The organism is Pseudomonas sp. Pmew2 (assembly GCF_058129885.1).
Genome location: NZ_CM176702.1, coordinates 4106323 through 4162957, shown reverse-complemented (window position 1 = coordinate 4162957; position 56635 = coordinate 4106323). Strand labels below are relative to the sequence as shown.

Here is a 56635-nt window from a genome sequence, read left to right as displayed (position 1 = left end):
AGCTCTCGTACGGCAGGACCCGCCCCAGGCGTAGGCCTTGGGCGGGTTGTGGGCGCAGGCTCTGTGTTGGCAGTGGTAATAGTACCTGCTGCTCTTCGGCCAGACGTACCGCTGGTTGAACACCCGTCGTGCCGTGAATCCGCTGATGAGCGACTTCGTCGAGCCATTGGCCGATATGTGCGTTGGCCGTCACCACATCCAGCGTCAGACCCGCACTCTTGAGCGTAGCGGCCAACGGGGTAATGAAACTGCCCTTCAGATACCCGTTGAAGCGCTCAACCTTGCCCTTGGTCTGGGCACGGTAAGGGCGGCAGACCTTGGGAATAAAACCAAACTCATCGGCCAGCGCAGCCAATCGGGGATGCCAACGGTGCAGGCCCTCCCCAAAAGCGTCTCGCTCGGTGATGATGGTTCCGGCGTTATCAAACAATGCCTGCTCGGGCACGCCGCCAAAGTAAGCGAACGCCTCCCGAAGCCCTGTCAGCCAGGCTTCGCTGTCCTCTCGCTCGGAGAAACGGACAAAGCTTGCTCGACTAAAACCAAGTGTCGCCACGAACGCCTTAAGCGGCTGACGGCCTCGTCGAATGGTGGTGAAGTCCACCTGCATCTGCTTGCCGGGCAGAGTTTCGAAACGTACCACCGGCTCTTCTGCCTTACGTTTGAAGGGGCGAATATAAGCCTTCAGACGACTGACGCCGCCGCTGTACCCCAATGCCGTGATCTCACGCAGCAGGACGGTCGCCGGAATCCAGTGCGGGCGCGCTGCCTCAATACGCTCATGCAGGTAGTCCTTGAAGGGGTCGATTTTGCACGGACGTGCGGGTCTCACCTTGTCACTGGGTAGCGACCGGGCTTTTCGCAGGTACTTGCGCACGGTGTTACGCGAAATACCCAGCTCACGGGCGATGAATTTGATGCCATGGCCCTGACGGGCCAATACTTTAATTTCCACAGACTGCTCCTGGGTCAACATATTGGCAGCTCAAAGCCGCCAGTTTTACCCAGGGGGTCAATTCTAGGTTGGCGTTAGGGGGTCATTTTTACAGTGGCGGTGACAATTTCGATTGCAGGTCGTTACACGTAATTGCTGCTGAACGCCACGATGCCGTTCTGGCGCAGCGTGTCCTTGATCTGGAAATACGGGGCGCCCATTTTCACGAAGGGCTTGGCGTCGTAGCTGCGGGCAATCACGCAGCCATCGTTGTTACTCAAGACGACGATAGGCGTCTTGGCCAAATCCGGGCGAAACACACGCTCACAAGAGGCATAGAACGAGTTGCAGTCGATCAGCGCAAAGACTGGCTCATGGGTAGGCATGATCGCGCACGCTGTAGCGAACTACTCCCCATATCCCCAGCTCGTCCCCTTCAAGAATGTGACGCGGCGGGAAGCCTATGTTTTCGGACGTCAGCAAGATTGCGTTGCGCGTCTTGTTCAAGCGCTTGCACACCGGCTCGCTGTTGAGCGCCGCAATGACGATATCGCCATGTTGGGCCTCCCGGCTGCGGTCGACAATCACCAGGTCGCCCGAATGGATGCCGGCGCCGATCATGCTTTCGCCTTCAATCTTCAACAAATACACATGCGGGGCCCGGATGTTGAACAGCTCATCCAGGGAAATGTGTTTTTCCAGGTGGTCAGCTGCTGGGGAAGGGAAACCAGCAGCCACCCGGTGAGAGTAAAACGGCAGTGGCACCCCTTGCGCGAGCAAGGGGCCGATGATTGTGAACGACATGTCTGTCTCCTTCTGTGTGTGTTAAGCCCGGCAAGCGAGCGAATGAGTGTGCTTAATCGTCTTTAGGCACTGTCCAGAACACCTGGACGTGGCCATCGTCGCGGTAGGCAAGCGTGACGTTATCCGTATCGCCGAGTTCTTCCATGATCCGGTCCCAGTCGTCCGCTCGATCATCAGGCAACCGCTCCAAGAGCGCTGATTTTGCGCGCTGTGCAGCCGGATTGTTGATCGTGCGCTGAAGGCGCATACCTAAGAGCTCATAAGAATCCGGAAGCCGAGGCGCTGCGGCCTTTTTTGCCATTTTCGCTCCTGAATACTGGTTATATGAACAGTACTCTAGCGGATAATAAAAAGGCTCGCACCACTTTCAAAGGGGATGCCGCTGGAAGGTCAAAACGCATGCCTAATTAAAGAAATGGCGGTTTGTAAGACGAAACGCAGAGCTGTCGAGGACAGATCTACTGCTTTCATCGCGCCAAGGAAGGCGCAGCCAGAAAGGTTGAGGGGTGATCTGGGGTGATTCTGCGTGAGCCACGGTGATCAGAAATGATCAATAACACTTGTATTGCATTGTCTTTCCTTGCACAATTTATCCACTACTCAGCCCCGTACGCAGTGATTCAGTTCGCTGGCCGTTGGGGTGAAGAAACCGGCCCCGAGCCGGTTTTTTCGTTTCTAAGGACTGAAAATTTTGCGTACAGCTTGCTTTGTCGACGGCTACAACCTGTTTTACGGCCTGTTGGCAGGTACGCCCTACAAGTGGCTCGATCTCCCTTCGCTTCTGGCTCACATCATTCGTGTCGAGAACCCCAACAGCACGCTTGATGCCGTCAGTTTTTTCACGACCGGTGTAATGCCGACGCTAGCCACCCGTGGAACGGTGTCAAAAGAAGCCCAAGACACGTATGTGCGCGCCTTGAAATTACGTGGGGTTGAGGTGTTGTATGGGCGTCACCAGCTCGAACCGCGCAATGCACCACGCTTTGTTGACAAAAACACACCTGCCTCCCGATCTGACCAAGTTGGGATCTGGAAGCTGGAGGAAAAGGAGACGGACGTTCACATCGCGATCAGCATGTACCGCCTTGCCGCTCGTCAAATGGCGTTATCGCCTGAAGATCGTATCAAGCAGATCGTCTTGGTGTCGGCAGATACCGACATGACTCCGTCGCTGAGAGCAATCAGGGAAGACTTTACAGGCCTGCGTATCGGCGTGATCTTGCCACACCGTGAGGGTGCTAAACGAACGGTTCCGGGCTCTTTAAAGCTGCATGCGCACTGGATGCGGCACGTGGTGACAAACGTAGAGCTGGCCGAGCACCAATTTCCGCTCCGAATACCCACCCGCAAAAAACCAATCGATAAACCAGACTATTGGTGAGGTTTTTACCCCATGCGCTAGGGTCTGTTCCCGTTTCACATTGGCAGCCACAGAAAAGCGCAGGCCATTGCTATGACGCTTTCATAGTTTCTCTTGAGTTTGTCGAACCGAGAAGCCGCCGCCCGGAAATGCTTCAACCGGGCAAAGGCGTTTTCTACGAGATGTCGATTGCGATATAACCCTTTGTCCAGATCTGCGTTCCCTTTCAGAGAATTGCGCTTTCGTGGAATCACCACTTTGCTGCCTTGCTGCTCGACCTGAGCGCGTATCGCTTCAGTGTCGTAGCCCTTGTCCGCAATGATCACTTCTGCATTGGGCATCTTGGCAATCAACGAGGCCGCCTGCGAACAATCATTGGTCTGGCCTCCGGTCACGTCAAATGCAATGGGCAGCCCACAAGCGTCTACAGCCAGGTGAATCTTGCTGGTGTTACCGGCTCGGCTTTTTCCGATGGCCTGGTCCTGCGTGCTGGCAGCACCTGCACTGTGCTGATGAGCCTTTACATAACTGCCATCAATGAAAACCCACTCCATGTCAGGATCGGTCATCAGCACCTCAAGCACCTTGACCCACTTGCCTGAAGCAGACCAGGCATTGAACCGCTTGTAGACCTTGCTCCAGTTTCCAAACGCTTTCGGCAGGTCTCGCCAAGGGCAACCCACACGCATGCGGTACAGCATGCCTTCAACCGTGGTGCGCAAATCTCGCTTGTTGTAGATCGATTCGTGCAGCAAAATTTCTCGAAGCTTCGGCCAGTGCTCATCACTGAGCATTAATCGGGGCATTGCAGGCTCGTATTGGTGTTGTGTGAGAACTCCAACAATACGGGCCTGTTCTCATAGAGATCAATGGGTTACGTCGAAACGGGAACAGACCCTAGCTGAAACAGATTTAGCGGGTGCTTTGAGCGTTGCAGAAAAAGTCAGGTTACGCATTGAAAACGCACTTATAGAGCACTCCGGCAGTCCAGTGGGGAACGTAACAATCAGTTCCGGCGTGGTGGCGATCAATGCAACCGAGAAGGAGGGCTATACAGCTGTGCTGAAGGAAGCAGATCGACTTCTTTATTGTGCTAAGACCAGAGGTCGCAACTGCGTCGAGAGTCGCTCAATGGCCGATACCACAAGAAAACAGTTCATATCCCAGATCGTTCAAGATACAGGCTACTGCTGATCGAGGCCGATCCGCTGCCATCTCTGTGTGCAACCTATTGCCATCCAGGTCAGATGCAAGAGCATCGGCCTTGGCGCTGCCAACCATGCTTCATGGTGGCGCAGGGTGCCTATCAGCTTGTGACAGCCTTCTACTACAAGCCATAGGGCGTTTCGACGAAGTGCTTAAAGTTTCCGACTTTGGGTCGATATCCTGTTGAAGATGTCAACCATCATTGGAAAACAGGAATCTCGTATGCGCCTCAGAAATCTCAATTTAGCTCCAAGAGCCGCCCTGTTTTTCGCTTTAATAATCGTTCTGGTTTTTGTGCTGGGCATATTCGCAGTAATGCAAATGGGCAAGCTGAGGGATGCCGAAAAGGACGTTGAACTGAATTGGATGGCGAGCATCCGCCAAACGGCGTTGATGAATACCACCACCCTTCGCCTGAGGCTAGAAACCCAGCGATTCCTCGCTGACCCTCAATCTATTCAAAAGAACATTGAAAGCTTCGCGGGCTATCGCAAGGCATTCACCGATGCGGTGGCGAATTATGAGCCCCTCATAGCAAGTGATAAAGAGCGCTCGCTCTACACATCGGTAAAAAACAGCGCCGACGCATACGCCAAGCAGCTGAATCTTCTCGAGCCGTTTATGAGGCAAGGCGACATAGCCACAGCGGTCAACCTAGTGAGCACTGGCATCCGTCCGTTGACTAACACGATGGAAGAGCAGGTCAAAGACCTGACCAACTTCAACAATGAGGGCGCTGCGAATGCCGGGCAAACCGCGACCGACCTCTATGATAATGGCCTTTGGCTAGTGATCGGCCTTATAACTGGCGTGGTCATCTTGACGATTGTTTTGGCACTATTACTGACGAAAAGTATTACCTCTCCGATTAATGATGCCCTATCTGTTGCGGAGCGTATCGCAGCCAGTGACCTCTCCAAAGAGGTATTGGTAGGGAAATCAGCAGATATGCGGGTTCTGTTGGCTTACGCACAACCTGGATGTTGAGAGCCAGATAGTGCCGATGACTACGATCCTCTCCAGAGGGGAGATGACGGTAGAAGCCAAACATTGCCGGCCTGTCCTGACTTTCTGTGAGCAGCCCGTGATAGGCCGCCTTGACTGTATAAGCTAGACGCTGGGCCAGCTCACTAAAGCTCTTAGGATTATCGACGTGTACAGCCTGATCCCATGCAGCCGGGGTCAGAATTACAGGTAACGCCAGTAATGCTTTTTGCTCAGCGGTGTATTTGTTCCGAGACATTGATTGCTCCTGCCTTGGAAGAAAAACTTCTCCCTGGATGGGGGAAATTTTTCCCCCATATGGGTTGCTGGGTTTAGTAGGCATTCATCACTTTCGTGAACGTGCGCGCTTCCGAATGCTTGGCACACTTTTACGATCATCGCCGAAGCGACGTAGCCTCGAGGACCTTGGCTACATTCCGGTGGCCGTCATCAACAGTTTTCCGGATAAAACAACGCCATAGGTGCGGCGCACAAAAACAACCTGCCTGGACTAGTCCTGACAGGCTGATATTGAGAAGTGCTAGACCTCGTGGATGAGGTAAGTTAGTAGCCCAAAGCTTGCAGATCCTGCTCGATAGAGCGTTCTTCGGGACCGACTTCAGTATCGTCGGCAGCAAGCTGTTCCGCTTCATCCGGAATGTTTACGGTTTCGGCGGTGGATTGAGTTTCGCGCGGCTGCGCTTTGTACACCTCTACTCCATCAATCTTGATGAAACTGATGAACAAGAGCCGACCTTTGAGGCTTACACCTGGTTGGCCGTTTTTGTCGCCCGAGGTGTACGTGAAGAGTTCGGTGTAGATATCACCAATACGTGCTACGGCTTGCGTTTATAAATCATCGGGCTCGTGTTTATCCGTCTTTTTGGACCCAGATTAAATGACGCTATCCGGCCGAGGCTGCCCACATTATTTGATTCTATCCGGGCAGTTGCCCACATTAACTGACTTTATCCGCGTTCCCAACCCACATTATTTGCATCTATCCAAGCCCTGCCTACTACCTACGCCCGATACCGTTCATCTTTGTACGGTGGCTATTGAAAACGCACGTTTTTACCATGTGAAAACACCAAGCAATATTGCTTGGTCGTTTCGACGCCACGCGAGGGAGCGCACTCATGCTGCCCATATCGTCCCCCAAATGTGTCGCCTATCTGCGGATATCCACTGGCGACCAAGACGTGGAGAAAAACAAGTCCTCAATCCGCCAGTTGGCTGATGAGAAGGCCTTCGCCCAGGTAGAGTTTGTTGAGGAGAGGATCTCGAGCAAGGAGTCCTGGCGTCAGCGCAAGATCGCTGACGTGCTTGAGGCGCTCGGTACCGGTGACAGCCTTATTGTCAGCGAACTCTCCCGCCTGGGTGGCAGCCTGTTAGAATGTATGGAGATACTGTCGATAGCCGCACAAAAAGGTGTCTGCGTTTTTGCAGTCAAAAGCCTGTGGCAACTAGATCCAGGTATCCAGGGCAAGATCATCACCATGGCTTTTTCCATGGCGGAGGAGATTGAGCGCGACCTCATTTCTCGCCGGACGAAGGAGGCTTTACGGGCTAGAAAGGCTGCGGGCCAGGTCCTGGGGCGACCGCGTGGAGTGGGAAAGAGCAAGCTCGACCCCTTCCGGGCCGATATCGAAACCCTGCTCAATAACGGCACGACCAAGACCTTTATCGCCGAGCGTTACCAAACCACCCCAGCGAACCTGCACAACTGGTTGAAGACGCGCGGCTTAGCACGGTCGCAAGAGCCTGGGCGTCGATAATGGCCAAGCAGATACCGGTGGAGGCATTAATCATGCTGCGCAACAACCTGGATGCCTTACCGGTTCGCAGTGCCGAGCGCCGGCTTCTGGTGCAGGAAGTGGCCCATTTGCATGGTGTCTCGCTGTCTACGGTCCGACGAGCGCTCAGCCAGCAACACGCACTCCAGACGGTGCACCGTACCGACTTCAACCTGCCACGCATTCTGCCGACCAGCGAAATGGAGCTTTACTGCGAACTCGTCGCCGCACTGCAGCAACGGACAGAGAACAAAAAACGACGCCATCTCTCTACCAAGGAATGTATTCGTCTATTGGAAGGCGGTGTGAACACCCCGCAGGGCACGGTGATAGCTCCTGCGGACATTCTGAAACGCAGCACGGTGAATCGCTACCTCAAACGTTGGGGCTATGATCGGAGGATGCTCACGCTGGAACCGCCTTGGGTCCCATTTCAGGCGGTTCACAGCAATGACTGTTGGCAGTTTGACTTTTCACCCTCTGACCTCAAGAAGCTGAACAGCCAAAGCGGACGCCGGGGTGATGATCGCACCCTGATGTTGGCCAGCGTGGTGGATGACCGTAGCGGTGTGTGCTACCAGGAATACCACTACGTCCTGGGGGAAGATGCCATGACAGCGCTACGCTTTCTCTACAACGCCATGGCACCGAAGCCACAGAGTGACATTCCGTTTGGCTGCATCCCCAAGATATTACTGTTGGACAACGGCCCGGTAGCGAAGAGCAAGCTGTTCCGGCGAGTCATGACTCACCTGGGGATTGAAGTCCGTACGCACATGCCAGCAGGCAGCGATGGCCGACGTACGACCGCCCGTAGCAAAGGCAAGGTAGAACGGTCTTTCAGGACGGTCAAAGAGTCACTGGAAACGCTGTACCATTTTCATGAGCCAGAATCTCTAGAGGAGGCTAATGAGTGGCTTCGCCAGTACCTACGGCGTTACAACGCAATGACACATCGCCATGAACGGCACTCGCGACTGGAGGATTGGTTACGCCAGGCGCCGACACAGGGTTTACGAGCCATGTGTGACTGGGATCGTTTTTGCTCCTTCGTCCGTGAACCTGAAACCCGTAAGGTCGGCGGTGACGCCTGCGTTACTAGCGAGGGGGTGCGGTATCAATTATCCCCTGAAATGGCCTGCCTGGAGGTGACACTGCTCTGGGGACTGCTCGACCAGGAATTACACGTCGAATTTCAAGGGGTGAAAAGCGGGCCTTATTATCCCGCTGCAGGGCCGGTACCGTTGGACACCTACCGGAAACTGAAAAAGAGCGCTGTGCAGAAACGGGCCGATCGGATCAGCGACCTGGCCAAGCACATCAGCGTTCCTCGTTCAGCGCTGTCCGGTATTACTTCGTTGTCAACGCGTCAGCTTTTGGACAACGCTGAAGCTATTGCCAGTGAGTTGCCATCATCCATTCCGTTCGAGTTGCCAGCCTCGTCGTTGGATGCGCTACGATTTTCCAACCCGTTGGAGGCTAAGTTGGCCATCGCCACTCAGCTCGGTTATCCATTGAGCCGGTTGACGTCGGCACAAATGGTGGAAATTGATCGACTGCTCGCTGAAACCCTAGACAAGAAAACCGTCTTAACGCGGATGCGCATGGCGTTCGCCACCCCAAACTCTCAAAAGGCCAGTGGTGCAGGAGATGACTCATGTACGGAGAAATGATGGATTTCTACGGCCTGTCTAAGGACTTTGACAAGGCCGACTTCTTTGAAACCGATGCATTCCGCCAGACGCTGCTGAATCTGAAGGCTGCTGTACGTTCTGGCGGGATCGTGGCGCTGACGGGAATTGTGGGCAGCGGTAAAACCACGGCGCTGCGCCAGATTCACCAGTCGCTGAAGGAGGATGGCTTGGTACTGCTGGCCAAGTCCCTGGCGACAGACAAGCAAGCGGTCAACATTGCAACCCTCTATACCGCACTGTTTGCAGACCTGCCGACCGGCAAGGACTTTAAACCTAACTTGGGGACCGAGAAGCGCGAGCGGGCGCTGCAAGGGCTGATTCGTAAGCTCAAAAAGCCAATCGTACTGACGATCGATGATGCGCATGACTTGGACGGCCGAACCCTGATCGGCTTGAAGCAATTAGTCGAAACCGTGCAAGGCGCCGGTGGCACCATCACCATCTTGGCGGCGGGTCATCCAAAACTGAGCATTGACCTCAATCGAGCCAGCCTGGAGGAAGTGGGTGCGCGTACCAAAGTCTTTCAGCTCGAAGGCCTAGGGCCACAACGGCGTGAGTTCATTGAATGGGTGCTGGCCAATTGCTGCAAAGCTGGAGCGCAACCACCCGCGATCTTCACAGAGGCTGCTGTCGAGTTCCTGGCCGAACGCTTGATAGATTTCCTACTACCTGAGCCGAGCCCTCGCCAAAGGCGTGCTGGTGGGGGCCAATCCCGTTGACGTTGACCTGGTGAAAACGGTGCTATCGCCAGACCTGGAAGGTCTTGAAGCTAGGCTGGCCCGTAATGGCTATGGCATTAATGCCCTTTGTGGCCATCTTGGCGCACGACGAGCGGAGGTCCGCGCCTATCTGGCGGGTCAACTACCACCGGGTCGAGCCGAGGACTTCAATAAGGAGATTCATAAACTTGGTGTCTTGTGAACTGTAATGATAGCCATCGATAATTACGTAACGAAAACTCAGCTACCAAGGATTTCTCGGTGGATGAGCTTAATCTCCGTTGGTCGAATTCCCCGTCGCTTGTGACGCATAAACAAAATCAGATCGATGCGACGCGGCCTCAAGGCGTCGCGGCGAGTTGATCTTTGCTGGTACGTTGGCCGATCAACATCAGCCCCCCACCCAATAACAACAAACCTGCGGCGAAGAAGATGTAAATCCCATACACGTCCAGAGGCACGTCAAAGTACGCCATCAAGCCTTGCGCCATGTTGAGCGTCTGGGAACACACCAGCGTCCCTGTCAGCGACGCAATGGCCAGCACTGGCGTAATGGTTGCGGACACACGCCCCATATAGCCTGCAGGCACCGCCTCCTGAAGCATCGGCCCTTGAACAATGGCAAACACCGAGAAGAACAATCCACAGCAGAACATCATCGCCCACGCCAGAGAGAACGGTGGATGAAGCGAGTAGCCCAGGTAGCTCAACCCCATGCAGAGCAGCGAAACCGTAAAGGCCTGGCGAATGCTCAACGATTTCAATAACGGTCGCACCAGCAAGGCTGCAATCAACCCGCCGACAGGGAATGCGGCGAGGATCAGACCGTACTCATAGGGACTTAACCCCAGGGTTTTGAAGGCGTACAAAGACAGCGCGACATTGTTGACCCCCAGTGAAAAACCATACAGCGCAACGCCGATCAGCAGGGTTCGAATCGAAGAGTGTCCCCAGGAAAACCGCAGGCCGGCGAGGAACCCACCCCAGAATGGTGGCCGTTCCTGCTCCGCCAGCAGAGTCGTGCGAAGGCTTCGGGTGGAAGCAATACACAGCGCCGAACAGGTAAAGGCCAGCACATTGATCAACAGTGCCCAGACAGGCCCGACCCACACAAATAAAGCTGGTCCCAGGGATGCCGAGAGCACTGAAATGCCTGTCAGGGAAAACATCGCCTTGGCGGACGCCTCCACCCGACGTTCTGACGGGATGACGACTTGCATGATCGCCTGGCGAGACGGGTTGAAAAATTGTGCCGCCACACTGTTTATCAACAACAAGAGCAGTACCCCCGTGAGCACCTGCATCTGATCGAGTCCGGACAACGAATAAATCACAATAAAGACCAGGAAGTTGAGCACCCTGATGGCGTCAGCGCCGATCATCACGTAGAGCGGGGTCATGCGATCGACCCAAGCTCCAGCCAGTGGCGCTACTAACACGCGAGGAATGGCCGAAGCCGCCACCCCCAGGCCCACGGCCGTCGGCAAGAAGGCACTCTCGCGAAACAAGTCAGTCACCAGCCAGACGATGACTGTGGCCTCGAAAACGAACTCGCCAAAAGACGAGAGCGCTTGCCCCAACCATAAAAGTGAAAAATTTCTGCTGATAAAAAAATCTGCAAACCGCTTCTTCACACTCAAGGCACCTTACTGGTTGTAAACACGTTCGAAAGACTCAAGCAGCCGCTGAGCACAGGACCTGATGGGTTCGGACATCCCGAACTGTGCAGCAATTTCGAGTGCCATCACCGCGTTCTTGTTACCTTTAACCGCTTCACCGATGGCCGTCAGGTCTCTCCACCGCTCCCAGGAAGGATCAAATTCGACGAGCGGGGGATGCCGGTCCTTCCAGTAAAATCCCCAGGTGTCCCAGCCCTCGTAGAACGTTTGCCAATCCTGGGTCAACAGCGGCTTGGCAAAGTTGCTGATTGCCAGCGGATCAGCCAGTGGCTGAAAACGCGCCTCTATGCTGCAACGCCAACCCTCGCCGGTATTTGTCGCGCCGCCGTGAGGGGTAAACGTGTTGAACAGCAGCACATCGCCTGGGTTTAGTTCGAAGACGTTCTTGTGGCCCAATACTTCGGGGCACACTTGCCACCCGGATGGATTGAGCGCCAGCTCAAGCGGCAACAGTGTTTCACCCGGTTTTTTGTTGTAAACAGGCAGCGAGCCCGAACCTTCATCCACGTGAAAAAAGGGTGCCCACAAAGTAATCTGCCTACCACTGCCTTGAAGCTCAGGAAAGTCCTGGTGAACGCCGGGTGAACAGTGCAAAGATGAGTCCACTGGGGCAAGGCCCCGTATCCATTTGACTGGATGGACAAATACGTCTTCGGTATCGAGTAGCCCCCTCATCACTTCCATCACCCGAGGGTTCTGAAAGAGCTCTTCGGTCAACTCACAACGCATGGCATCGGCGAACTTCAAAAGATCGGCATCAGGCTGCAAGGGTTCTTTGAAGCGTGGCTGGCCGCCACAGGTAAAACCATTAGTTACTCGGTTGCTGCTCAGTTGCTGCAACACTTTCGCAGCCAGCAACTTTAACGTCGTATTGTCCAGCAACTCCCGAACAATGACGTAACCCTCTCGCTCGTACGCATCCTTCAGTAGCGAAAGTCTGCTCATGTTGCAACTCCTTGCGACGTAAATCAGCCCGGGAAAACTAGCCGAATCGCGTACAAAACATCCCTTTCTTCACTCAGACGCAGCATTTTTGAAGCCGTTTCTTCATGTACTGCCGGGGTCATTCTGGCTGCCAACCCTTGATGTTGGCCCTCCAACAATAAGGCATGCCCCACACGCCCAACATCCAACAATGCTCTGGCATAAGCGATATCAGGGTCGCTGAAGGCTTCGACAGCAAACTGCCAATTGATTCCCAAAAGCACTGTGATGCCTTTACCGCCAGCCCAACCCTGACCCTGAATGATCTTCGCGACCACTTCAGAGTCACTCGCGCGGTCCGAGCGCTTGAGCGCTCTGGGCGTGTGATCCAGCAGCCACGCTGCATCGGCCCAACCTTGTACGCCGCGGGTGACAACTCCAGCGAACAAATGCGTTTCCTGAGTCAAGGCCTGGTATAGACATCTGAGCGTCGCCTCAAGCACCGAGGATGGCAACTCTCGTTCGGCAACAGAAGTAAAGCTACGCCGTGAAATAGCGCGCTTGACGTCGTAGCCGGACACCAGTTTATCCAACAGGTAGCGATGGCTTTGAAAATCGTGGCGACCCTGTGAGTGATCAGTCTCCAGCGTTTTCAGAAAAACATAGGGTCGCTCCCAATTATGTTTCTCCCAGGTTTCAGGAATCGCAAGATCATTGCCACATCGACTCGCATACATCATTAACTCCACCCCTCCAGCAATCCAATTGAAAACGCAGGAAGGCCGTCATCCGATGACTCATCCGTAAAGTTTTTCGCGTATTCGAAGTCCACGATAAACCGCGATGTGTAGTGCCAGTTGCAATAACTAGCTAATGCTGACATCTGAGCTTCTGCATGCCCTACATCAACTAAAAGGGCGCGAAAGCTGCGGGGATCCCTATAACGAAACATTGATCGTCTCACAGCAGCACAAAGCACCAGCCTTGCCACCCAATCGGCATCCGAGGTGGCTATGCGCCCGGCAGCAGGTGACGTCGGCAATGTTCTACTGACCAGTTGCAATTCACTGTTAGTCGGGGCGAAATAGTAGACACCTGTCTCCAGCATCGGCGAACGATGAATCTCGACAAAACACTCCGTAGGGTGTCTGGCGCCGCCTGAAGGGATAGACTTTTTGAGCAGCTCAACCTGGTGATAGTCACGCTCGCCATCGTAATAAGCAGGTTGGTGCAAGCGTACACCGAAGGTCCCCGAGAGAATCATGCTGAACTGATAGAAAACAGAGTTTCGCAACTCATCGATGTCCAGATTGATGGCATCAACGATAGCCACATTCTTGAGCGACTCAATGCTCAACTCAACGGCTGGATAGTCATGCTCCTTGACGTAAGCCGCCATGATCCGAGCATCTGCCTCCAATGCCGAGAGACCTTGGGACATATCGAGAAACGGATGATTCTGTGTTGCTATGTGGTAACCCGACTTGGGCTCGCTGAGCGTTTGCGTACATACAATGCTCAGCAAGATATTGGTATCGGCCTCACTGAGCGTTTTATCTAGCGCAATAACGTCTTTCAACTGATCCGCGCTGACCGCCTGGCCGCAGTTGTCTGCGATGAACTTACCCAGACTTTTGGAGATCCTGACTCCGCTACAGCAGGAGGAATACTCAATCCAACACTCTTCCTTACCGTTGCCGAACACTAGTGCTGCTGGATTTATGTAGTACATAGCATCCTCCTTTAGATACCTGGAGGGTATTCCCTCCAGGTATCCTGCCTTCTATTTAGCCACTTTTACTGGCTTTGGCTTGGATGGAAGTTTTACATTCAGCAAGTTGCAGGTCGCGCTTTGCAGCAGGGCTACTTTTACTTCTTTCATGTTAAAGTTCCTCTTTTCAGTTGGGCTGGAAAAATATCAAACTCGCTTCGACTTGAGTTGCTAACTTCGTTTTTTTACCGGCCACATCAATCTAAACAGCCAGGCCGCGATTGTCAAAGCAATAAATAGCTAAATTTATAACTGCATGATCCACATACAAAAAGCAGATATTTATTCCTGCACGCTATAAATATTTCATTTCTTATAAGAAAAATTACTACATCTTTAAGTTCAGCCTAAAATAACTGCTACAACCTACCGAAATGTTTAAATTTTCAATAAGTATTACCGACGCAAGTAGCGGGGTATTCGCATGAGTAGCCGATTCACATCAGTCTGCTTTAATTTATGCGTCGCAAGCGACGGGGAATTCGACCCGCAGAGATTAAATGATTTTATCCGCACACCTGTACGATAGAGGATCCTCTTTCGGACAGCGTATTGAGCAGATTACCGTGAGCTCAGGAGAGTCCTGCGGCTCCTGAAGTCGGTTGGCTGTTCCATTGCTCCCCGGACCCCAACAGAAACTATTGGGCTTGTGCTCAATGGGGAAGCCCTTGTAGTACGATTTTTTCCGAATTCTGCGGGCTCCCCAACCAGAGAGGCGACAACCATCCTGAGACCGGAGGGACTATCGGCATTCTTTCTGTCGACCGTCCCCACACTTTAGCCGTTGTAAAACTGCTTAGAGGCGTTTTTGCATATCTGTTTGTAGAAATCGTCACCGTCCTGGACAGTAAAACCAGCACCCACAAAGCACCCTCGCGCAATTTCGCGGAGAGAATGCCTGATTCCGCTCGAATTGTCGTATACGGCATTGAGGCAACCTATCAGAATCACAACATCATCTTTTGACAAGGGGGCCTCACCACTCATTATTCTTGCGTGATTAACACAGGACGTCGCGTTGAGAGCTGTAAACGAGTCTCCTAATCCAGAGGCGTCTTCAAATCCTACACCTGAATCAATAAGTTTTACATGAGTTAAAGGTAGGTTTTTCAAGTCTGACATTGATTTATGTTCCAAATCCTCTATTTTATCGAGGGGTAGCTTGAAGATTTTTTCTTGTATATAAATATATGCATGGTAGAGCACCGGTCCTGCAATGCTGGTATTCCTCTTAAACACACTCTTTGCTAAATCTTGCTCTGAGAACGGCCTACTTAGTTCTATTTTATCAGCTTCGTCTTGGAGTACAGTGCCTCGATTATAATGACTTTTCAATATGATCCGTTCCGCATCACCCCAAGTGTCTTCACCCGCATAGACCTGTCTGAAAACCAAAAGTGCTTGGCCTGCTGCGAATTGGGAATCACTGTTGAGCGTGATATTCTTTCGAAGTAAGTTATCAAGAGTTTCCATACACTGCTTGGGCGTGAGAGCTTTTTCGCTATGAGTCTTTTCTATGAAGTGTTTCAGGCCTTTTTCCACAAATGGCTTTGTGATAGAGCGAGATGTATAACCAGTAGATCCCGTTTCCTCATTTCTAACTCCAGTCAAAGAATATTTGTTCTTGCTTATATAGGCCTCGCTATTTGTAAGGTCGAAGTCTTTTGGTATTTTTTTCGGATTGAGTTTTTTTATTGCTTCTTCATTGGTAAGCTCACCTTTCAGGCACATAATATTCTTCAGAATTGATGAGTGCGCTTGTTCGGTGTCAACTAGGTCGGAGAGGTACTCTTTAGTTGCCGCACGATAATCAATCATCGTTAAAAATTGATTCTCTCCGCAAAGCCTAAGCGGGCTTAAAAGCGAGTTATTATTTTCAAGAGTGCTGCTATGGTTGTTTTGGTAGCGCTTTCGCGCTTTGTCTTGTGCATCGTTAAGCCTGGCATCGCTGGTAAAACCACATTTGCCATCATGCAGAGAAGTGGTAGAAAGAAAAAAATTATTGGCAGTTTTATCGTAGAGGTAGGCGCTGCCTGCAAGGTATGCAGCGTACCTCATGGCGCGGAACGGCAATTTAGAGTTATTGCTGGATTGGCCTTTTGAATCGCCTTCGTGTGTCTTTGCGGTTTGCGTAGCGCTCAGCGCAGCGGGTTCATTATTTTTCGCTATTGTATTAGTTGCTTCTATCTTAGGCGATGCATTAAAAGTAGTCTGCACCATTCTTGACGCTGAAGAGAGATGACTGTTCTTTATTTGCATAATCTAGGTATCCTATGTGCTTCTGGTCATTAGCTCGTTTTACAAAGCTATACGTGGTCGTCGCCAAGCGTAGAGTTCCACAATGAATTTTCCTTCCCCCTCCAGCTCCAGTCCAGAGTGCATCCAGATTGATTATGTTGCCATCGCTCTGGATGGTTAATGTCCGCTAGCCAGGATCAACCAACTATTAATATAGGTCAAAGAAAGTTGCAGTTATCTGCTCCTAAACTTGCACTGATTGCAAGCGCGGCCGTTTTCGATTGCAAGCCGCTACACCTAACTTTAACGACTTGCACGAACAGGGCAGCCTGCGGCTGCAAATCGCCCGTTCTTGCGATCGCGTAGCAGCAGAAACATGGATTTGAGCTTTGTCATGAGGCCCATTATTGATCATCATGAAGCCTGCTTACCCACCGCTGCTGCTTCAGATGAGTCCAGCCTACACACCTCGACCGCTCAAAAACCTCTTCACCGCCAATCAATGCTGGGCACACCTCCTCGAGGAGGGCGGCTTGCGCAACATCGAAGTCGAGTCCGTCACCAAAATGCTGGCCTGCGGCACCTCGATCCTGGGCGTCAAACACTACACCTGCGGCAACCACAGCTGCCCGCACGCCAAATACCTGTGCAACACCTGCAGCTGCCGCGCCTGTCCATCCTGCGGCAAAAAAGCTACCGATCAGTGGATCGCCAATCAACAGCACCGCTTACCTGCGAATTCCACGTCATCCGGACACTCAGCCCACCAACATCCGGACACTCGTTCCACGCTTATCCGGACAGGCAGTCGGAGCGCAGCGACGCAGGTTTGCATTGTTAGTCTGAAGCCCCTGCCGCCGTCAATTTCGTTGCGCGCCTGCGCATCGATTCACCCTTCAGTTCAATTCGATAAGCGTTATGCACCAGCCGGTCGAGGATCGCATCGCCCAAGGTCGGATCGCCGATCAACGCATGCCATTTGTCCACTGGCATTTGGCTGGTCACCAGCGTCGAGCGGTTGCCGTAGCGGTCGTCCAGCAGCTCAAGCATGTCGCGCCGTTGCGCGGCGGTAAACGGTGCCAGGCCCCAGTCGTCCAGGATCAGCAGGTCAGTCTTGGCGTAGCCGGCCATCAATTTGGCGAAGCGGCCATCGCCGTGGGCCAGGCCTAGTTCTTCCATCAAGCGCGGCAGACGCAGATAGCGCACGCTGTAACCGTCGCGGCAGGCTTTGTGAGCCAGCGCGCAGGCAAGCCAGGTTTTACCTACGCCCGTCGGCCCGCCGATGATCAGGTTCAGGCCATCGCGCAGCCATTGGCCGCTGCCCAGTTGCAGGATCAAGGCCTTATCCAGGCCACGCGGGCTGCGGTAGTCGATGTCTTCCAGGCAGGCGTTGTGGCGCAACCGCGCGGCTTTGAGGCGGGTGGTCAGGCGGGCGTCTTCGCGCTCGGTCAGCTCGCGATCGACCATCAGACCGAAGCGTTCGTCGAAGCTCAGATCATTGATATCAGGCGTTGCGTGTTGTTCGCCCAGCGACTTGATCATGCCGTGCAGGCGCAAGGTTTGTAGCTTGTCGAGCGTTGGATTCGGTAGCATTTCGAAGCTCCTTTCTCAGGTCAGTGGTAGTAGCCCGGGCCACGCAGGTTGATGTGCTCGTCAGGCAGCAGCGGCAGGTTTTGCTGGGCCAGCGGCAGGCGCTCCAGCCCTTGGCGCAGGATCGACTCGAGGCTTTTGTAGCTGCATGCGCCCAGTGCCAGCGCCCGCTGGCACGCGGCTTCCAGCCGCGCTTCGCCGTGCTGTTTGCTCAGGCGCAGGATGCCCAGGCAGGCGCGGAAGCCGTGTTGCGGATGGATTCGGCGTTCGAGGATGTAGGTGATGACGCCGGCGGTGTTAGGCCCGGTCTGCTCTGCCCAGCGGATCAGCCGTTGCGGTGTCCATTCGGCGTGCTCGCGGTGGCTCTTGGGCATGTGCTCGGTTTGGGTGGTGTGGCGGCCTTTGTGCTGCGAGCGAAGGTGGCTGGCCACGCGCTGGTTGGCGTGGAAGCACTCGACGGTCTGGGCCGTGAGCCGCACTTCGACTTGGTGCTTCACCAGCTGGTACGGCACCGAGTAAAAGTGGCCATCGACCTCAACGTGATAGTCGATATGGACGCGTACCTTTTTCCATTCGGCATAGACGTACGGGTGTTCCGGCAGGCCTTCCAGGGCCGGTTGGTCGATGGCCTCGAAGGCTGACCGGCGTGAGCCGGGCAGCTTTTTGAAGGGCTTGTGGTTGAGGCGATCCAGCAGTAGCGCGATGGCTGTGTTGAGTTCGCCAAGCGAGAAGAACTGGCGGTTGCGCAGCACCGCCAGGATCCAGCGTTCGACCACTTGCACGCCGACTTCGACCTTGGCTTTGTCCTTGGGCTTGCGCGAGCGAGCAGGCAAGACGGCGACGCCGTAATGCTCGGCCAGATCGCGGTAGCTGGGGTTGATATCCGGCTCGTAACGGTGCGCTTTAGTCACGCCACTGCGCAGATTATCGGGCACCAGGATCTGCGTTGTGCCGCCGAAAAAAGCAAAGCATCGGACGTGCGAGCCCAGCCAGTCGGGCAGTTTCTGCGACCAGGTGGCCTCGGCAAAGGTGTAGCTGGACGCGCCGAGAACGGCGACGAAGATCTGAGCCTGACGGATCTCGCCGGTTTGTCGGTCGATGACCGGCGCTGTTTGCCCGGCGTAATCGACGAACAGCTTTTCGCCAGCACGATGCTCCTGGCGCATGACCACGTCGACCTTGGCGGTCCAAAGGCGGTAGTGCTCGCAGAACCAGCTGTATTGGAAGCCTTGCGGGTGAGCGAGTCGATATTCCTGCCAGAGCAAGGCCAAAGTGACGCCGGGGCGGCGCAACTCCGCGTGTACCCATGCCCAGTCAGGCATTGGGCGCTGGTCGGTCGGCACTGGCACTGCCGGTGGAAACAGCCGTCGATTCAACTCCGCGTCAGAAATATCGATGGGCCACTGAAGCCCACTGGCGGCGAACCGGCAAAGGTAATCCCCTGCACTCGAATGGCCGATGGATAAGCTGGCGGCGATCTTGCGCACGGACAGGCCAGCGTCGAACTTTAGGCGTAGTACCTCTCGGATTTTACGCATGGATAAACGCTCCACGACGACCTCTTCGCTTCGAAAAAAGAGGTCGATAGTAGTGAATAGTCCTGCGTTGCTGCCTGCCTGAAAGTGTCCGGATGGCCGTGGAATCGGTGTCCAGATGCTTGTGGAATGAGTGTCCGGATCAGCATGGAATCAGTGTCCGGATGTTGGTGGAATGGGTGTCCGGATAGTCGTGGAATCCGCAGCTTACCCGAGTGTACCTGGCAACACCTGGTGTTCACATTGCCTGACACCCTGTGGCCGCTGTTCTTTCATAACCGTCACTGGCTCGATGCCTTGTGTCGCCTGGCCGTCGACAACCTGCTCTATGCGGGCCGACGCCGGGGCGTGGAGGTGGGTGTTTTCTGCGCCATCCACACCTACGGCCGGCGACTTAACTGGCACCCACACATCCATGTCTCGGTCACCTTGGGTGGGATCGATGACGCAGGTGTCTGGAAAGATCTGTCGTTTCATCCATCAGCCTTGCGTCGGCGCTGGATGTGGAATGTACGCCAGTACCTGCTCAGTCAGTGGGAGCACACCACCGTCCCACCTGAAAACGCTCATCTGCAGAGCGAAAATGACTGGCGTCACCTTGTGCTCAACGCCGGTGGTCAGCACTGGCACATCCACTTGTCGAAGAAGACGAAAAACGGCCGAAAGACAATCAATTACCTGGGCCACTACCTGAAAAAACCGCCCATCTCGGGCAGTCGTCTGGCGCACTACACCTCCGGTGCCACGTTGAGCTTCACCTGCCTGGATCACCGCACCAAGACCTATCAGCAGGAAACACTGAGCCAGACCGACATGCTGCGCCGGGTGGTGCAGCACATCCCCGAAAAGCACTTTCGGATGATCCGGTATTTTGGATTTCTGGCCAACCGCGTCTGTGGCCGACAGCTACCCCGGGTGTATGAGGCGCTACGCATGGAAAGGCGTGGCAAAGCGCCAAAACTGTATTTTGCGCAGATGAGCAAAGCGTTCTTGCATCGGGATCCGTTCAGCTGCGTGCTGTGCGGAGCGCGGATGGTGTACACCGCAGCCATCGCCGGCCTGACGGTGCAGGGCTTGATCAACAACGCTCAAAGCATCACGCAATTGAGGTACGTGCCGGCCTGATACGGGAGAGGTGCGTCCAAAATCTGGAAAAGGTACAGAAAAGTCGCTTTCAATCCATTTTTCGGCGTGGGTGATGGGTGAAAAAAGCTTTTTGCCGACATCGACGCCACGTTGGCATCACGCAGAGGGTGCCTTTTTAGGAGGATTACCCTGTATAGGAATTATTGAAATTCCTATACATCGAGGCACGCTGCGTGTTCAACTACGACCGTCATGAAGCTCCGCGACGAGCTCGCGCAACGTTACGAAGCACCCAGCCCGCTTTTGAAAAAGCCCACCGGTTCAGGACGAGGCTATCAAGCGGGTCATACGGGCGGTTGTCCCAGTCGTGGCTTGAGATATTCACCCTTCTAGCATTTGTGATCAGTGTTCCTGTGTGCCCTCCCCGAGAAATCAATTGGACTGAATCATCTGACTGTCGCTCGAATTCGATCCGAACCAGAATGGGATAGTCATACCCATTGCCTTTGGCCTGAAGCGGCTCAGTACACGTTATGAACCCCATGACAGGGATAGCAATCGCGTTCATAGAATGTCCCTTAGCCCTTTGGCTGTGCAGCGGCTCATTGGATATAAGCGCTTTCGATCAACCACGTAGCATCAGCGGCTGTGGGTACAGGATTGAGCGCTATGTTAGCCAGCTTTTTTTCTATCCACGTCAGCAGTGCGGTACGCCCTGCTGGACAAGGCATTAGATCACGCTCCAAATGGTTGGCAAGCTCTGAGATAGCCACATCGCGCTCGGCACTTTTTGCAGTCATCGCAATTTTCCTATGCATGGACCGGGGCATTGCCCTCTGAAGCGGTGGGTGTAGCATTACGGAGACAGCGCGGCTGGCCGGGGTCTACGCCCCCGCAGCGCAGCATGTCGGCTTGTCACCCTGTCAACTTTATCTGAAAGGAGCATACTCATGCGTAAACGTACTGCGCTACTGCGTTTTGATCCAGCGCTTGCCTCATTGCGCGATGGCATTTCGGCAGTTCAACGGATTGGTACCACGCTCTGGATCGCCAACGATGAAACCACGAGCCTTGAACGGCTGACCGTTAGAAATGCTGCGCGAGGCGAGGTGATATGTGATGAGCACCGATCATTTTCACTAATCAAGTATTTAAAGTTACCTCTACCAAAGTCGGATGCGGAGATCGATATCGAGGGGCTGGCCTATGATCACGGCACGGGTTACCTCTGGCTGGCCGGCTCACATAGCCTGAAACGCAAGAAGGCCAAAGCCGACGATTCCTCGCAGAAGAACATCAAGCAGCTATCGACGGTAGAGGCGGATGGCAATCGTTATTTGTTGGCCCGCATCCCGGTGGTTCAGGAGGGCGACAGCCATGTACTTACCAAAAAGGTGGATACCGATGCTAGAACAGCAGCACAGCTAAACGGTAACGAATTCGGCAATGACTTGATCAAGGAAATTGCAAAAGACGATCAACTGAAAGACTTTCTGCTGATCCCGAGTAAGGACAATGGTTTTGACATCGAAGGGCTGGTAGTCATCGGCTCGCGCCTGTTGTTAGGGTTGCGTGGTCCGGTACTCCGCGGTTGGGCCATCGTGTTTGAGATCGAGCCCGAACTGAGCAAGGACTCGACTGATACGCTGGTGCTCAAGAAGATTGGTCCAGATGGGCGCAGATACCGTAAACACTTCTTCGAGCTGAATGGCCTGGGTGTGCGTGACCTGTGCATCTCTGGTGACGACCTGCTGATTCTGGCGGGGCCGACAATGGAGCTGGACGGTCCGGTAAAAGTCTTTCGCTGGCACGGTGACTTTGCCGAAGAAGAAAGCGTGATTTTCTCGGACCAATTGGAGATCGTGATGGAGGTGCCTTTCGGGCAAGGCGTCGATCATGCCGAGGGCATGTGCATCTTTGGCACCGGAGAACAGGCCGGTGATGAGCTGTTGATTGTTTACGACGTTGCCGCGCAGCGTCGCAAGCTTGGTGACACAGATGTAGAAGCGGACTTGTTTACGCCAAATCAGCTTTAAAGACTTGGCGAAATCGGGGTTTGGGGAGCAACGGAACCGTAAACGCACTTAAGAAGTGGTTAGATGTAGCGGCTTGCAATCGAAAACCCGCGGGCTCGCATTAATTGCGACTATCAGTAGCCGCTGGCTCGGATTGCCAACGACATGCGCAATGTCGTCGCACGTTTCAAGCTGGTTGGCTGATCAGACCGGCACAAAATGCCGAAATTTCCGTCACGGGGTCTCACTGCCAGTTGGAACCGTTGGAGCCTATGCGCCCACGAAAGAGGTGCATTTGTTCATAGGATCCAATTCATGCAGAATCATGTCATTACTTCCCGAGGCGTCATACCTTTGTCGAGAGGGGGTTCAGCCAGCGATCTCGAGCCTGCCTATGCGCAGTTGACTCCCGAAGCCTATCGACACGCGGTTACGAAATTCAAACAAGCGCTGACTACACCGGAGCGGCCGACCGGTGAACCCGTGTTCCTCTATGACCGCACACCAGGCGAACTGGAAAATTTCCGTTCTTCGGACAGTTTTATTCTTCCTCATCACCTCAATCAAAAAGGCTGGGACACGCTGCACATTTCCGGCAGTGCCAGTATCGCCAGTTTGGAGCAAGTGCAACGCTTACATCCCACCCCCGAAAGCCCCGTCGTGGTATTGGATGTACGAGAAGAATCTCACGCGATCGTTGGGGGCTATCCATGTACTTGGCGACTGGGCAACAATTGGGCGAACGTGGGTAAAAGTCGCAATGCCGTCATCGCCGATGAGCAATCTCGCATCGCTGCGCTCAAGCAGCAGCCAGCAGTCGAGATCATTCATCGCAAGGATGCCAAACACGGGCTGGAGAATCCTCGTAAGGTAGTGTTGAAGAACCCGGATATCTCCAGTGAAGAAGACTTGGTGAAGTCCACTGGTGCAGGGTACCTGCGTTTGATGGTGACCGACCACATGGGCCCACGTTCGGAAGACATTGACCTATTCCTAGCCATGGAGCGCGCGTTACCCGAGCACGGTCGGGTACATATCCATTGCGGTGTCGGGCAAGGCCGCACAGGCATCTTCATCGCCATGCACGACATGCTCAAGAACGCTCACCGCGTATCGTTTCATGACCTGATAGAACGCCAACTCGCGTTCAATCCAGGTCGCGCGCTGGATTTCAACAAGGATGTCACCCACGAAGGCCGCGCCAACCTGCGCAATGACCGCTTGGAATTCATTTCGCTGTTTTACGAATACGCCAAGCAAACCCCAAAGGAGCGCCCCGCTCATGGTCAGAATGGCTCGCTGACCCGAACACCCCCTCTCAACAACGCTGACTGACTAACAGGGGTACTTCAGAAAACGGAATTTAAAGTAGGGGAGCACGCAGAATCCGGAAAAAATCGTACGGTAAGCTCTGCCGACAGGAGATAGGGCCATGTCACGCCTGGGCGGTGTCTAATTGAAGTACACCTCAATCCGGCGTCAGGATACTCACTGGCACCGCGTCAGACTAGGGCCGTTTTCTGCATTTTCTGACGCCGAGGCGTCTATCTTTATGGTTTCAACTGACAGGTAGAATGCTTAGCGAATGAAAGGGACTTCCCCGTCCCAAGGGCGCGGCGAAAGTCGCGAATCGGCATCGAAGTGCCATGATGAAGTGTCAAACCTGCATCAAAACCACAGGAGGGGAAGTCCATGCCAATTATTACCGTGGGAATCGATCTAGCCAAGGCCGTATTCGCCGTTCACGGCGTTGATGAGGCTGGTAATGCAACCTTGGTGAAGCCCAAGGTTGCGCGGGATCAACTGGTGCCATTGATCGCCCTGCTGCCCCCTTGCTTGATTGGTATGGAGGCTTGCTCAGGCGCTCATCATTGGGCGAGGGTGTTCGCCGAGCACGGCCATACGGTCAAGTTGATGGCTCCTAAACTCGTTTCGCCTTATAGAAGGTCGGGTAAGCGCGGCAAGAACGATGCCGCAGATGCGGCCGCGATCTGTGAGGCAGTGACCCGACCCAGCATGCGGTTTGTCCCTGTTAAAGACGAGCATCAGCAGGCCACTCTTTGCCTTCATCGAACCCGCCAGGGATTCATCGAAGAACGCACCTCTACGTACAACCGACTGCGCGGATTACTTTCTGAATTCGGCGTGGTCCTGCCACAAAGCCCAGAGCGATTGAGAAAAGAGATTGGTCCCTGTCTGGACACCTTGCCTGGCTGGGCAAGACGGTGCATGAGTGAACTGTTGGAGCACACCAGCCATATCGAGGATCGGCTGGTGGAACTTGATCGAGCCATCAATCAGATCGCTCGCGAAGACGACCGCAGCCGTAGGCTGCTGCAATTGCGTGGGGTTGGCTCGACCACAGCAAGTGCTTTAGTGGCCAGTATTGGAGATGGGCACGACTTCAGAAACGGTCGCCAAGTGGCTGCCTGGCACGGTCTGACGCCAAGCCAGTACAGTAGCGGCGGCAAGCAGCGCCTGGGAAGTATCACCAAAGCCGGGGATGCCTATTTACGCAGTCTACTGGTGCTTGGAGCTCGATCTGTCATGGCCAACCTGGGCAATAAGCAAGACCCTCTCAGTCGCTGGATCCGCAACCTCATGGAGCGACGGGGTTACTGGCGTGCGGCCGTGGCGATTGCCGCCAAGAATGCGAGGATGGCCTGGGCCGTCCTGCATTACGGCGACACGTTCAAGCCTGAACAGGCAGAACCAACGGGCGCGTAAACACCAGAGGTCATGACTGATCACCTTGTAAGGCGTTAGGGCGAGGATCATGAGCGGATAAAAGGATCAATGTGCACTGCCGTCGTTGATGTGAAGCGGGTTGGACCTGCGTGAGGGATACCTGAAAAATCGTATGGGAAATTCAGTCCCGATTAGCGAACGAGGCCCTCACGTGCGTCTTTCATCAGGGTCCGAGCGATCAGCTCAAGATGACCGTTTGTAGTACCGCAGTCCTTCACCTTCTTTCCGTCGATCCGGCACATGCAGCGGAGTCAAACAGAAACTATTGGGCTTGTGCTCAATGGGGAAGCCCTTGTAGTACGATTTTTTCCGAATTCTCTAGGCTCCCCAAGAAGGCAATCGATAACCGAGGCATACGGATCGTCTCTGTGGATCCGCCCACCAGCCATCAAGGCATGACGGCTTAGTCGGGTGATGAGTTCACCGACCGCATGTCCCATTCGTTGCGTAAGATGTTTTCACCCTTCTAGCATTTGTGATCAGGGTTCCTGTGTGCCCTCCCCGGGAAATCAATTGGACTGAATCATCTCACTGTCGCTCGAATTCGATCCAAACCAGAATGGGATAGTCATACATTGTCTTTGGCCTGAAGCGGCTCAGTACACGACACGTTATGAACCCCGTGACAGGGGTAGGAATCTCGTTCATAAAATGTCCCTCAGCGCTTTGGCTGTGCAGCGGCCCAGCAATCCTGCCAAGTCTATTATCAGACTCTGTTTCGAAGCTGTCTTTGGAACCCTCCTGTGATTTCGAACACTCATTGGCGGGGTGTCGGCTCTTGCCGGCTGGTCAAATAAACAACAATGTCGAGGCAGCGATGAAGCCCGTTCAATCAGTTAGTGCAACACAACACTACAATCCTCTAACCAATCTTGGGCAAGAAGCGTCATGCTCTCATGAAATAAGTGGCATCACGCAAACAGAGGGAATGCAGGCCACCGCTGCAACGACGCAGACCGCAGAGCAACTTACCACGGCGCGCGTTAGAGACATCACGGCGGCGGCCAAGGTCATACCGGACGGGACGACTGTGATGTCGCGCAAGCCGGAAGACCTCAGCCAATTGCAGACTGCCTATCTGGCCGCCAAAAATGCGCCCACGCACCCTGACCTCTACCTTAAGCTCTGCGAAACTTTTCGGGTACACGACGAGCGCCACGCCAGCGAAGGCCATGAGAACATCTGCGCGAAGACCATGACTGCTCGGATAGACGACGATGCGATCCGTGTAATGGCATATGCCTCTAGGGGCATGCATGGCGGTGATGTGAACAATTTCCTAAAGTTCAGCTTCAACTCTGGCCTGCCAAACCCTATCAGCAGCGCGTTACCCAGTATGCTTACGTTCGGTGCGTCAAGCTTCATCGGCGCCGTCCACGGACCGTGGTCTGGTTTCGGCAGCGCGCTTGCGTTCGCGGCCGCCAAGCCGTTCATGGCCGGCGGCATTCAGCCTGCCATTGTTTCGTTGTGCGACAACATCCGCGGACGTAATGCGCCAACCGTGCTGGCCAAAGGCGAAGTCAATGACGAGATCTGGTTGGATGCCGCAGCCCAGACTCTGGAGGGCCTGAACGAGGACACGCGTCGTGCTCTGACTTCTTTCGATGATGCTGTGCAGGCCGCGATTACGTCGGTGGGGATAAGGGATCCGAAGTTTCTCGAAACGGACGAAGGACTTGAATTGTTTTTCGATCATTTGAGCGATACCCACTTCAATTGTCTGCGCGAGGCCCTAGAGGGCGTCAATAATGCGCTGCAGAACACCGCTCCGCAGACTCGGGAATCACTTAGAGCCTTGGAAGAGGCAAGCCGCCCGAACATGCTTGAGCAACGCGAGACTACGCTGAAAGCCGAGTTTTCAAACCTTCGCCAGAAGGAAGGAAATGATTGGCAGCGCATCCCGCGCAGTCTCCGCGCGTCGGGCGGTACGTTGACCTCCGGACTGTCAGGTCTGAAGAGAGACGAGATACCGACACGCATGAATCCTGCTCTTGACCGGAAAAGCCATTTTGAGGGGCTCAACGCGCTCGCAAGTCCGGCTGTCGGTACCTCCTATGCGGCAGCGATCTCGCTATTACAGTCGCCTATGGCTGGCCTGGACGAGCGGAACAAGCAGAAATTCAATGTCAAGGCAGCTATCGTGTTCTACGACGCCTTCACGCCCGAAGGTAAGCAGCGCTATTTGGCCGGTGAGGAAATGGACCCGGACCGCGACGTCGACCAAGCGAAGCTGCGCGGGGTCTTCACTTCGGTGTCGGAGTACATGGTCAAGTCGACCCAAGAGAACCTGAAACAGCGACAAAAAGTGCTTGGCGTCGAAATCAGCGAGGCGGGGCATGCGCTCAATGCCTTGCCTGAAAACACTTCGAGCATCACTCCTCCCGAGATCCGCGCAAAAGTCGAACGCTATAAGGCGCTGTCGGCCGACATGTCTGCGGTGACTCAAGCCATCCGCGAAGGGAATCCGAACTTCTTGACCGATTTGCCGGACGGAGAAGTAAAGAAGGCTTTCGACGACTGCGTAAATAGCGGCGGCATGCACGTATTGGAAAACATGACCAAGGTGAAGTACGCAAAGCAGGGCGAACTCAAGGCCCAGTGGACGCAGAAGGTCTCCACGGACGTATCCATGTTCGGCCTGGCCGGCCAGTTCACACCCTCGATCGTCAATAAACTCGCTGCAGCGATCTGCGGCGGCGCAGGTCATATCCCCAATGCGGTTGTCGGATTTCTCGGTGCCTACAGCCTTGCGGCCTCATTCATCGGTGCTCAGACGCAGTTTGCGGCAATCAACGCAAAGAATAACTTCCGCGAAGGTAACCCTAAGCCAACGAGCCTGGAGACATTCATGCGCGGCAACCTTGCGCCGGTTATGCAGGCGAGTGCCAATCGCCATAGTCAGCATGCGTTGCAGGGTGCGGAGCAAGCGATCAGCACTGCTCGACAGGCTTTAAACAGCAGTCTCGGCCAGAATTTGCGCCGTCGCCCTAGTGCCCGCACGCAGCAGGAATAAGTGTCATCTTGCTGACGCTGCTCTTGGGGCTTGCTGTAGACCTTGATCCAGGCGTAGAGGCTGTGCACGGACATGCCCAGGCGCTGGGCGACATCGGCCACAGGTTTGCCTTTTTCGGTCACTTGCTTGACCGCTTCGATCTTGAATTCTTCGGGGTAACGCTGACGACTCATGGCACCTCCTATTTGGGCCTCATTATGAGGCTTGGAGGTGTCTACGAAACCAGGGGCGATTCAGTTGTCGCAAGAGCCAAATGGATGACCGAGCTTGCGCGTGAGACAGGTCTGTCTCGAGAGCAGCTTTACCGGTCGTTCAGTAGCAAGGGCAATCCAACCTTAAAAACCATGTTGACGGTAATGAGAGCCTTGGACATGACAGCTCGAATGCACTGATCCCCAAACCCCATTTTTGGGGGCAGGGGGTAAGCGTCCGCTCAACACACCTTGCGCAACTCAATGGGCGCCCAGCATTTTGATTTGCTTAGGAGCAGCAACCAGAGCGAGCCCCAGCAGCAGGTTCGAACAGTGACTCAACAATCGTACAGTCTGGAGTTTTCGAACCTAGGCATGTTGACTCACACGTGCTTGCCATTGATAGCAGCTCTAATACGGATCTGCTGGAGCTTGGCGACCTTCGACTCTACTTCTGCCAAGTGCTTCTTGACCACCGACAGCGCATCAGCACACGGACGATCAGCATTTGCTGCGAGTGCAATGAGTTCTCGGATATCGTCGAGTGGAAAGCCCAATTCACGATTCTGCCGGATGAAGACGAGTCTTGAACGATGCTTTTCGGTATAGATTCGATGCCGCCCTGTCGACCAGCAGAGCTGGAGGTAGAAGGCCTATTTTCTCGTAGTAGCGAATCGTTTCAATGTGGCAACCCGTTGATTTCGACAGCGCCCCGATTCCTGACATGCAAACTCCCCAAGCATTTTCTTGAACCTGTAGTAGCTACAGATATTAACCTGTCTTCAGAAAATAATTTCACGCGTTTGAAGGGCATTTCGTGGACAGAGAACAGCTAGAGAAGAACCAGATTCCCGTTTATTTCGTCGCGGTCATTGTCGCGGCCATCGGAGGCCTGCTCGCACCCAATGCGTCTCAAGCTCTAGGGGCGATGGTGACACCCGCCATCGCAGTGCTGATGTACGCCATGTTTCTACAGATTCCGTTCCTGGATCTCCGTAATGGGCTTGCGAATAAGCGTTTCATGGCGGCGTTGCTGACTGCCAACTTCGTGGCCATCCCCTTGCTGGTCTGGGCATTGACGATGGGGCTAACCGATCACCCTGCGATTTTGGTGGGTGCCCTGTTGGTTTTGCTGACGCCTTGTATCGACTATGTGGTGGTGTTTACCCATATCGGTAAGGGTGACTCCAAACTCACTCTGGCGGCGACGCCATTGCTACTTTTGCTACAGCTTGTGTTGTTGCCGCTTTACTTGGCCTTCATGCTGGGTAACAACTCAGCGGTAGCCATATCTATCGGCCCATTTATTGAGGCTTTTGTAGTGCTGATCGCTTTGCCTCTGGTCTTGGCGGTAGCAACGGCTGCCGGGGCAAAGAGATCCAGCATTGTTGAGGGCTGGAATGATGCATGGACTTGGATGCCTGTACCGGCTATGGCGGCTGTGTTGGTCGTTGTGATCGGTTCTCAGATTTCAGCGGTGGTCAGAGACATGGACAAGCTGCTGCCCGTTATTCCCGTCTACATTGGTTTCATGCTCTTGGCACCGTTGGTGGGCGCGCTGGTGGCCGGCGGCTTTAAATTGCCGGCCAGCACGGCAAGATCAGTCGCTTTCAGCAGCTCGACACGAAATTCACTGGTAGTTCTGCCTCTGGCACTGGCCTTGCCTGATGAAATCAGAGGGCTCGCGGCGGCAGCAGTTATTACTCAAACGCTGATTGAATTGGTCAGCGAGCTAATCTACATCCGGGCAATTCCTGCTTTGTTGTGGCGCAAAATGTAGATGCCAAGGAAGGCATCAGCCCAAAACACCTTGCGCGATTAAACGGGGGCCCACCTGTGCGGCAGCAGCTCGCTAATCTCACTTGCGCGCTGCGTCGGCAGGCGCGTGAGTACATCTTTCAGATAGGCATACGGATCATGACCATTCAGTCTCGCCGACTGGATCAGACTCATGATCGCAGCTGCCCGTTTTCCGCTGCGTAGCGACCCTGCGAAGAGCCAGTTTTTACGTCCAAGAGCCCACGGGCGGATCTGGTTCTCACACCAGTTGTTATCTATGGGTACGGCCCCGTCATCAAGGTAGTGCGTCAGCGCTACCCAGCGTTTCAAGCTGTAATCCAGTGCCTTGGCCGTGGCCGAGCCTTCGGGCACAAGCGCGCGTTGAGCCAGCATCCACTCATGCAACTTTTCCGCGATGGGCACCGCCATTTCCTGGCGTAATCGCCAGCGATCTTCATCGCTCATGTCCTTGGCCTGCCGTTCGACTTCGTACAAGCCGCCAATGGAGTGCAGCGCTTGCTCTGCCAACTGGCTTTTGTTCGCCACATGAAGGTCGAAGAACTTGCGCCGTGCATGGGCCATGCACCCAATCTCGGTCACACCGAGTTCAAAGCTGGCCTTGTAGCCGCCAAAATCGTCGCAGACCAGCTTGCCCCTCCAGTCTTGCAGGAAGTTGCGAGCATGCTCACCGGCACGGCTGGGACTGAAGTCATAAACCACCGCTGCCAAGTCCGAGAACTGGCTGGTGGCGTAGGCCCACACATAGGAACGGTGAGTTTTCTTTGTTCCCGGCATGAGCATATGCACCGGTGTTTCATCTGCGTGGATGACTTGTTGCCCAAGCACTACTTCGCGCAGCGCGTCGACCAGAGGCTGCAACTGCACGCCCGTCACGCCAATCCACTGAGCCAATGTCGAACGTGGAATCGCCAAGCCTGCTCGACCGAAGATCGATTCCTGACGGTAAAGCGGCAGATGGTCAGCAAACTTGGCAATCATGACGTGTGCAAGTAGGCCCGTAGTCGGGATGCCTTTATCAATAACCTGCGCCGGAACCGGTGCCTGGATCAGCGTTTCGCAGTCATAGCAGACCCACTTGCCACGGACATGGCGTTCGACGGTGAACACGCCGGGCGTGTAGTCCAGCTTCTCGCTAACGTCCTCACCGATGCGCTTGAGGGCGCAGCCGCATGGGCAGTGAGTGTTGTCCGGTTCGTGATGGATCAGTGTGCGTGGAAACTCAGCCGGTAATGCAGTGCGCTTGGGTTTCTGCTTTTTCTCGGTCGCCGCTGGCACTGTATGCAAGGCCTGAAGCTCTACTTCAATCGCTGCGATATCGGTATCGATCAGGTCATCGAGCAAACTGGCCTGCTCAGGATTCATCTGCTCGCTGCGCTTGGCAAACTTCAAACGCTTGAGCTGCGCTATCTCGTGGGTGAGTTTCTCGATTAGCGTTTGGTCGCGGCTGATTTTCTTGCCCATCTTGTCGACTTGCGACAGCAACTGCGCTGCCAAAGTACGTAGTTGGTCGGGGGACATTTGGTCGAGATTGGAAGAAGAAGTCATGCGCCAGATTTTGCCAGAGCAGGCGCTTCGCGGCGATAGAGCGATAGAGCGATAGACTAATGGCAGCCGTTAAAGCAGTGTGATCGAGCCTCCAGAGCCTGCGCGTTGCCATGGCAGACCCAGCACCAATGCCTGAAGTTGCTCGGTATCCAGTTCCATCTCAGAACCATGGCGAATGCCAGGCCAATGGAACTTGCCTTGGTTCAACCGGCGCGCCGCCAGCCATATTCCAAAGCCGTCATGCACCAGCACTTTCATGCGATTGGCGCGGCGGTTGGCGAACAGATAAGCACAGTGCGGCTGCGCCGCACCGAACACGGGGATCACCTTGTTTCGGTGCCTGCGCGCATGTCCATCGGTTCGGTGGCGAGCCAGATGGAGTCAATGCGGATCATCGCAAAAGGTCTCGAAGAAAAGTCGCACAGGCGGCAGCACTTTCAGCCGGCCAGTTCACTTTGATGGTGCCGCGCAGGTGCTGTATTTCAACGCAGATATTCGATGATGCTGGATGGGAGTTTGCCCCGGCCAGCGGCATGGGTAACGGAATAAATGTAGGTGGGAGCGCAGGGCTTTTCTGCTCTTTCAGCCGAATCCATTTGTGGACGAGGTTTGCGTTGAGGCTATGGCCAAGCGCGACGCTGGCAATCGAAGCGCCGGGCTGTGCACACTCTTGAATGACTTGGGCCTTGAAGGACTTGGAATAGGAACGGCGTGTTGGCTGCATGAAATACCCGCTTAAAAGGCTAGAACTGGTGCCCACTTAAATTTAAGTGCACACCATGTCTTAGCTTTGCGGGGCTGGGTAGATGACTTGGCTGGACGCATACGTCAGGGGTGCAATGGAACAGAAAGTGCAATTAAATACCGTGAGCGCAGGAGAGTCCTGCGGCTCCTTAAGTCGGTTGGCTGTTCCATTGCTCCCCGGCCCCCTAGAACGGAGCCTCAGGCACCACGGATTTCATCGGTACAAACGCTGCCGTGCAATCGACCGGTGTTCCGTTACCAGGACTTCCGGACACCGTGACGTCATCCTTTATCGAAGGCACCAGTTTGTTGGCGAAACTGACCGGCCCTGGCCCCAATATGAAGTGGGTCGAGGTGAGTCCGGTGAAGCTGGGTTGGGTTCCGTCAAAGACAACGTTATCCAGCGTGATGGAAATCGGTCGTTTTTGGCCGTTGTCATTGTATCCGACAAAAGTCGCCTTACCGCCACCGAAGCGTTGGCTGCCCAGGTAGTGGAAGCCTTTCACGGTGATACCACTGAAATCAGGGTACGAGGTTCCGCCGGCGCTGCCGTAGTTGGTGTCGAACACTAGCGGGAATTTGACGTTGCGCATGCATATGTTCGCGTAGCTGACGCTGTCGACGGTCCCTCCGCTCTTGGCTCCTGACTTTATTCTCAATCCAATGCCGTCCTGGCTGTCTGCGCCATCTGATGCCAGATCCACAACGCTGACATTGTGTACGCCGCCGCTGGTTTCACTGCCGATGGACAAGCCGTGCCCATAGTAAAAGTGATTGTGCGCGAACATCAGGTCCCGGCTGCCGGAGGTGCGGCTGGACTTTATCGCTACGTTGTCATCACCCGTACTGATATAGGAGTAGGCCAGCAGCACCTTGCTTGATTGGCCGGGGTCGAAGCCATCGGTGTTCTTCACGGTTTCCGGGGTAAAGCAGGTGCCCGGGGTCTTCTGGTCAGGCGTCGAGCCGATCGGGCAGCGGTAGCCCTCAACCGTATAGACCCGGCTGGGAGTCAAAATCTTGATCCCCCAGACAGTCACTCCTGTCACACCGTCAGTGACAATGTTGAAGTCCGGCGCGTTTTGCAGCGTTAGCCCGTGGATGACGAAGTCTGTCCCCCCACTGACCTGAATAAGGCGCGGTTTTTGCTGGTAAGCATTGGACAAGGTCTTCTGGTAAACAAGGTCCCACCAGCTACGCAGATTGGCGTTTGCACCGGAGGTGAGTAGACTGCCGCCGCGACCGTCGATCACGCCTTTTCCGATCACGCCGCTGGCGCGCGTGTTTTTTGCAGAAATCAGTGCGCTGCAGGCGTCCTGATTGGCGACCGTGGTCACTCCGCAGGTGCCCTTGCCGTTGTCGTAGTCTTTGGGGTTGCGTGACGCGAAAAGCGTAACGCCCTCGTCGACCCACAGCGTAACGCCAGACTTCAGTTGCAGAGGACCGCTGAGGAACGCTGAGTTGTCACCTGTGCCTTTGACAAGCTGGACGGCCTGTCCGGCGGCACAACCGTCGATTGCACTCTGGATTCTGTCCTGGTCAGGTCGGGAGTCGAGCGCCGCACTGTCGACACTGTCCAGTGAGCCATTCCTGGGTGTTAGCGTGGCCTGGATCTGCTTGCAAACTGGCGGACTGGATGGCTCGCTTACCCTGCCCCAGGAAGTGACTACTGCAGCGTCGCTGGCCGCCCGCGTGGGTAAAGTGACAGTAAGCGAAATACCCACGGAAGTGGCTATCCAGATTACGTGCCGAAACGTGCAGGCACCGTATTTTTGCCCCGCCGCGATGAAAGATTGCATGTTCATGAAAGCTTTCCTACCTATTTTTTGACCAATGAGCGCCACCGACACTTATGAATGATGACAGGCCTGGGCTTGTGTTCAGTTACCTTTCTGTCAATGTCTCTGCATTGAACAATGGCGACTTTCGGTGCTTCAATCCCGATACGCACAATCTGATCGAACTCTGAAATAGCGAGGACTTGGATCTGAATCCCATCCTCAATCAGAATATTTTCACCTTCACGGCGAGTCAGAACAAGCATATAGCTTTCCTTTCTTATTGATTGCCTAGAGGCGGACATGGACGAGCCTCTACTGATTCGGCCCAGCGGTGTAGCGGCTGGACATGCTTGGTCACGAAGAACCTTCATGGTCGCCAAGCCCAATTCTGCCAGGAAGAGTGAAATTGACGCGCTAAGCGCCAAAAGCCCCGCTTTAATAAGCGCAAGGTCAGTAGTGGGAAGGCCAATTTCAAGTAGAAACTCTCCAAAAATGAGCACTCCAATGCATGCAATTGAAAGCTTCATAAGAAATTCCATGCCTTTTTGCAGAGAGAAAGTTAAGTTCTGCTAATTTTGAATTGTCTTTTCTCGTGAGTTAGGTAACGCAGCCTTTAGTTGGCGTTCATAGCAATTAGGTTCCACAAGCACAAAGCCAAGAGCGCCTGTCATTGACTTGCATCAACAAAAGCATCAAGTAGGGGCTGTACCCCGGAATCCCCGAAAACTCTGTCGGAAAACATCACCAGAGTGGTTACCGGCTGCTTTTGCTATCCGATACGGTTTTCCGTACATATTTGGCCGCTCAATCAAGCCATTTTCGGCTTGGCGGCGTCTCTGCCGGAAAACAACTGTTTGGCGTCAATCCACACCAGTACTGGCTTCCCGCCCATGACGGAAATTTCTGGGATTCCGGCTTACAACCCCTATTATGGAAATACACCGCTGATGAAGCTCGACAAAGACCTAGTGCGAGAAATCCTGCTGGCTATCGAAGCCTACGCTGAGCCAGAAGGGCTCATCGTGCTGGAAATCGACGATCGACCTTCCGAAGAGGTCTCCTATCATGTTCGGCTCTTGGATGAAGCAGGTCTGCTGGCGGCTCTAAATACTGGCGGAATGGACCGATTCCGGTGGCAACCTCAGCGGCTGACTTACAAGGGGCATGAGTTCCTCGACACTATTCGCGATGGCGAGGTGTGGCGGCGCACCAAGGCCGGTGCAGAAAAGGCAGGTGTTGCAGGCCTAGGGGTATTGCTGGAGCTCGGGAAGGCTTATGGCAAGGAAGTGCTCAAGGAGAAGCGTAAGCGTCCGGCGAATACACATTGCATAGCAAGATGGCGATGCCACATATGCGGTAGCTGCTCTTTGAATACGCGCGTTCCGGACGATAGGGTTGAGCTGCGGCTACTCATTTGGAGTCTGAAGGAAAATTTGTGCACCCACGAGCTATCCTGTTCGATTTAGATAACACCCTGACAAACCGTGACTTGAGTATTCTGCGGTACGCCAAAGTGTTTCTGACCGATTTCAGCCATGAAATGAAGCTGGTGACGTTGGATGACATCGGAAAGCTTATTCTTCGAGAAGACAACGGCGGCTACCTTTCTCCTGAATCTAAATTTACCTCTATCCGTGAAGCGGTAGGCCAGACGCTTGCCCACGACCTGCCATGGTTAGCACCAAAGGTGCCACAGGTCTTAATCGATCACTGGATGAATAATTTTCCAACCGCCACAGTACAGATGCCTGGCGCTCTAGGGATGCTCCGATCAACTTGCCGCGCAGCGGTGGCAAGCCGTAATTTGCCAGGCACATAGCGCTATTTTTCTGAAAACGGTCTGATGCAGTGTGAGTCGAGCGCGTTTTTCGCTCGGTTTTCCGTGTTAAGCGCGCAACTCACCCAAACCCATTAGTCGCTTTCGAGCCATCCACAGGTTCGACAGGGCGAACAGCGTGGTCAGTTGGGCCGTGTTTTTCATCAGCCCACGAAAGCGTACTTTCACGTAACCAAACTGGCGCTTGATGACCCGAAACGGATGCTCGACCTTGGCGCGTGTCTGCGCTTTGCAGTACTCGATCTTGCGCTTGGCTTTGTACAACAGGCTGCGTTTGTTCAGCTTGGAATACGTGCTGCGCCGCGCCGCGATTTGCCAGATCACGTTACGATTTTCGTGCTCTTCACGCTTCTCGACACCGGTGTAGCCAGCGTCCGCATAGACCGCGTTTTCTTCCCCGTGGAGCAGTTCGGCGACTTGAGTGACATCGGCCACATTGGCCGCAGTGCCATGGACGTGATGAACCAGTCCAGACTCAACGTCAGCGCCGATGTGGGCCTTCATACCGAAGAAATACTGGTTACCCTTCTTTGTCTGATGCATCTCGGGATCACGCTCGCCGTCTTTGTTCTTGGTCGAGCTTGGGGCATGAATAATGGTGGCATCGACGATGGTGCCCTGGCGCAGCGACAGGCCTTTTTCCTGCAAATAACCGTTGATGACCGCGAGGATTGCAGGAGCCAGTTGATGTTTCTCCAGCAGGTGCCGGAAGTTCATGATCGTGGTGTCTTCCGGTATCGGCGCACTCAACGTCAGGCGTGCAAACTGGCGCATGGGGGTGATTTCGTAGAGCGCTTCTTCCATGGCCGGATCACTCAGGGAGAACCAGTTCTGCAGCAGGTGAATGCGCAGCATGGTTTCCAGCGGATAAGGTTTTCTGCCACCGCCGGCCTTGGGGTAGAACGGTTCGATCAGGCCCAGCAGACCTGTCCAGGGGACGACCTGATCCATCTCGGCGAGGAAGCGTTCGCGGCGTGTCTGCTTGCGCTTGCTGGCATATTCGAAATCGGAAAAGCTCATCTGGCTCATGGGAGGCTCGGATCAGGTGGTCAGGCGATTTTCGCATAACCGGGACTTGTTCGGAGATTCCCTAGGTTTGATTCTAGAGCTAGAAAGCAAGGATATTAAGGTTGGTGTTATTTCTAACGGTGCTGAAAGGTCGCGCAGGCAAACCATAGCCGCATTGCCCTTCGCCGAATCGGTTAGCACGGTAATTAGCTCGGAAGCGTTTGGGATGGCTAAGCCAGCGTCCGATATTTTCCGAGCAGGGGCCGCACAGCTGGGTTTTCCTCCCGAACAGTGTTGGTTTGTAGGCGACCATCCCATAAATGACTACCAAGGTGCAAAAGCAGCGGGAATGTACGCCGTGTGGTTTCAAGGGTTTCATTCATGGCCCGAAGGCATTATGCCAGCGAAGTCTTCTATAACTTCGCTAGGGTCTGTTCCCGTTTCACATTGGCAGCCACAGAAAAGCGCAGGCCATTGCTATGACGCTTTCATAGTTTCTCTTGAGTTTGTCGAACCGAGAAGCCGCCGCCCGGAAATGCTTCAACCGGGCAAAGGCGTTTTCTACGAGATGTCGATTGCGATATAACCCTTTGTCCAGATCTGCGTTCCCTTTCAGAGAATTGCGCTTTCGTGGAATCACCACTTTGCTGCCTTGCTGCTCGACCTGAGCGCGTATCGCTTCAGTGTCGTAGCCCTTGTCCGCAATGATCACTTCTGCATTGGGCATCTTGGCAATCAACGAGGCCGCCTGCGAACAATCATTGGTCTGGCCTCCGGTCACGTCAAATGCAATGGGCAGCCCACAAGCGTCTACAGCCAGGTGAATCTTGCTGGTGTTACCGGCTCGGCTTTTTCCGATGGCCTGGTCCTGCGTGCTGGCAGCACCTGCACTGTGCTGATGAGCCTTTACATAGCTGCCATCAATGAAAACCCACTCCATGTCAGGATCGGTCATCAGCACCTCAAGCACCTTGACCCACTTGCCTGAAGCAGACCAGGCATTGAACCGCTTGTAGACCTTGCTCCAGTTTCCAAACGCTTTCGGCAGGTCTCGCCAAGGGCAACCCACACGCATGCGGTACAGCATGCCTTCAACCGTGGTGCGCAAATCTCGCTTGTTGTAGATCGATTCGTGCAGCAAAATTTCTCGAAGCTTCGGCCAGTGCTCATCACTGAGCATTAATCGGGGCATTGCAGGCTCGTATTGGTGTTGTGTGAGAACTCCAACAATACGGGCCTGTTCTCATAGAGATCAATGGGTTACGTCGAAACGGGAACAGACCCTAGACTAACTACCCAATCTAATCTCACAATGGTTCCCTGGATTGGACGCTAAGTGATGTGTCCGCTTTAAGCTCTGGCGGGTTGTCACCAGATGCAATTGCTGACGTTCGCAACTGCTTGCTCATCAAGCTCGAAAGGCCCGACTGCTTCGGTCAGCAGGTCTAAGCGTACGGGGAGTACGCCTTGCGCAGATCAGCTAGGCATCCAGTGATGCGGCAACAGTTGGTCGATTTCACTGGCCTTCTGCGTCGGCAACCGCGGCAGTAAATCCTTGAGATACGCAAACGGATCATGTCCGTTCATTCGTGCAGACTGGATCAAACTCATGATTGCTGCCGCCCGTTTGCCGCTGCGTAAGCGTCTAGTAAAGGCATCTGGCCCGCTAGATTATCCTCTGCCTTCGGTTCGTATGATGTACTACACGCCCCCTGCACTACGAATGCTCGATGACCTTGGACAATAACTCCATGACAGGAATACTCAGGTCTGCGGTCTCAAGTGCTCCATACTGGAAGAAAATGCCCAGATACGACAGTGCGCGAAGGATGTTTGCAACCTCAGGACCGCCAACCTGGTCGAAGGCCATGCGCGCGCCTTTGCCATCAGTCATACGGTTCACTTCAGCGACCAGATCCTGCTCCAGCGCTGCAATGACGTGCACAGCGCCGGTTTGCAGAAGTATGTGGCAGCCGCCTGAACGGAGGTGAGTCCTGCTGGCCGCTTCATCCGCTCCGCTCCAGCCCTGAAGTATCACGGGTTCTCTTCTGGCGTCTCCTTCCCAGCCCCCTCATTGATCAATACCATGCTCTGCGGCGCAGACAGCGCTACACCCAGCTCCCTCAGACGCCCCAGAACCGTAAACAACAGATCACTCCGCGCACCTCCCACCGAGCGTGGGCTGTTCACGTAGCCACTGGCGCTGATGATCAAACCGGTATTGGTCAGGTCCTTGAAGGTGACTGAAGGTGCAGGCGTGTCGAGTATCGCTTCGTGCTCGGTAAAGGCCTGCAACAGCAGCTCGCGTATTTGCAGAACATCTGTTTCCAGGGGCAGGGTGAGGGTGATTCCGACTACGCCCAGCGCGTTGCCCATGGTGACGTTGCGCACGTTTTGCGTGATGAACTGCGAGTTTGGCACGATCACTGTCGAGCGGTCGCCCATCTGGATTTCGGTCGCGCGGACGTTGATCCGGCGAATATCGCCTTCGACCCCTGCCAGGCTTACCCAGTCGCCGACTTTGACCGGACGCTCGGTCAGCAGAATCAGGCCCGAGATAAAGTTCTGCACAATGGCCTGCAGACCGAAACCGATCCCCACCGATAGCGCACTGACCACCCAGGTCAAATTGGTCAGGCTGATCTTGAGTGTGGACATCACCACGGCCACCACCAGCACAAAGCCGATGTAGCCGATCAAGGTCACCAGCGAGGCCTGCATGCCCGCGTCCATGTTGGTCTCGGGCAGAAGGCGTTCTCCGAACCACTCCTTGAGTACCCGCACGCCCAGCAGGCCGACGACCAGGCAAATCAGTGCCATCAGAATATCGCTGGGGACGATGTTCAGGTTGCCCAGGGATTTGGACGTGACGTCCATTTGAGTGAAACTTGCGAGCAGGTCGCCCGGGCTGGAACCCGAAGGCAGGAAAGCCAGCAGCAATGCGGTAAGCAACAGCAGGGTACGGCCTATGCCTGCCAGTACGGTGCTTGCCTGGGCCTGGTGGCGGGCGGACAAGCCCAGCGCCGAACCCAACGCCATGCCGCCAGGTTGTTTAGGCGACAGAAGGGTCTCGCAGATGTCACCGAAGCAGGCGATCAATAGATACGCAGTGGACGCCACCACGCTCACCCAAAGCAGTTTTACCGCCAGAAAGTAAGCCAGCGTCAGGTAGCCGCTGAGCAACGCCAGCAAGCTCAGGCCGACCCATACCGCAACGATAAAGGGAAGCAGTCCGACGAAACCTGCTGGCCGCTCCAGCTCAAAGCGTCGGCGGGTTCGGCGGTAGCGCACCAAGGCGTAGAAAAACACCAGCGAAACCGCCAGCGCTGTCAGGCCATTGACCGCTACCGTCAGGGCCAGGCTGCTGGCTATGACACTGTTGATGCGCTCCTGCGTGCCGATGATCATGAGTGCCAGCGCCAGGGCAGGCGGGAAGCGGCCCAGTGCCGTGGCGATCTGGTCAGGGATTTGCGGCAGACGCCACGAGGCGTGTGCCCGCATCAACAACGCGCGGCCCAGACCGACGATGAAAGCGCAGAAAGTGATCAGCGTCTGCACCTGATCGAGCAGGTTGACCACGTCGTTGCTGAGCACCGCATTGCGCACGATCCCCCAGCGCAACAAGGAAGTGGCAACGGTAATGGTGAGAATGGTCGATAGCCCTACAGCCAGTGCCAGGGCGCTGCGGCGCAGGCGGCCTTCGGGTAGCCAGCGAATCATCGACCAGATCAGCAAGCGCTCCAGCAGGCGGCGAATAACGACCCATACGAACAGCGCGGCGACTACGATGCTGATGAATTGCAAACGGTTTTCCGGTGCCAGCGTGCTGCTGAGCACTTGGCGGACATCCACCAGAAGTCTGTTCAAGCGTCCCAGGTCGTCATCGGTAGGACGAATCAGCGTGGACCAGAACGCCGAGCTGAGCGGGCTCGCTGTCCGCGTGCTGATCTGCGAATCGAATAGGCTGCGGCGCAGATTGAATATCTGCGTAGCCAGATCACGGGCTGACTGGCTTAACGTGTTGGTTTGGCGTTCATCATCGACCAGCGCGTTTTTCTGAGCGGTCAATGTCTTGCGCTGACTGGTCAGACTTGGCGCCTCGTCCGGTTGCGCCGGCCCGAGAATGTTGAGCTGATCATTCAGGTGTTCGATGTCGACAGCTTGTCGGGCAGTCAGATTGTCGGCTTGTTTCTGGACCTGCAAAGCGGCCTGCCGCAGGCTTGAAAGCAGGTCATCGTTGGCGCTGCCCGTCACTTTTTGACGGATCTGATCCAGTTGTTCGCTCAAGTCATCCAGGCTCGGTGCATCCACTGCGGGAGATGCGCTACTGGTGCTATCGGTTTGAGGCGCCGGGCTATTCTGGGCCAGGGCTGGCAAGGTCACGCACAGCAAAAGCAAGGCGAGCAGCCCAGTATGAAAACGGTTCAGCGAAGCGTGCTGCATTCTTTTCCCTTCTTTGCACTGTGCGGCCTGGCAAACCTGTGTATTTCAGGCACGGGCCTTGTCTGTCTTGAGCTGCACTCACGAGTCTCTGGAGCGCAGCCAATAGAATATCAAGGACTTCGCGTTTGAGCGCTGAAAACACGGGCCAGCGAAAATAGGGCGCTACGGTCATTAACCTAACAAATGTTAGGTAGGTTATTGACTGGGCTCAGGAGTGTGCTACGGTCTATCCACCTAACAGTTGTTAGGTGGATGCCCACTCCATTTCACAGGCCCGACCATGACTTCCAGATTGCGACTTTTCACATCTCCTTCGGCTTTTCCGAACCCCCAGCGCCTGCGCCTGTTCATCCACGAAAAAGGCATTGCCGATCAGTTCGATGAGACTATTTACGACATGACCCCCGGCGGAGAGCAGCGTGGCTGGCGTCATCTCAATATGAACCCTTGGGGAGAAACGCCCACCCTTGAACTGGCAGACGGCAGCTTCATTTCCGAGACCGCCGCTATCGCTCGCTATCTGGATCAGTCTTATCCGGGCCGCAAGATCATGGGGGAGGGCGCTCTGGAACAAGGCCTTGATAACATGTGGGATAACCGGATCTGGGTGCATATTCTCTACCGGATCGTTACCGCGTTTCATGTATTGCACACCGGGCTCGGCTTCAAACTTGAACTGACGAAGAACGAAGCATGGGGCGAGCACTGCCGCAAAGAGGCGCTGACACACGCCGCATTGGTCAACCGTCATCTTTCCGATGGCCGCGAGTGGCTGTTGGGCGGCGAGGCGCCGACTTTCGCGGATATCACCCTTGCAACCGCCATTGCCTTCTCCAAGTTTCCGGTCAACGCCACGCCGCTGGATGAGCGTTTCGAGTTCCTGGACTTGTACTGGAAGCGCTGGCAGAAACGCCCGGGTTTCCAGGCCGCCTATGCTGATCGCAGCAGCGGTATACCCGAACTGGACTCGCCGGCCGAGTGACCGACCTGTTGCGCGCGCACATTATCGTCGGGACCGTCATTGCATGGCGTTCTCGACTTCCCCGTGCCTCGCACAACCGTTCTACCTGACAACAGTCAGGTTTTTGAATTAGCATGCGCCCGTTTGCAGAAACCTGTCCGAAGCACAAGGCACCACGATGACCATCAACGCACGAGAGGCCATTCTGCTTGCCGCGAGAAACATCGCTCAGTCTCAGGGTTATAACGGCCTGAACTTTCGCGATCTGGCGGCTCAGGTTGGAATCAAACCAGCCAGTATTTACTACCACTTTCCAAGCAAGGCTGACCTGGGTGTGGCGGTTGCCAGGCGCTACTGGCAGGACGGTGCTGCTGCTCTTGAGGCTATTTCTGAAGAAACACCAGACCCTGTCGAAGCGCTGCACCGTTTCCCGGAAATTTTCCGCCGTTCGCTAGAGGCTGAAAACCGCCTTTGTCTGGGCAGTTTTATCGGCGCTGAAACCGATAAATTGCCGCCAGAGATGACTCAGGAAATTCAGTTTTTTGCCCAGGTCAATATTGCCTGGCTGAGCAAGCTTCTGGTGGCGGCGAATGTGTGTTTGCCAGCGGCCAGCGAGGTGCGGGCGCAGGCGATTTTTTCGGCTGTGGCGGGCGCTCAACTCATTGCGAGAAGCCGGTCAGACATTGCCCTTTTTGATACGCTGATCGACACCTATCGTGCCTGCGGGCCGCTGCCGGCTTAAGTAGATGCTGATCAAGCGGGATCAGGATTGCCAGCCAGTTGACCTGTTGCTGACGCCGCTGAACCTGTAAGCGCGCAGGCACTATGGAACGCCAGACCTCGAATCACCCGACGGCAAGGGGTGCACTAATGTTTCTAAGCCTTGAAGTTCGCAGCTACAAGACGCAAAGCCCTCAGCACTGTCACGACCATACTCAACTGGTACTGCCGATTCGTGGCCGAATGGAAATTGACGTGGACGGTCGCGGTGGCTTTATCGATCAGTCACTGGCCGCGCTGGTAAAGCCTGGTTCGCGGCACTCGCAGGACACTCACGTCGACAGCCGTTTTCTGGTGCTGGACTGCGCACCGACAACGCTGGAGACAATCCAGATGGGGCGTCTGGCCGAGAAAATATATGTGCCTGTTTCGCCCGCGACCCGTCGCCTTATCGAATTCGCCGAGCTGATCGGTAACCAGCAACTGGCCATCGCTGCCTCACAGCTGGGCCCTCTGCTTCTGTCGTCCCTTGGCTCGGACACCTGCTGTTTTTCGTCCCCGATAGAGCAGTTGATAGCCCGTCTGCGAGCAAATCCTGGGGCACACTGGAGCAATCAGGCCATGGCCCAAGCCGCAAACATGAGCATGAGCCAGTTGCACCAGCGATTCCGGCAATTATTCGCGATGAGTCCTCAAGCCTGGCTGACTGAACTACGCATACAGGAGGCTGAACGGTGGTTGCGTGGCACCTCGCTGCCGATAGCCGAGATTGCCTTGCGTGCGGGCTTTTCCGATCAGGCATCGCTGACGCGCACCATGCAGCGTTTGAGCGCTACGACCCCGGCGGTTTATCGTAAAGTGCAAAAACAGTCCGGGTAAAAAAATCCGCAGTTACTGACAAGACCCTCCAGGCCCGACGCTCCAGACTTCATGCTTTAGGCGTTGGAGCGCAGGTGAAATGTTTGCTGATCGATCATTGCCCAAGGGCATTGTTTATGGCGTTTGCGCCGGTCTGTGCTGGGGCGTGATTTTCCTGGGCCCGCAGCTGACTCCAGGCTTGAGCGGTGTGCAGTTCGCGGTCATAAGATTTCTCTGCTACGGCGCAATTTCTGCGGCCCTGCTGATGCTGCGTTGGCGGCGTGTTTGCGCCAGTCTCACCATGGCCGACTGGAAGTCACTCTTCTGGCTTAGCCTGATCGGCAACCTCATCTACTACTCGCTAGTGGGCACAGGCGTGCAGTTGGTCGGCATCGCCACAACGTCGTTGATTGTCGGACTTATTCCGGTGCTCGTAACCCTGGCAGGTCGTCATGACGCAAATGCCGTTTCTCTGCGCAAGCTCTTCCCCTCACTGTGCTGCGCAGTGGGGGGCGTTGTGCTTATCAGTTGGCACGCGCTGATCAATGACCAAAGGCCCGATACAGCGGCAAATATTGTCGGGATTTTATGCGCCTCAGGTGCGTTGCTGACGTGGAGCTGGTTTGCGGTGAGCAATGCCCGGCGGCTGGTGCAGGTCACCAACGTCTCCGCGCATGACTGGGCGTTGCTTATGGGGGTCATGACGGGCGCTCAATCACTGCTTTTGGCAACGCCGGTCCTGGGTTCTCAAGTGGGCACCTATGGTATTTCCGAATGGCTGCATTTTCTCGTGGTGGCCGGTGGCGTTGCGCTTTTGTCTTCGGTGGTGGGTGGTGCCTGCTGGAATCAGGCGAGCCGACTTCTGCCCTTGGCACTCAGCGGGCAAGTGCTCGTGATTGAAACGCTGGCGGCGCTTGTCTTCGGTTTTTTATGGGAGCGCCGGCTACCCGACGGCTATGAGCTGGCGGCCATTGCCTTGCTGGTCAGCGGTGTGGTCTGGTGTCTGAATTGTCATCGTACGCCCCTGCATTCCCCGGCTGTCCAGCTCAAGCACCGCCCCTGAAGTGACAGCCTCACCTGCATTTCAAACCGGCAAACGAAGCTCCTTGCGCAGGTTCTTGTCAAACACCCCGGCAGGTGCAAAGCGACGCAGCATGCTGATTTGTCGGGCTGTCTTGCCGGCAGTGTAGCGCCGCTTGGGGAGTACATCGCTCGCCGCTTTAAGCACTACAGCCGCCACCACTTCCGGCAAATCGGCTTTCGGCACTACATCGGCGAGCAACTGTCACCGCCACTGTAAAAATGACCCCCTAACGCCAACCTAGAATTGACCCCCCTGGGTAAAACTGGCGGCTTTGAGCTGCCAATATGTTGACCCAGGAGCAGTCTGTGGAAATTAAAGTGTTGGCCCGTCAGGGCCATGGCATCAAATTCATCGCCCGTGAGCTGGGTATTTCGCGTAACACCGTGCGCAAGTACCTGCGAAAGGCCCGGTCGCTACCCAGTGACAAGGTGAGACCCGCACGTCCGTGCAAAATCGACCCCTTCAAGGACTACCTGCACGAGCGTATTGAGGCGGCGCGCCCACACTGGATTCCGGCGACCGTCCTGCTGCGTGAGATCACGGCATTGGGGTACAGCGGCGGCGTCAGTCGTCTGAAGGCTTATATTCGCCCCTTCAAACGTAAGGCAGAAGAGCCGGTGGTACGTTTCGAGACACTGCCCGGCAAGCAGATACAGGTGGACTTCACCACCATTCGACGAGGCCGTCAGCCGCTTAAGGCGTTCGTGGCGACACTTGGTTTTAGTCGAGCAAGCTTTGTCCGTTTCTCCGAGCGAGAGGACAGCGAAGCCTGGCTGACAGGGCTTCGGGAGGCGTTCGCTTACTTTGGCGGCGTGCCCGAGCAGGCATTGTTTGATAACGCCGGAACCATCATCACCGAGCGAGATGCTTTTGGGGAGGGCCAGCACCGTTGGCATCCCCGATTGGCTGCGCTGGCCGATGAGTTTGGTTTTATTCCCAAGGTCTGCCGCCCTTACCGTGCCCAGACCAAGGGCAAGGTTGAGCGCTTCAACGGGTATCTGAAGGGCAGTTTCATTACCCCGTTGGCCGCTACGCTCAAGAGTGCGGGTCTGACGCTGGATGTGGTGACGGCCAACGCACATATCGGCCAATGGCTCGACGAAGTCGCTCATCAGCGGATTCACGGCACGACGGGTGTTCAACCGGCGGTACGTCTGGCCCAAGAGCAGCAGGTACTATTACCACTGCCAACACAGAGCCTGCGCCCACAACCCGCCCAAGGCCTACGCCTGGGACGGGTCCTGCCGTACGAGAGCTTGCAGCATCCGCTGTCGGTTTATGAGCAACTGCTGGAGGTGAGAGCATGAACCTTCAACATGCTCGCCTGACAGAACTATGCAAGGGGCTAAAGCTTGAGCGCGTCGGGGTGGACTGGCCGCACCTGGCCCAACAAGCAGCAAGCGGCGAAGACAGCTTTGCCGACTTCCTCGAAAAGCTGCTGGCTGCCGAGACCGATGCCCGAAGTGAACGCTCTCGACAGGCCCTGCTGAAAACTGCCGCGCTGCCCGCTGTGAAAACGCTGGAGCAATACGACTTCGCGTTTGCCACCGGCGTCCCCCGGGCACAGCTCCAGGAGCTGGCAGCACTGAGTTTTGTTGGACGTGCCGAGAACATCGTGTTCCTGGGGCCTAGTGGTGTAGGCAAGAGCCACCTGGCTATCGCCCTGGCCTACCGGGCAGTGATGGCCGGTATCAAAACCCGCTTCGTCACGGCGGCTGACTTGATGCTGCAACTGACCGCTGCGCACCGCCAGGAACGGCTCAAGGAATACTTCAGTCGTGTGGTGATGGCCCCTGGGTTGTTGGTCATCGATGAAATCGGCTACCTGCCGTTTGGTCGTGATGAAGCCAACCTGTTCTTCAATGTTGTCGCCAAGCGCTACGAGCAAGGCAGCCTGATCCTCACGAGTAACTTGCCGTTTACCCAGTGGGCCGGAACCTTTGCGGATGATCAAACACTGACAGCGGCCATGCTGGACAGGCTGTTACATCATGCCCATATCGTGCAGATGACAGGTGAAAGCTATCGACTCAAGGACAAGCGCAAAGCAGGAACCAAATCTTCTCGGGCCGAACCGGCTCGAAAATATGAACCCGAGGGGGGTCAAAACTAAGTTGGCGATTTAGCACGGAAGGGGGTCACTTTTTAGTTGGCGTTGACAAGCAACGCCTTGAATCCTGCTCGGGCCTGATCGTATTCCTTCAATAACCGGTCCGGCTCAAGGCCGTTTTGATCGAAGACGGTTCGTACAAAAGCCGGCTCAATGACCGAGACGCGAATATTGAAGGCGCGCACTTCGTGATCCAGAGATTCCGAGTAACCTTCCAGCGCATGCTTGACCGCCGAATAATGCGAAGAGTAGGGCGCGGGTATCAGGCCAAGAATCGAACCGATATTGATAATGCGCCCCTGGCCATGTTCGCGCATCGACGGTAATACTGCATTGGTCATGCGGATGACGCCGAACAGATTGACGTCGAACAACGCCTGCACCTGGGGTATCGAGAATTCCTCGGAGCCGCCTATCAGGCCAATACCTGCATTGTTGACCAGCAGGTCGATCCGCCCGGTCTGCGCAAGTACGCTGGAAACGAGCGCGCTGACCGAGTCATCGTCAGTTACGTCACAAGTACGCATGGATACCTGCGTTGCACTTTCGCCAATCTTGCGGCTGGTGCCGAATACGGTATAGCCCGAGCGCACCAGCGCCTCGGCCGTTGCGCGGCCGATACCGGATGATGCACCGGTGACAATGGCCGTTTTTCCGGAAGATGTGCTCATGTAATGCTCCAGTGTTCAAAAGGCTGGGGGCCGACAAGTTGCTTATGTGGGGAATTGAAAACGCGGGTCACCGACACTTACCTGATCTTCACAACTACTTTGCCTTTGGCACGCCCCCGGGCCAGGTACTCAAGTCCTTCTTTGGCCTGCTCAAGCGCAAAGACCCTGTCAATGACGGGTTTGATTTGCCCGCTTTCAAGTAACACGGCAATCTTCTCGAGTTGAGCCCCCTGCGGGCGTACGAACAGGAACGAGTAGGTCACGTGGTGTTTTTTCGCACGGCGCCTGATTGAGTGGCTCATCAGCCCGAAGAGGAAAGTGAAGAAGGCATTCATCCGGCGTGCCTTGGCGAACGCCTTATCCAGTGGCCCGACGAGGGATACGATCAAACCTCCTGACTTGAGGATGCCGACGGCTTTTTTAATCGTATCTCCTCGCGTTGTACCCAGAACCAGGTCGTAGTCGCGCAATACTTGCTCGAATGCCTGCTTTTTATAGTCCACCACTTCATCTGCACCCAGGCTGCGCACCAGCTCTACATTGCCGGTACTGGTGGTCGTGGCGACGTTGGCCCCCAGGTGTTTAGCCAGTTGAATAGCGAAGGTGCCGATGCCTCCAGCCCCGGCAGGTATGAATACCTTCTGGCCGGATTGAAGATTGGCGCGTTCTTTCAAGGCTTGCCAGGATGTAAGCCCGACCATCGGAATAGAGGCCGCTTGTACGAAATCCAGATTCGCCGGTTTAAGTGCAGCAGCGTGCTCAGGCACGGCTGCAAATTCGGCGATGCTACCTTTGCCGAGGTCAAAGAGGCTGGCGAAAATGGCGTCACCCGCCTTGAAGCGGGTGACGGCTTTGTCTACCGCGATGACCACGCCGGAAAGATCGCTGCCCATAATGGCGGGTAATTCGTACTTGAGGACGGCCTTGAACGTGCCCGTGGTAATCATGTTGTCGATCGGGTTCAACCCGGCCGCGTGAACTTCCACTAACAGTTCATCAGGCTTGATGGTCGGCAGAGGTACATGCGTTATCGCAATTTCAGGCGACTTGCCATAGCTTTCGAAGGTAAGTGCTTTCATGACGCTAGGTTTCCAGGGTCGTCTGACAGTGATGGGTTGTTTTTAAAAACGATGTGCAGTTGAAGTTCGAACGCTTTATGCAAGGAACTCCAGAGCCGTTGAGACGAAGTCGGCGTGATACTGAAAGACGCAACCGTGGCCTGCGTCTTGATAAACCACCAGTTGCGCCTGCGGGAGACGTTGGCTCATATCGCGACTCAACTCGCTTGCGACCATGACGTCGCTGTCCCCGACGACGATAAGTACAGGCACCCGCAGGCGTGCAAGATCCTGCGCGGGTTGTTTGCCCCAGGCTTTGATTGCTTTGAGTTGGCGAAGCAGCAAGCGAGGCGTTGGCGGCTTGTCGCGGTCGACCGTACGTTCCTTCACCCTGCTCAGATAGCTTCTGGCAGCGCGTCGGCCATTTAGTGTGGAGGTGAAAAACATATAGACCTTGGGGTCTCGCAGCCTCAGCAAGCCTTTGAGAATAAGTGGCCAGGACAGCGCACCTATGCGCTCGATACCGTGTCCGCCTGCCGGTCCGGTGCCTGCCAGAATAACTTTGCGTACCAGATCGGGTGCTTTCAATGCCAGGTCCTGGGCCACGAAACCGCCCATTGAAAAGCCAATCAGATCCACTTGTCTGTAGCCCATTGCCCGCACCAGCTCGAGGGTGTCGCGAGCCATCTCGCCTATCGTCAGCGGCGCGGTGCCGGTCGATAAACCAGCCCCGCGATAGTCGATGGCGATAATGTGATGCCTGGTAGCAAGACCATCAACAATGCGCGGGTCGAAATCGTCCAGTACCGCGCCCCAGTAGTTGAGCAACAAAAGCGGCACGCCACCACGCAAACCTGACTCGCGATAGGCGAAGGCAATGCCTGCGACTGTTGCGATTTTATTAGGCGCCTGGACAAACGACTGCGCCGAATGAGTCTGCAGATTTGAGCTACTCATGATGGGTACCCTGGTTTCAGGCTTTGGTCAGATAGCGCTCTGCGGCGTTCGCCTGTCGAATGTCCGACAGCAACCCTTGCCGCGCGCCATCAAGCGCGTCCCATCGACCTGCAACGTGCAGTGGCGGAATGGTCACCAGTTCGCGACGATCGAAGCCCACCAGCGCTGCATCGACCAGTTCTTCGACGTCCATCACCTCGGGGAGGGTGTTGAGGTCGATCCCGGCGCGCTCCCAGATTTCGGTGCGGGTAGCTGCCGGCAGGACCGCCTGGATGTACACGCCCTTGGGTGCCAGTTCCAGGTTCAAGCCTTGAGACAGGAACAGCACATAAGCCTTGGTGGCACCGTAAACGGTCATACCGAGCTCTGGCGCCAAGCCCACCACCGACCCGAGGTTGACGATTGAACCGGTACCGGACTGCGCGAAGCGAGGGGCCACTGCGGCAGCGAGTCGCGTCAGCGCAACAATGTTGAGGGCGACAAGCTTTTCAATAGCCTCAGCGCTCTGCTCAATGAATCCGCCGGACTGAGCAATACCTGCGTTATTGATAAGGACGCCGATCCGGGCATCGTCGCGCAGGCGAGTTTCAAGCGCTGTGAGGTCGTCAGAGTTGGTCAGGTCGGCCTGAAGCACTTCGACAGATACGTCGTTTTCTTCACTCAGCCTTGCTGCCAGAGCATCGAGGCGTAGCTTGTCACGTGCGACAAGCACCAGGTTGTGGCCACGACGGGTAAATCGCTCAGCATAAATGGCACCAATACCGCTGGAAGCGCCAGTGATGAGAACAGTGGAGAGAGTAGTCATTGGTGATGTCCTGACAAGTAATGCAATAAGGGCAGCCAGGCGTTTGCGCCTGCGATTGTCGGTCACCCGGCAGGGCCTTCGACGCTGACGCAGAAGGGCCCTGCCAATTGATCCTTGGCGTTATGATTACGATCAAAATCTAAAATGTCAACTTATTGATGTTGGTCGACATCAAAATATGGCGAGGTCGTGTGCGCCTGCATTCATAGGCGAGAGGGGCGAAGAGAAATCTCGCGCGCAGGCGCTTTGGCCGCTCGGGAGATGCGGCGCAGAGGGCGTTTCAGAGGGCGAAGTGGGCATATAGGCACGGGCGCTTTTGCGGGGCGCGGAGCGCTATGGTGTAAGCAAAAAAGACGCCATCGGTTTGAGTATCGATTCGGCCGAGGCCACAGAGAGTTCGTCCGGCTTTCTGTCGATCGCCAATGAGGCATACCCATGCGCAGTGCTCCAGGCGAGGAAGGTGCGTTGCTCAAGCACTGTCGAGTCTGGTTCGGCACCGTTTTTTGCGACCCATGCTGTACGTATCGACTGACGAAGCAGTTGCAGCGTGGCTTCGCCTGAAGTGAGCAACCTGGGTAATGTGCGGTTGACCCCGCCCATTCCGAACATCAACCGGAAGTGCTGTGGGTAGTTTTTAGCGAAATTGACATAGCCTATCCCACAGCCCAGTACACAGTCGCCAAGGTCCCGCTGCGCGGCACGGATAGCGTCGACCATCCGTTCATAACCATCGGCCACCACCTCTGCCATCAGGTTTTCCAGAGAGCCGAAATGGTGCGCAGGTGCGGCGTGTGAAACGTTCGCCCGTCTTGCGCATTCACGCAGTGAGAGTCCTCGCATGCCTGCTTCCCCCACGATGTCCCAGGCCGCCTGCCGCAAGACGGTCGGCAAGTTGCCATGGTGGTAAGTACGCGGGGTATCTGAGGTCGACATACGAAGCTCCCTGTCATGAAATAAAAGTTATACAGCCATCGTACAGCCTATCTTGTCAGTGACAAGATAGGCTGCTCTAATTGCTCCAGGTATTATGGCTGGTGCGGAGAATACCGATGAGCAAACTTACCAACAGGCTTCGATTATTGACGCTGCGGGGCACCTTCATGCTTGCCAGCCGTATTCTACCTGGCCCCACCGGAAGATACCTTGCCCGACGTTTCGTGACACCCCAGGCCGCAGGACGTGCCGAGGCTGCGGCTGCGCTGAGCGCATCGGCGGATGTGCAAACGGGTACTCTGGAACTGAACGGGTTCAAGATCTGCACCTACGTGTGGGGAGATCCTTCCAGTCAACCTTATGTGTTGTTCTCCCATGGGTGGTCAAGCTACGCGATGCGTTTTGTCGGCTGGGTGCCGTTGTTACGATCGATGGGCTATGCGGTGGTTGGTTTTGATCAGCCTGCCCATGGATTAAGCTCTGGCGATATCAGCCACATGCCGCAGTTTGTGGAAGTGCTTCAGCAGGTAGGACGCCATTTCGGAAAGCCTGCGGCCGTGATCGCTCATTCGTTGGGCGCTTCGTCAATCATTTTCGCTCAGGAAGAGCAGTGGCGTCCCGACCGGTTTGTGTTGATTGCGCCGTTCCTGGCCCCGGCTGACAACGCGCTTCATCAGTTTGAAACTTTTGGTATCGCGCACAAGGTTTTCGCACCTTTTGAAGGATACTTGCATGCGCTGAGCGGCCGCCGCTTCGCGGATTACGACGCTTCTGCGCGACTGCAGTTGCTTGATCGTCCAGCGCTTATTATTCATGACCGCCGAGATCGCGAAACCCCGTGGGAAAAGGGGGCTCGGTTCGCAAAGCTATGGCCCGGAGCACGTCTTTTTACCACGGAAGGGCTGGGCCATAACCGGCTGATTGATCACCCCTCCGTTACTGCTGAAGTGATGGAGTTTCTGAAGCCGGATAGCCACTTGCCAACGCCGATTGAACCATGACCTGGCTGGAGACGCGGGTCGTGGTTCCTGAAGCTGGAGGTCACTGTGAGCAATCATCATTTTTCCGATGAGCTGGCCGTGCTGGAGATCGTTGACAGCGCCCATTTTTTCCGCCCTGGAAAGATGACGTCTGGTCAGCTGTACCTGAGTTTGATTCGTCTCCAGCCAGCGGTTCCGGCAATAGGGGAATTCATGGAGATGATCGATACTCTTGTGAAAGAAGGCCTGTTGATTTCAGGTGCCGTATTGCCCTGTGACGCTTCGTTTCCCTATGTGCAGCATATTATTTTCGGTCTTACCGAGGTGGGCGAGGCTGTAGTGCAAGCAACAAAGTCTGAGATCGAAAGCGTCAACAGTTGAGTGCATGCCCTCAGCCCGAAGCCCTTCCGCATACATGCTTCTTAAACCCGTCGTGCAAACGTTCCGTGCGCAATGCTTGCAGATTGTCGACCTTCAAAACTACATTAGCGGGGTTGAGGGCATTACGACATCAGTCGATAAAAACAGGAAGCCCAGACTTCCGCGCCCTTGAGAATGACAACTTCTTTCCCTCTGTTTTTTGCACGACGATTGTGCGATGGCTGCCGCCTACGGTAACTCATTGAAGCAGAAAGAAAATGATCGAACCCGAACGAATTGTGACCCTGTCCCGTGAAGTGGAATCTCTGGCAACTCGTGGCGTCAGCGATATACAACTGATCACCCGCCAGACTCGATTGCTGGCAATAAACGCGCTGATCGAAGCGGCGCATGCAGGTAAAGCCGGTCGGGGTTTTGCGGTGGTGGCCGAGGAGGTGAAGAATATCTCCGAGCAGATTTCAAAGATTGCCAGCGGTCTGACTCAAGACCTGCAAGCGTCGGTCAATGAACTGACCGAACTTGGTAAGGGCATGTGTTTTGATGTGCGAGGACAACGGCTGGCAGACCTCGCACTGAACCTGATCGAAATCATTGATCGCAATTTGTACGAGCGCACGTGCGATGTTCGCTGGTGGGCGACCGATGCATCGCTGGTTGATGTACTGATGACCCCAACTGCGCAGAGTCGCGCACACTCCAGTGAGCGCCTCGGCGTCATTCTGGACAGTTATACGGTGTACCTGGACATCTGGGTTGCTAATACAACCGGCTGCGTGATTGCGTCCGGTCGGCCCGATACCTTCGACAAGGTTATCGGTGCGAATGTAAATGAGGCGACTTGGTTCAAGCAGGCGGTGCGGCACTCGTCTGGCGATCAATACTTTGCCGGTGAAGTCGCTGTGGAGCCCTTGCTCAACGGCTCGCAAACCTGTGCGTTCAGTGCAGCCGTGCGCAGTAACGCCGGCAAACACTCACCTGTGATCGGCGTCATCGGGATTTTCTTTGACTGGAAGAATCAGTCGGACTCGGTGATCAATGGCGTGCGTCTGAGTGATGAAGAGCGCATCCGCACCCGAGTGATGATGGTCGATGCCAGCCACAGGATAATTGCCAGTTCCGACCCCCAAAGCCCGTTGGGCCACAGTATCGACTTGCAGACCAGGGCGGGGCAGGCCACCGGTTACAGCACACTGCCCAACAACAGCATTCAAGGGTATTCAATGACCCCGGGCTTTGAGACTTATCCCGGCATGGGGTGGCTGGTGGTGATTGAACAGCAGTTGCCTTAGTTGCGCGTGCTTCCTGGCAGTCGGGATGTAGAGCCGCTGCCAGAAATTCTCTGGCAGCGGCTTGAGCGTTATATACGGAAGCTACCCACCAGCTGAGTCAAGCGGGTGGATTGCTGTTCAAGGTCAGTGCAGGCGCGCAGGGTAGCGTTCAAGTTCTCCACGCCTTGCTGGTTCAGGGTATTGATCTCTGTGATATCCACATTGATCGCTTCCACAACGGCAGTTTGTTCTTCGGTCGCCGTGGCAACCGAATGGTTCATGCCGTCGATTTCGCCAATGCGTTCGGTAACGTGTTCAAGGCTTGCAACGGCCTTGTTGGCAATGCCGACCGTTTCAACACTTTCACGCTGGCTTTCGTTCATGAGCGCAACAGCCTCGCGAGCGCCCGATTGCAGCTGCTCGATCAGGCTCGCCGATTCTTGCGTTCGGTGGGCCAGGCTGCGTACTTCGTCGGCCACCACGGCAAAACCTCGGCCGGCTTCACCCGCGCGTGCCGCCTCGATGGCTGCGTTAAGGGCCAGCAGGTTGGTCTGTTGAGAGATGCCGGTAATCACTTCCAGTATCTGGCCGATGTTGGCGGTTTTTGTATTGAGCGTTTCAATCTGTTCACTTGCGTTGCTGATGCGCTTTGACAGGCGGCTCATGGCCGCGATGTTCTGCCCGACCACGTCCTGACCGTCCGAGGCCAGCGTGCGTGCATCGCTTGAATGGCCAGAGGCGCGCGCGGCGTTCTGGGCAATCTCCTGGGTTGCAGCGCCCAGCTCATTGATGGCTGCGGCCACGCTGTTGGTACGGTTGGACTGCTGATCGGAATTGAGCATCGACGAGTTGGAGGCATTCACTACCCGCTGGGCAACTTCATTGAGCTGTACCGTGGAGGAGGCTACTTCACGCATCGAGTCGTGGATTCGTTCTACAAAGAGGTTGAAGCCGTTGCCCAGATACCCGAACTCGTCTTCGCTCTGAATCGTCAAGCGTTTGGTCAGATCACCTTCGCCGGCAGCGATATCGTGCATGGCGCGGCCCATCAGGTTGAGCGGCCGCATCAGTACGCTCAGAAGCATTCCCAGCAGAAGGATTATCAGCACCACCGCAATGACAGTCGCCACGATGGCCGAGTTTCTGAACTCGCCCAGTGCTGCATAGGCGATCTCTTTGTCCATCGCCACGCCCACATACCAGTTGACGGAAGGCAGCCCGTCTACATGGGCAAACGTAAGAATCTGAGCTTTTCCGGCATGCTCGCTTTCGCTCAGGTTCTGGGACAATTTCGGCGTATTCGCCGGGTAGACTTCTGCCAGCGTTTTCATTACCAGCGAAGTGTCCGGGTGGACCAGAATGCGGCCATTCGCATCGACCAGAAACGCGTAGCCGTCGCCATGAAGGCGCAGCGAGCTGATCATTTTCACCAGTATTTCCAGGCTCAGATCACCGCCAATGACCCCGGATACACCCGATGCACTTTTGACCGGTGTGGCAAGAGTCACGATCAACCCTTTGGTCACAGCATCCAGATACGGTTCGGTGAGGATCGTCTTGCCTGCGCGCACGGCATCGACATACCACGGCCGGGTCCTGGGGTCATAGTCGGCCGGCATGTCATCAGGCGGCTGAGTGACGAAAGAACCATCGCTCTTACCCTGGTAAATACTCATGAAGGTGGCGATAAGCGTGGGTTGGCCGAGGGCAAGATTCTGCGCGTCGGTTGATTGCGGCGAAGACGCATTTTCCGCCAGGTTCTCTACCAGAAGAATTCGCCCTGAAAGCCAGTTGCGGATGTTGCCTGCGGTGCTGTCACCCGTCTGATTCAGGTTCTCCTTCAATTGCAGGCGCAGGGCGTTGCGTTGCAGATAGTCGTTGTAAAACGTGAACAGGGTGAATGCGGCGATCACTACGAGAGACGCCGCCAACAGGATTTTATGGCTGAATTTTAGCGATTTTGTCATGCCGATAAGGGCCTTTAGAGGGGGAGTGCCGAGATGTGAAGTACAGCAAAAGCAATAGCGGTTTATCGGCGGGCGCGCCGATTAATAAATGCTGGTTATCATATAAATGCTTCGCGGAGCGTCTATCACAGCGCCTCAGGGGCAAGGCGAGGCCTAATCCGATGATCAAGCGGGGCGGTGAATAGTAATGAATGAGGTTTGCCGCTGTATCGAAGGCGTTTACTTAGTCGATCGTTGTGCTTCTGACACTTCATACCACTGCGCATATGGCGTGTTTTCCACATTGCACCGATTGAAATCCCTCGCCCCGTCAGTCCACCAGACGTCGCCGCGCTCCCCAAGTGCAACCTTGGCCTGGTGAACCCCGGTCCGGGCGGCTTTCAGTGCATCTGAATCCGCGCTTGCCTTGGCTGCCTTGACTTCGCGCCGGGCAGCCATCAACT

The 56635-nt window shown here is 55.2% G+C and carries 49 protein-coding genes and 12 pseudogenes (2 of these 61 running past the window's edge); 26 read left to right on the top strand and 35 right to left on the bottom strand.

Features of this window, described 5'->3' with window-relative positions; genetic code table 11:
• From istA (AC4ANK_RS19045) to AC4ANK_RS19030, 4 genes and pseudogenes are all read right to left on the bottom strand, one after another.
• On the bottom strand, nucleotides 1–973 hold the 5' portion of the coding sequence (gene istA / locus AC4ANK_RS19045) for an IS21-like element ISPsy4 family transposase (protein ID WP_460383174.1). It extends 50 nt beyond the left edge of the window; 973 of the gene's 1023 nt are visible here — the first part of the coding sequence; the start codon lies at nucleotides 971–973; its stop codon lies beyond the left edge, outside the window.
• A 107-nt stretch (nucleotides 974–1080) separates the two neighbouring features.
• Nucleotides 1081–1317 (bottom strand): annotated as a pseudogene (locus tag AC4ANK_RS19040) (Y-family DNA polymerase); the annotation flags it as partial.
• On the bottom strand, nucleotides 1304–1735 hold the full coding sequence (locus AC4ANK_RS19035; protein WP_058886795.1) for a LexA family protein: 432 nt from the start codon (nucleotides 1733–1735) through the stop codon (nucleotides 1304–1306). The gene AC4ANK_RS19035 and the pseudogene AC4ANK_RS19040, both read right to left, overlap by 14 nt.
• A 52-nt stretch (nucleotides 1736–1787) precedes the next feature.
• On the bottom strand, nucleotides 1788–2036 hold the full coding sequence (locus AC4ANK_RS19030) for a DUF1654 domain-containing protein (protein WP_058886796.1): 249 nt from the start codon (nucleotides 2034–2036) through the stop codon (nucleotides 1788–1790).
• 390 nt (nucleotides 2037–2426) lie between these two features.
• On the opposite strand from AC4ANK_RS19030, the gene AC4ANK_RS19025 reads away from it, so the two are divergent.
• Nucleotides 2427–3116, top strand: a complete 690-nt coding sequence (locus AC4ANK_RS19025; RefSeq protein ID WP_058886797.1) for an NYN domain-containing protein — start codon at nucleotides 2427–2429, stop codon at nucleotides 3114–3116.
• 35 nt (nucleotides 3117–3151) lie between these two features.
• On the opposite strand, the gene AC4ANK_RS19020 is transcribed toward AC4ANK_RS19025, so the two are convergent.
• Complete coding sequence (locus tag AC4ANK_RS19020) at nucleotides 3152–3901, bottom strand: IS5 family transposase (RefSeq protein WP_460382697.1); 750 nt, start codon at nucleotides 3899–3901, stop codon at nucleotides 3152–3154.
• Nucleotides 3902–3992: 91 nt separating this feature from the next.
• On the opposite strand from AC4ANK_RS19020, the pseudogene AC4ANK_RS19015 reads away from it, so the two are divergent.
• Nucleotides 3993–4289, top strand: a pseudogene (locus AC4ANK_RS19015) (diguanylate cyclase); the annotation flags it as partial.
• A gap of 234 nt (nucleotides 4290–4523) precedes the next feature.
• Nucleotides 4524–5276: pseudogene (locus AC4ANK_RS19010) on the top strand (MCP four helix bundle domain-containing protein); the annotation flags it as partial.
• A 573-nt stretch (nucleotides 5277–5849) separates the two neighbouring features.
• Here the strand turns inward: AC4ANK_RS19010 and AC4ANK_RS19005 are convergent.
• Entirely contained in the window at nucleotides 5850–6107 is a 258-nt protein-coding gene (locus AC4ANK_RS19005) for a DUF3577 domain-containing protein (RefSeq protein WP_235807995.1), read from the bottom strand.
• Between the two features lie 317 nt (nucleotides 6108–6424).
• Here AC4ANK_RS19005 and AC4ANK_RS19000 point away from each other — a divergent pair, with 317 nt between their 5' ends.
• Genes AC4ANK_RS19000 through AC4ANK_RS18990 form a run of 3 tightly spaced genes read left to right on the top strand, consistent with a single transcriptional unit; the run spans nucleotide 6425 to nucleotide 9494 of the window.
• Nucleotides 6425–7063 carry a recombinase family protein gene (locus tag AC4ANK_RS19000; RefSeq protein WP_058887155.1) on the top strand — a complete coding sequence of 213 codons (639 nt, stop codon included), beginning with the start codon at nucleotides 6425–6427 and terminating at the stop codon, nucleotides 7061–7063.
• Nucleotides 7064–7074: 11 nt separating this feature from the next.
• Nucleotides 7075–8754, top strand: a complete 1680-nt coding sequence (locus AC4ANK_RS18995; protein WP_460385170.1) for a transposase family protein — start codon at nucleotides 7075–7077, stop codon at nucleotides 8752–8754.
• Nucleotides 8739–9494 (top strand): AAA family ATPase, encoded by a 756-nt coding sequence (locus AC4ANK_RS18990; protein WP_460384773.1) that lies wholly within the window; start codon nucleotides 8739–8741, stop codon nucleotides 9492–9494. Before AC4ANK_RS18995 ends, AC4ANK_RS18990 begins: the two co-directional genes overlap by 16 nt.
• A gap of 341 nt (nucleotides 9495–9835) precedes the next feature.
• Here AC4ANK_RS18990 and AC4ANK_RS18985 read toward each other — a convergent pair whose 3' ends face one another.
• The 5 genes from AC4ANK_RS18985 to xopAG all read right to left on the bottom strand — a co-directional run bounded on the left by AC4ANK_RS18985 (nucleotide 9836) and on the right by xopAG (nucleotide 16127).
• Nucleotides 9836–11128, bottom strand: coding sequence for an MFS transporter (locus tag AC4ANK_RS18985; protein WP_060403044.1), 1293 nt, complete (start codon nucleotides 11126–11128; stop codon nucleotides 9836–9838).
• Between the two features lie 12 nt (nucleotides 11129–11140).
• Nucleotides 11141–12118, bottom strand: coding sequence for a phytanoyl-CoA dioxygenase family protein (locus tag AC4ANK_RS18980; RefSeq protein ID WP_060403045.1), 978 nt, complete (start codon nucleotides 12116–12118; stop codon nucleotides 11141–11143).
• 23 nt (nucleotides 12119–12141) lie between these two features.
• Nucleotides 12142–12837, bottom strand: a complete 696-nt coding sequence (locus AC4ANK_RS18975) for a nitroreductase family protein (RefSeq protein WP_044422903.1) — start codon at nucleotides 12835–12837, stop codon at nucleotides 12142–12144.
• Nucleotides 12837–13829: a nitroreductase family protein gene (locus AC4ANK_RS18970; protein WP_460384776.1), complete on the bottom strand. Its 993-nt coding sequence runs from the start codon at nucleotides 13827–13829 to the stop codon at nucleotides 12837–12839. Before AC4ANK_RS18970 ends, AC4ANK_RS18975 begins: the two co-directional genes overlap by 1 nt.
• Nucleotides 13830–14645: 816 nt before the next feature.
• On the bottom strand, nucleotides 14646–16127 hold the full coding sequence (xopAG, locus tag AC4ANK_RS18965) for a XopAG/AvrGf1 family type III secretion system effector (RefSeq protein ID WP_460384778.1): 1482 nt from the start codon (nucleotides 16125–16127) through the stop codon (nucleotides 14646–14648).
• Nucleotides 16128–16522: 395 nt separating this feature from the next.
• On the opposite strand from xopAG, the pseudogene AC4ANK_RS18960 reads away from it, so the two are divergent.
• A pseudogene (locus AC4ANK_RS18960) lies at nucleotides 16523–16888 on the top strand (transposase zinc-binding domain-containing protein); the annotation flags it as partial.
• A 55-nt stretch (nucleotides 16889–16943) separates the two neighbouring features.
• Here the strand turns inward: AC4ANK_RS18960 and istB (AC4ANK_RS18955) are convergent.
• Nucleotides 16944–17699 carry an IS21-like element ISPsy14 family helper ATPase IstB gene (istB, locus tag AC4ANK_RS18955; protein ID WP_002552598.1) on the bottom strand — a complete coding sequence of 252 codons (756 nt, stop codon included), beginning with the start codon at nucleotides 17697–17699 and terminating at the stop codon, nucleotides 16944–16946.
• A 20-nt stretch (nucleotides 17700–17719) separates the two neighbouring features.
• Nucleotides 17720–19234, bottom strand: a complete 1515-nt coding sequence (gene istA / locus AC4ANK_RS18950; protein ID WP_054082386.1) for an IS21 family transposase — start codon at nucleotides 19232–19234, stop codon at nucleotides 17720–17722.
• A gap of 204 nt (nucleotides 19235–19438) precedes the next feature.
• Between istA (AC4ANK_RS18950) and AC4ANK_RS18945 the strand changes: the two are divergent.
• Nucleotides 19439–20356, top strand: a pseudogene (locus AC4ANK_RS18945) (IS91 family transposase); the annotation flags it as partial.
• 211 nt (nucleotides 20357–20567) lie between these two features.
• On the opposite strand, the gene AC4ANK_RS18940 reads toward AC4ANK_RS18945, so the two are convergent.
• Both AC4ANK_RS18940 and AC4ANK_RS18935 read right to left on the bottom strand, forming a co-directional pair.
• On the bottom strand, nucleotides 20568–20885 hold the full coding sequence (locus AC4ANK_RS18940; protein WP_080719072.1) for a hypothetical protein: 318 nt from the start codon (nucleotides 20883–20885) through the stop codon (nucleotides 20568–20570).
• A 34-nt stretch (nucleotides 20886–20919) separates the two neighbouring features.
• A complete protein-coding gene (locus tag AC4ANK_RS18935; RefSeq protein ID WP_031599159.1) occupies nucleotides 20920–21117 on the bottom strand; it encodes a hypothetical protein in 198 nt (65 codons plus the stop codon).
• Nucleotides 21118–21267: 150 nt separating this feature from the next.
• On the opposite strand from AC4ANK_RS18935, the gene AC4ANK_RS18930 reads away from it, so the two are divergent.
• The 4 genes and pseudogenes from AC4ANK_RS18930 to AC4ANK_RS18915 all read left to right on the top strand — a co-directional run bounded on the left by AC4ANK_RS18930 (nucleotide 21268) and on the right by AC4ANK_RS18915 (nucleotide 28093).
• Nucleotides 21268–22353 carry a DUF3616 domain-containing protein gene (locus tag AC4ANK_RS18930; RefSeq protein ID WP_002556026.1) on the top strand — a complete coding sequence of 362 codons (1086 nt, stop codon included), beginning with the start codon at nucleotides 21268–21270 and terminating at the stop codon, nucleotides 22351–22353.
• Between the two features lie 294 nt (nucleotides 22354–22647).
• A pseudogene (locus tag AC4ANK_RS18925) lies at nucleotides 22648–23663 on the top strand (phosphatase domain-containing protein).
• Nucleotides 23664–24024: 361 nt separating this feature from the next.
• Complete coding sequence (locus AC4ANK_RS18920) at nucleotides 24025–25059, top strand: IS110 family RNA-guided transposase (protein WP_460384781.1); 1035 nt, start codon at nucleotides 24025–24027, stop codon at nucleotides 25057–25059.
• A gap of 949 nt (nucleotides 25060–26008) precedes the next feature.
• Nucleotides 26009–28093 carry a hypothetical protein gene (locus tag AC4ANK_RS18915; protein ID WP_004661249.1) on the top strand — a complete coding sequence of 695 codons (2085 nt, stop codon included), beginning with the start codon at nucleotides 26009–26011 and terminating at the stop codon, nucleotides 28091–28093.
• On the opposite strand, the pseudogene AC4ANK_RS18910 reads toward AC4ANK_RS18915, so the two are convergent.
• Nucleotides 28069–28266: pseudogene (locus tag AC4ANK_RS18910) on the bottom strand (transposase); the annotation flags it as partial. The gene AC4ANK_RS18915 and the pseudogene AC4ANK_RS18910 overlap by 25 nt on opposite strands.
• Here AC4ANK_RS18910 and AC4ANK_RS18905 point away from each other — a divergent pair.
• Nucleotides 28177–28485 (top strand): addiction module antidote protein, encoded by a 309-nt coding sequence (locus tag AC4ANK_RS18905; protein ID WP_369812050.1) that lies wholly within the window; start codon nucleotides 28177–28179, stop codon nucleotides 28483–28485. The pseudogene AC4ANK_RS18910 and the gene AC4ANK_RS18905 overlap by 90 nt on opposite strands.
• A gap of 182 nt (nucleotides 28486–28667) precedes the next feature.
• On the opposite strand, the pseudogene AC4ANK_RS18900 reads toward AC4ANK_RS18905, so the two are convergent.
• Nucleotides 28668–29010: pseudogene (locus AC4ANK_RS18900) on the bottom strand (MerR family DNA-binding protein).
• 91 nt (nucleotides 29011–29101) lie between these two features.
• Here AC4ANK_RS18900 and AC4ANK_RS18895 point away from each other — a divergent pair.
• The gene (locus AC4ANK_RS18895) at nucleotides 29102–30064 is read left to right on the top strand and encodes an arsenic resistance protein (RefSeq protein WP_002556007.1); all 963 of its coding nucleotides are present in this window, start codon (nucleotides 29102–29104) and stop codon (nucleotides 30062–30064) included.
• 38 nt (nucleotides 30065–30102) lie between these two features.
• Here AC4ANK_RS18895 and tnpC read toward each other — a convergent pair whose 3' ends face one another.
• From tnpC to AC4ANK_RS18870, 5 genes are all read right to left on the bottom strand, one after another.
• Nucleotides 30103–31629 carry an IS66 family transposase gene (gene tnpC / locus AC4ANK_RS18890; RefSeq protein WP_002556008.1) on the bottom strand — a complete coding sequence of 509 codons (1527 nt, stop codon included), beginning with the start codon at nucleotides 31627–31629 and terminating at the stop codon, nucleotides 30103–30105.
• A 69-nt stretch (nucleotides 31630–31698) separates the two neighbouring features.
• Nucleotides 31699–31947 (bottom strand): IS66 family insertion sequence element accessory protein TnpB, encoded by a 249-nt coding sequence (gene tnpB, locus AC4ANK_RS18885; protein ID WP_460384786.1) that lies wholly within the window; start codon nucleotides 31945–31947, stop codon nucleotides 31699–31701.
• A gap of 73 nt (nucleotides 31948–32020) precedes the next feature.
• Nucleotides 32021–32353 (bottom strand): IS66-like element accessory protein TnpA, encoded by a 333-nt coding sequence (gene tnpA / locus AC4ANK_RS18880; RefSeq protein WP_080719038.1) that lies wholly within the window; start codon nucleotides 32351–32353, stop codon nucleotides 32021–32023.
• A gap of 205 nt (nucleotides 32354–32558) precedes the next feature.
• The gene (locus AC4ANK_RS18875) at nucleotides 32559–34175 is read right to left on the bottom strand and encodes a glycoside hydrolase family 28 protein (protein ID WP_460384788.1); all 1617 of its coding nucleotides are present in this window, start codon (nucleotides 34173–34175) and stop codon (nucleotides 32559–32561) included.
• 14 nt (nucleotides 34176–34189) lie between these two features.
• On the bottom strand, nucleotides 34190–34414 hold the full coding sequence (locus tag AC4ANK_RS18870) for a carbon storage regulator (protein WP_004661238.1): 225 nt from the start codon (nucleotides 34412–34414) through the stop codon (nucleotides 34190–34192).
• A gap of 627 nt (nucleotides 34415–35041) precedes the next feature.
• Here AC4ANK_RS18870 and AC4ANK_RS18865 point away from each other — a divergent pair.
• Together AC4ANK_RS18865 and AC4ANK_RS18860 are read left to right on the top strand one after the other, a co-directional pair.
• Nucleotides 35042–35617, top strand: a complete 576-nt coding sequence (locus AC4ANK_RS18865; protein ID WP_223216162.1) for a DUF2513 domain-containing protein — start codon at nucleotides 35042–35044, stop codon at nucleotides 35615–35617.
• Between the two features lie 47 nt (nucleotides 35618–35664).
• Nucleotides 35665–35970, top strand: coding sequence for a hypothetical protein (locus AC4ANK_RS18860; protein ID WP_152644787.1), 306 nt, complete (start codon nucleotides 35665–35667; stop codon nucleotides 35968–35970).
• 66 nt (nucleotides 35971–36036) lie between these two features.
• Here the strand turns inward: AC4ANK_RS18860 and AC4ANK_RS18855 are convergent, their stop codons facing one another.
• Nucleotides 36037–37017, bottom strand: coding sequence for an IS5 family transposase (locus AC4ANK_RS18855; RefSeq protein ID WP_044424202.1), 981 nt, complete (start codon nucleotides 37015–37017; stop codon nucleotides 36037–36039).
• Between AC4ANK_RS18855 and AC4ANK_RS18850 the strand changes: the two are divergent.
• Nucleotides 37016–37348: pseudogene (locus AC4ANK_RS18850) on the top strand (HAD family hydrolase); the annotation flags it as partial. The gene AC4ANK_RS18855 and the pseudogene AC4ANK_RS18850 sit on opposite strands and share 2 nt — an antisense overlap.
• 90 nt (nucleotides 37349–37438) lie before the next feature.
• On the opposite strand, the gene AC4ANK_RS18845 reads toward AC4ANK_RS18850, so the two are convergent.
• From AC4ANK_RS18845 to AC4ANK_RS18830, 4 genes and pseudogenes are all read right to left on the bottom strand, one after another.
• Nucleotides 37439–38188 carry an IS5 family transposase gene (locus AC4ANK_RS18845; protein ID WP_460382697.1) on the bottom strand — a complete coding sequence of 250 codons (750 nt, stop codon included), beginning with the start codon at nucleotides 38186–38188 and terminating at the stop codon, nucleotides 37439–37441.
• A 284-nt stretch (nucleotides 38189–38472) separates the two neighbouring features.
• Nucleotides 38473–38649, bottom strand: a pseudogene (locus tag AC4ANK_RS18840) (transposase domain-containing protein); the annotation flags it as partial.
• 64 nt (nucleotides 38650–38713) lie between these two features.
• A complete protein-coding gene (locus AC4ANK_RS18835; RefSeq protein WP_005733766.1) occupies nucleotides 38714–39034 on the bottom strand; it encodes a zinc-binding dehydrogenase in 321 nt (106 codons plus the stop codon).
• Nucleotides 39031–41439: a DUF3772 domain-containing protein gene (locus AC4ANK_RS18830; protein ID WP_005733767.1), complete on the bottom strand. Its 2409-nt coding sequence runs from the start codon at nucleotides 41437–41439 to the stop codon at nucleotides 39031–39033. The genes AC4ANK_RS18835 and AC4ANK_RS18830 overlap by 4 nt, the downstream gene beginning before the upstream one ends.
• A 280-nt stretch (nucleotides 41440–41719) precedes the next feature.
• Between AC4ANK_RS18830 and AC4ANK_RS18825 the strand changes: the two genes are divergently transcribed.
• From AC4ANK_RS18825 to AC4ANK_RS18810, 4 genes are all read left to right on the top strand, one after another.
• A complete protein-coding gene (locus tag AC4ANK_RS18825; RefSeq protein ID WP_004661262.1) occupies nucleotides 41720–42421 on the top strand; it encodes a glutathione S-transferase family protein in 702 nt (233 codons plus the stop codon).
• A 157-nt stretch (nucleotides 42422–42578) separates the two neighbouring features.
• Entirely contained in the window at nucleotides 42579–43142 is a 564-nt protein-coding gene (locus AC4ANK_RS18820; RefSeq protein ID WP_031598420.1) for a TetR/AcrR family transcriptional regulator, read from the top strand.
• A gap of 128 nt (nucleotides 43143–43270) precedes the next feature.
• Complete coding sequence (locus tag AC4ANK_RS18815) at nucleotides 43271–43999, top strand: helix-turn-helix domain-containing protein (RefSeq protein WP_031598422.1); 729 nt, start codon at nucleotides 43271–43273, stop codon at nucleotides 43997–43999.
• 79 nt (nucleotides 44000–44078) lie between these two features.
• A complete protein-coding gene (locus tag AC4ANK_RS18810; protein ID WP_044318667.1) occupies nucleotides 44079–45041 on the top strand; it encodes a DMT family transporter in 963 nt (320 codons plus the stop codon).
• Between the two features lie 21 nt (nucleotides 45042–45062).
• Here AC4ANK_RS18810 and AC4ANK_RS18805 read toward each other — a convergent pair.
• A pseudogene (locus tag AC4ANK_RS18805) lies at nucleotides 45063–45260 on the bottom strand (oxidoreductase); the annotation flags it as partial.
• A gap of 86 nt (nucleotides 45261–45346) precedes the next feature.
• Between AC4ANK_RS18805 and istA (AC4ANK_RS18800) the strand changes: the two are divergent.
• Together istA (AC4ANK_RS18800) and istB (AC4ANK_RS18795) are read left to right on the top strand one after the other, a co-directional pair.
• Nucleotides 45347–46369, top strand: a complete 1023-nt coding sequence (gene istA / locus AC4ANK_RS18800) for an IS21-like element ISPsy4 family transposase (RefSeq protein ID WP_002551322.1) — start codon at nucleotides 45347–45349, stop codon at nucleotides 46367–46369.
• The gene (istB, locus tag AC4ANK_RS18795) at nucleotides 46366–47175 is read left to right on the top strand and encodes an IS21-like element ISPsy4 family helper ATPase IstB (RefSeq protein WP_005741073.1); all 810 of its coding nucleotides are present in this window, start codon (nucleotides 46366–46368) and stop codon (nucleotides 47173–47175) included. The genes istA (AC4ANK_RS18800) and istB (AC4ANK_RS18795) overlap by 4 nt, the downstream gene beginning before the upstream one ends.
• Nucleotides 47176–47216: 41 nt before the next feature.
• Here the strand turns inward: istB (AC4ANK_RS18795) and AC4ANK_RS18790 are convergent.
• From AC4ANK_RS18790 to AC4ANK_RS18770, 5 genes and pseudogenes are all read right to left on the bottom strand, one after another.
• Nucleotides 47217–47843, bottom strand: a pseudogene (locus AC4ANK_RS18790) (oxidoreductase); the annotation flags it as partial.
• Between the two features lie 77 nt (nucleotides 47844–47920).
• Nucleotides 47921–48922, bottom strand: coding sequence for an NADP-dependent oxidoreductase (locus tag AC4ANK_RS18785; protein ID WP_460384793.1), 1002 nt, complete (start codon nucleotides 48920–48922; stop codon nucleotides 47921–47923).
• Between the two features lie 75 nt (nucleotides 48923–48997).
• Nucleotides 48998–49858, bottom strand: a complete 861-nt coding sequence (locus AC4ANK_RS18780; RefSeq protein ID WP_002554390.1) for an alpha/beta fold hydrolase — start codon at nucleotides 49856–49858, stop codon at nucleotides 48998–49000.
• Between the two features lie 16 nt (nucleotides 49859–49874).
• Complete coding sequence (locus AC4ANK_RS18775; protein ID WP_031598579.1) at nucleotides 49875–50663, bottom strand: SDR family NAD(P)-dependent oxidoreductase; 789 nt, start codon at nucleotides 50661–50663, stop codon at nucleotides 49875–49877.
• A gap of 333 nt (nucleotides 50664–50996) precedes the next feature.
• Nucleotides 50997–51596, bottom strand: a complete 600-nt coding sequence (locus tag AC4ANK_RS18770; RefSeq protein WP_002554388.1) for a TetR/AcrR family transcriptional regulator — start codon at nucleotides 51594–51596, stop codon at nucleotides 50997–50999.
• Between the two features lie 116 nt (nucleotides 51597–51712).
• Between AC4ANK_RS18770 and AC4ANK_RS18765 the strand changes: the two genes are divergently transcribed.
• The 3 genes from AC4ANK_RS18765 to AC4ANK_RS18755 all read left to right on the top strand — a co-directional run bounded on the left by AC4ANK_RS18765 (nucleotide 51713) and on the right by AC4ANK_RS18755 (nucleotide 54246).
• Nucleotides 51713–52597: an alpha/beta hydrolase gene (locus AC4ANK_RS18765; RefSeq protein ID WP_005733776.1), complete on the top strand. Its 885-nt coding sequence runs from the start codon at nucleotides 51713–51715 to the stop codon at nucleotides 52595–52597.
• Between the two features lie 45 nt (nucleotides 52598–52642).
• Nucleotides 52643–52957, top strand: a complete 315-nt coding sequence (locus AC4ANK_RS18760) for a hypothetical protein (protein WP_002554386.1) — start codon at nucleotides 52643–52645, stop codon at nucleotides 52955–52957.
• Between the two features lie 257 nt (nucleotides 52958–53214).
• Nucleotides 53215–54246, top strand: coding sequence for a methyl-accepting chemotaxis protein (locus AC4ANK_RS18755; RefSeq protein ID WP_002554385.1), 1032 nt, complete (start codon nucleotides 53215–53217; stop codon nucleotides 54244–54246).
• A gap of 68 nt (nucleotides 54247–54314) precedes the next feature.
• On the opposite strand, the gene AC4ANK_RS18750 is transcribed toward AC4ANK_RS18755, so the two are convergent.
• Both AC4ANK_RS18750 and AC4ANK_RS18745 read right to left on the bottom strand, forming a co-directional pair.
• Complete coding sequence (locus tag AC4ANK_RS18750; protein WP_002554384.1) at nucleotides 54315–56192, bottom strand: methyl-accepting chemotaxis protein; 1878 nt, start codon at nucleotides 56190–56192, stop codon at nucleotides 54315–54317.
• Between the two features lie 219 nt (nucleotides 56193–56411).
• A protein-coding gene (locus tag AC4ANK_RS18745; protein ID WP_002554383.1) for a hypothetical protein crosses the window boundary here: on the bottom strand, nucleotides 56412–56635 show its 3' portion. It continues 106 nt past the right edge of the window; only the last 224 of its 330 coding nucleotides appear in the window; its start codon lies off the right edge, out of view; the stop codon is at nucleotides 56412–56414.

Coding starts and splice junctions, on each gene's coding strand:
- AC4ANK_RS19000 (WP_058887155.1), top strand. CDS start 6,425: ATGCTGCCCATATCGTCCCCCAAATGTGTCGCCTATCTGCGGATATCC.
- AC4ANK_RS18845 (WP_460382697.1), bottom strand. CDS start 38,188: ATGCCCCGATTAATGCTCAGTGATGAGCACTGGCCGAAGCTTCGAGAA.
- AC4ANK_RS18935 (WP_031599159.1), bottom strand. CDS start 21,117: ATGACTGCAAAAAGTGCCGAGCGCGATGTGGCTATCTCAGAGCTTGCC.
- AC4ANK_RS18975 (WP_044422903.1), bottom strand. CDS start 12,837: ATGATGTATGCGAGTCGATGTGGCAATGATCTTGCGATTCCTGAAACC.
- AC4ANK_RS18770 (WP_002554388.1), bottom strand. CDS start 51,596: ATGTCGACCTCAGATACCCCGCGTACTTACCACCATGGCAACTTGCCG.
- AC4ANK_RS18780 (WP_002554390.1), bottom strand. CDS start 49,858: ATGAGTAGCTCAAATCTGCAGACTCATTCGGCGCAGTCGTTTGTCCAG.
- AC4ANK_RS18825 (WP_004661262.1), top strand. CDS start 41,720: ATGACTTCCAGATTGCGACTTTTCACATCTCCTTCGGCTTTTCCGAAC.
- istB (WP_005741073.1), top strand. CDS start 46,366: ATGAACCTTCAACATGCTCGCCTGACAGAACTATGCAAGGGGCTAAAG.
- AC4ANK_RS18920 (WP_460384781.1), top strand. CDS start 24,025: ATGCCAATTATTACCGTGGGAATCGATCTAGCCAAGGCCGTATTCGCC.
- AC4ANK_RS18820 (WP_031598420.1), top strand. CDS start 42,579: ATGACCATCAACGCACGAGAGGCCATTCTGCTTGCCGCGAGAAACATC.
- AC4ANK_RS18785 (WP_460384793.1), bottom strand. CDS start 48,922: ATGAAAGCACTTACCTTCGAAAGCTATGGCAAGTCGCCTGAAATTGCG.
- tnpC (WP_002556008.1), bottom strand. CDS start 31,629: ATGACTTCTTCTTCCAATCTCGACCAAATGTCCCCCGACCAACTACGT.
- AC4ANK_RS18765 (WP_005733776.1), top strand. CDS start 51,713: ATGAGCAAACTTACCAACAGGCTTCGATTATTGACGCTGCGGGGCACC.
- istA (WP_054082386.1), bottom strand. CDS start 19,234: ATGCGTAAAATCCGAGAGGTACTACGCCTAAAGTTCGACGCTGGCCTG.
- AC4ANK_RS18940 (WP_080719072.1), bottom strand. CDS start 20,885: ATGAACGCGATTGCTATCCCTGTCATGGGGTTCATAACGTGTACTGAG.
- AC4ANK_RS18865 (WP_223216162.1), top strand. CDS start 35,042: ATGACGGAAATTTCTGGGATTCCGGCTTACAACCCCTATTATGGAAAT.
- AC4ANK_RS18990 (WP_460384773.1), top strand. CDS start 8,739: ATGTACGGAGAAATGATGGATTTCTACGGCCTGTCTAAGGACTTTGAC.
- AC4ANK_RS18870 (WP_004661238.1), bottom strand. CDS start 34,414: ATGCTTGTTCTGACTCGCCGTGAAGGTGAAAATATTCTGATTGAGGAT.
- AC4ANK_RS18930 (WP_002556026.1), top strand. CDS start 21,268: ATGCGTAAACGTACTGCGCTACTGCGTTTTGATCCAGCGCTTGCCTCA.
- AC4ANK_RS18875 (WP_460384788.1), bottom strand. CDS start 34,175: ATGAACATGCAATCTTTCATCGCGGCGGGGCAAAAATACGGTGCCTGC.
- xopAG (WP_460384778.1), bottom strand. CDS start 16,127: ATGCAAATAAAGAACAGTCATCTCTCTTCAGCGTCAAGAATGGTGCAG.
- AC4ANK_RS18750 (WP_002554384.1), bottom strand. CDS start 56,192: ATGACAAAATCGCTAAAATTCAGCCATAAAATCCTGTTGGCGGCGTCT.
- AC4ANK_RS18810 (WP_044318667.1), top strand. CDS start 44,079: ATGTTTGCTGATCGATCATTGCCCAAGGGCATTGTTTATGGCGTTTGC.
- AC4ANK_RS18815 (WP_031598422.1), top strand. CDS start 43,271: ATGTTTCTAAGCCTTGAAGTTCGCAGCTACAAGACGCAAAGCCCTCAG.
- AC4ANK_RS18855 (WP_044424202.1), bottom strand. CDS start 37,017: ATGAGCCAGATGAGCTTTTCCGATTTCGAATATGCCAGCAAGCGCAAG.
- tnpA (WP_080719038.1), bottom strand. CDS start 32,353: ATGCAGCCAACACGCCGTTCCTATTCCAAGTCCTTCAAGGCCCAAGTC.
- AC4ANK_RS19035 (WP_058886795.1), bottom strand. CDS start 1,735: ATGTCGTTCACAATCATCGGCCCCTTGCTCGCGCAAGGGGTGCCACTG.
- istA (WP_002551322.1), top strand. CDS start 45,347: ATGTTGACCCAGGAGCAGTCTGTGGAAATTAAAGTGTTGGCCCGTCAG.
- AC4ANK_RS19030 (WP_058886796.1), bottom strand. CDS start 2,036: ATGGCAAAAAAGGCCGCAGCGCCTCGGCTTCCGGATTCTTATGAGCTC.
- AC4ANK_RS18970 (WP_460384776.1), bottom strand. CDS start 13,829: ATGTACTACATAAATCCAGCAGCACTAGTGTTCGGCAACGGTAAGGAA.
- AC4ANK_RS19020 (WP_460382697.1), bottom strand. CDS start 3,901: ATGCCCCGATTAATGCTCAGTGATGAGCACTGGCCGAAGCTTCGAGAA.
- AC4ANK_RS18775 (WP_031598579.1), bottom strand. CDS start 50,663: ATGACTACTCTCTCCACTGTTCTCATCACTGGCGCTTCCAGCGGTATT.
- AC4ANK_RS18915 (WP_004661249.1), top strand. CDS start 26,009: ATGCAGGCCACCGCTGCAACGACGCAGACCGCAGAGCAACTTACCACG.
- AC4ANK_RS18755 (WP_002554385.1), top strand. CDS start 53,215: ATGATCGAACCCGAACGAATTGTGACCCTGTCCCGTGAAGTGGAATCT.
- AC4ANK_RS18830 (WP_005733767.1), bottom strand. CDS start 41,439: ATGCAGCACGCTTCGCTGAACCGTTTTCATACTGGGCTGCTCGCCTTG.
- AC4ANK_RS18980 (WP_060403045.1), bottom strand. CDS start 12,118: ATGAGCAGACTTTCGCTACTGAAGGATGCGTACGAGCGAGAGGGTTAC.
- istB (WP_002552598.1), bottom strand. CDS start 17,699: ATGCTACCGAATCCAACGCTCGACAAGCTACAAACCTTGCGCCTGCAC.